59 protein-coding genes and 1 tRNA gene (2 of these 60 running past the window's edge) are annotated in these 56,566 nt (G+C 75.2%); 19 read left to right on the plus strand and 41 right to left on the minus strand.

Going from position 1 to position 56,566, the window contains the following annotated elements; translation table 11 throughout:
- On the minus strand, positions 1-308 hold the start of the coding sequence (locus ACI781_RS10120; RefSeq protein WP_456565963.1) for an amidohydrolase. It extends 1,213 nt beyond the left edge of the window; only the first 308 of its 1,521 coding nucleotides appear in the window; its start codon is at positions 306-308; its stop codon lies beyond the left edge, outside the window.
- 62 nt (positions 309-370) lie between these two features.
- Here ACI781_RS10120 and ACI781_RS10125 point away from each other — a divergent pair, with 62 nt between their 5' ends.
- Positions 371-913, plus strand: coding sequence for a GNAT family N-acetyltransferase (locus ACI781_RS10125; RefSeq protein ID WP_456565964.1), 543 nt, complete (start codon positions 371-373; stop codon positions 911-913).
- 4 nt (positions 914-917) lie between these two features.
- Here ACI781_RS10125 and ACI781_RS10130 read toward each other — a convergent pair whose 3' ends face one another.
- Positions 918-1,766 carry a lysophospholipid acyltransferase family protein gene (locus ACI781_RS10130; RefSeq protein ID WP_456565965.1) on the minus strand — a complete coding sequence of 283 codons (849 nt, stop codon included), beginning with the start codon at positions 1,764-1,766 and terminating at the stop codon, positions 918-920.
- Positions 1,767-1,809: 43 nt separating this feature from the next.
- A complete protein-coding gene (locus tag ACI781_RS10135) occupies positions 1,810-2,997 on the minus strand; it encodes a carboxylate-amine ligase (protein WP_456565966.1) in 1,188 nt (395 codons plus the stop codon).
- A gap of 109 nt (positions 2,998-3,106) precedes the next feature.
- Between ACI781_RS10135 and ACI781_RS10140 the strand changes: the two genes are divergently transcribed.
- On the plus strand, positions 3,107-3,952 hold the full coding sequence (locus ACI781_RS10140; protein WP_456565967.1) for a hypothetical protein: 846 nt from the start codon (positions 3,107-3,109) through the stop codon (positions 3,950-3,952).
- A gap of 11 nt (positions 3,953-3,963) precedes the next feature.
- On the opposite strand, the gene ACI781_RS10145 is transcribed toward ACI781_RS10140, so the two are convergent.
- Genes ACI781_RS10145 through ACI781_RS10160 form a run of 4 tightly spaced genes read right to left on the minus strand, consistent with a single transcriptional unit; the run spans position 3,964 to position 7,167 of the window.
- Complete coding sequence (locus ACI781_RS10145) at positions 3,964-5,079, minus strand: Rv2578c family radical SAM protein (RefSeq protein WP_456565968.1); 1,116 nt, start codon at positions 5,077-5,079, stop codon at positions 3,964-3,966.
- Positions 5,080-5,128: 49 nt separating this feature from the next.
- Complete coding sequence (locus tag ACI781_RS10150; RefSeq protein WP_456565969.1) at positions 5,129-5,539, minus strand: nitroreductase/quinone reductase family protein; 411 nt, start codon at positions 5,537-5,539, stop codon at positions 5,129-5,131.
- Positions 5,540-5,549: 10 nt separating this feature from the next.
- Positions 5,550-6,023, minus strand: a complete 474-nt coding sequence (locus ACI781_RS10155) for an Lrp/AsnC family transcriptional regulator (protein WP_456565970.1) — start codon at positions 6,021-6,023, stop codon at positions 5,550-5,552.
- Positions 5,998-7,167, minus strand: coding sequence for a M24 family metallopeptidase (locus ACI781_RS10160; RefSeq protein WP_456565971.1), 1,170 nt, complete (start codon positions 7,165-7,167; stop codon positions 5,998-6,000). The genes ACI781_RS10155 and ACI781_RS10160 overlap by 26 nt, the downstream gene beginning before the upstream one ends.
- Before the next feature lie 76 nt (positions 7,168-7,243).
- On the opposite strand from ACI781_RS10160, the gene ACI781_RS10165 reads away from it, so the two are divergent.
- The gene (locus ACI781_RS10165) at positions 7,244-8,161 is read left to right on the plus strand and encodes a 5'-3' exonuclease (RefSeq protein WP_456566032.1); all 918 of its coding nucleotides are present in this window, start codon (positions 7,244-7,246) and stop codon (positions 8,159-8,161) included.
- A 16-nt stretch (positions 8,162-8,177) separates the two neighbouring features.
- Here the strand turns inward: ACI781_RS10165 and ACI781_RS10170 are convergent, their stop codons facing one another.
- The 8 genes from ACI781_RS10170 to ACI781_RS10205 all read right to left on the minus strand — a co-directional run bounded on the left by ACI781_RS10170 (position 8,178) and on the right by ACI781_RS10205 (position 16,464).
- A complete protein-coding gene (locus tag ACI781_RS10170; RefSeq protein ID WP_456565972.1) occupies positions 8,178-8,813 on the minus strand; it encodes a DUF4333 domain-containing protein in 636 nt (211 codons plus the stop codon).
- 106 nt (positions 8,814-8,919) lie between these two features.
- Positions 8,920-11,787: a DEAD/DEAH box helicase gene (locus tag ACI781_RS10175; protein ID WP_456565973.1), complete on the minus strand. Its 2,868-nt coding sequence runs from the start codon at positions 11,785-11,787 to the stop codon at positions 8,920-8,922.
- Between the two features lie 183 nt (positions 11,788-11,970).
- Positions 11,971-12,882 carry a diacylglycerol/lipid kinase family protein gene (locus tag ACI781_RS10180; RefSeq protein WP_456565974.1) on the minus strand — a complete coding sequence of 304 codons (912 nt, stop codon included), beginning with the start codon at positions 12,880-12,882 and terminating at the stop codon, positions 11,971-11,973.
- An 8-nt stretch (positions 12,883-12,890) separates the two neighbouring features.
- Positions 12,891-13,829 (minus strand): twin-arginine translocase subunit TatC, encoded by a 939-nt coding sequence (gene tatC, locus ACI781_RS10185; protein WP_456565975.1) that lies wholly within the window; start codon positions 13,827-13,829, stop codon positions 12,891-12,893.
- Positions 13,830-13,848: 19 nt separating this feature from the next.
- Positions 13,849-14,205: a Sec-independent protein translocase subunit TatA gene (gene tatA / locus ACI781_RS10190; RefSeq protein ID WP_456565976.1), complete on the minus strand. Its 357-nt coding sequence runs from the start codon at positions 14,203-14,205 to the stop codon at positions 13,849-13,851.
- Between the two features lie 37 nt (positions 14,206-14,242).
- The gene (locus tag ACI781_RS10195; RefSeq protein WP_456565977.1) at positions 14,243-14,482 is read right to left on the minus strand and encodes a hypothetical protein; all 240 of its coding nucleotides are present in this window, start codon (positions 14,480-14,482) and stop codon (positions 14,243-14,245) included.
- Positions 14,483-14,491: 9 nt separating this feature from the next.
- On the minus strand, positions 14,492-15,487 hold the full coding sequence (locus ACI781_RS10200; RefSeq protein WP_456565978.1) for a helix-turn-helix transcriptional regulator: 996 nt from the start codon (positions 15,485-15,487) through the stop codon (positions 14,492-14,494).
- Positions 15,484-16,464, minus strand: coding sequence for a helix-turn-helix transcriptional regulator (locus tag ACI781_RS10205; RefSeq protein WP_456565979.1), 981 nt, complete (start codon positions 16,462-16,464; stop codon positions 15,484-15,486). The genes ACI781_RS10200 and ACI781_RS10205 overlap by 4 nt, the downstream gene beginning before the upstream one ends.
- Before the next feature lie 101 nt (positions 16,465-16,565).
- Here ACI781_RS10205 and ACI781_RS10210 point away from each other — a divergent pair, with 101 nt between their 5' ends.
- Positions 16,566-17,699 (plus strand): DUF3866 family protein, encoded by a 1,134-nt coding sequence (locus ACI781_RS10210; RefSeq protein WP_456565980.1) that lies wholly within the window; start codon positions 16,566-16,568, stop codon positions 17,697-17,699.
- Between the two features lie 58 nt (positions 17,700-17,757).
- On the opposite strand, the gene pafA is transcribed toward ACI781_RS10210, so the two are convergent.
- The 8 genes from pafA to ACI781_RS10250 form a co-directional block, all read right to left on the minus strand.
- Complete coding sequence (gene pafA, locus ACI781_RS10215) at positions 17,758-19,116, minus strand: Pup--protein ligase (protein WP_456565981.1); 1,359 nt, start codon at positions 19,114-19,116, stop codon at positions 17,758-17,760.
- 74 nt (positions 19,117-19,190) lie between these two features.
- Complete coding sequence (gene prcA, locus ACI781_RS10220) at positions 19,191-20,039, minus strand: proteasome subunit alpha (RefSeq protein ID WP_456565982.1); 849 nt, start codon at positions 20,037-20,039, stop codon at positions 19,191-19,193.
- Between the two features lie 5 nt (positions 20,040-20,044).
- A complete protein-coding gene (gene prcB, locus ACI781_RS10225; protein WP_456565983.1) occupies positions 20,045-20,902 on the minus strand; it encodes a proteasome subunit beta in 858 nt (285 codons plus the stop codon).
- Positions 20,903-21,072: 170 nt separating this feature from the next.
- The gene (locus tag ACI781_RS10230; protein WP_456565984.1) at positions 21,073-21,570 is read right to left on the minus strand and encodes an endonuclease VII domain-containing protein; all 498 of its coding nucleotides are present in this window, start codon (positions 21,568-21,570) and stop codon (positions 21,073-21,075) included.
- Between the two features lie 264 nt (positions 21,571-21,834).
- Complete coding sequence (locus ACI781_RS10235) at positions 21,835-22,044, minus strand: ubiquitin-like protein Pup (RefSeq protein ID WP_456565985.1); 210 nt, start codon at positions 22,042-22,044, stop codon at positions 21,835-21,837.
- A gap of 81 nt (positions 22,045-22,125) precedes the next feature.
- Complete coding sequence (gene dop / locus ACI781_RS10240; RefSeq protein ID WP_456565986.1) at positions 22,126-23,631, minus strand: depupylase/deamidase Dop; 1,506 nt, start codon at positions 23,629-23,631, stop codon at positions 22,126-22,128.
- Between the two features lie 138 nt (positions 23,632-23,769).
- Entirely contained in the window at positions 23,770-25,503 is a 1,734-nt protein-coding gene (gene arc / locus ACI781_RS10245; RefSeq protein ID WP_456565987.1) for a proteasome ATPase, read from the minus strand.
- Positions 25,504-25,700: 197 nt separating this feature from the next.
- Positions 25,701-26,600 carry a tRNA (adenine-N1)-methyltransferase gene (locus tag ACI781_RS10250; protein ID WP_456565988.1) on the minus strand — a complete coding sequence of 300 codons (900 nt, stop codon included), beginning with the start codon at positions 26,598-26,600 and terminating at the stop codon, positions 25,701-25,703.
- Positions 26,601-26,711: 111 nt separating this feature from the next.
- Between ACI781_RS10250 and ACI781_RS10255 the strand changes: the two genes are divergently transcribed.
- Entirely contained in the window at positions 26,712-27,692 is a 981-nt protein-coding gene (locus ACI781_RS10255; RefSeq protein WP_456565989.1) for a RecB family exonuclease, read from the plus strand.
- A gap of 34 nt (positions 27,693-27,726) precedes the next feature.
- Here the strand turns inward: ACI781_RS10255 and ACI781_RS10260 are convergent, their stop codons facing one another.
- Complete coding sequence (locus ACI781_RS10260) at positions 27,727-28,503, minus strand: HAD family hydrolase (protein WP_456565990.1); 777 nt, start codon at positions 28,501-28,503, stop codon at positions 27,727-27,729.
- Positions 28,504-28,615: 112 nt separating this feature from the next.
- Positions 28,616-32,416 (minus strand): methionine synthase, encoded by a 3,801-nt coding sequence (gene metH, locus ACI781_RS10265; protein WP_456565991.1) that lies wholly within the window; start codon positions 32,414-32,416, stop codon positions 28,616-28,618.
- A 154-nt stretch (positions 32,417-32,570) separates the two neighbouring features.
- Between metH and ACI781_RS10270 the strand changes: the two genes are divergently transcribed.
- The 3 genes from ACI781_RS10270 to ACI781_RS10280 all read left to right on the plus strand — a co-directional run bounded on the left by ACI781_RS10270 (position 32,571) and on the right by ACI781_RS10280 (position 34,428).
- Positions 32,571-33,434: a PAC2 family protein gene (locus ACI781_RS10270; RefSeq protein WP_456565992.1), complete on the plus strand. Its 864-nt coding sequence runs from the start codon at positions 32,571-32,573 to the stop codon at positions 33,432-33,434.
- Between the two features lie 228 nt (positions 33,435-33,662).
- Complete coding sequence (locus ACI781_RS10275) at positions 33,663-34,106, plus strand: VOC family protein (protein WP_456565993.1); 444 nt, start codon at positions 33,663-33,665, stop codon at positions 34,104-34,106.
- 1 nt (position 34,107) lies between these two features.
- Complete coding sequence (locus ACI781_RS10280; protein WP_456565994.1) at positions 34,108-34,428, plus strand: TfoX/Sxy family protein; 321 nt, start codon at positions 34,108-34,110, stop codon at positions 34,426-34,428.
- A 4-nt stretch (positions 34,429-34,432) separates the two neighbouring features.
- On the opposite strand, the gene ACI781_RS10285 is transcribed toward ACI781_RS10280, so the two are convergent.
- The 8 genes from ACI781_RS10285 to ACI781_RS10320 form a co-directional block, all read right to left on the minus strand.
- Positions 34,433-35,461, minus strand: a complete 1,029-nt coding sequence (locus ACI781_RS10285; protein ID WP_456565995.1) for an HD domain-containing protein — start codon at positions 35,459-35,461, stop codon at positions 34,433-34,435.
- Positions 35,461-36,744, minus strand: coding sequence for a cysteine--1-D-myo-inosityl 2-amino-2-deoxy-alpha-D-glucopyranoside ligase (gene mshC, locus ACI781_RS10290; protein WP_456565996.1), 1,284 nt, complete (start codon positions 36,742-36,744; stop codon positions 35,461-35,463). The genes ACI781_RS10285 and mshC overlap by 1 nt, the downstream gene beginning before the upstream one ends.
- Positions 36,745-36,799: 55 nt before the next feature.
- Complete coding sequence (locus ACI781_RS10295; RefSeq protein ID WP_456565997.1) at positions 36,800-37,246, minus strand: SRPBCC domain-containing protein; 447 nt, start codon at positions 37,244-37,246, stop codon at positions 36,800-36,802.
- Positions 37,243-37,629, minus strand: coding sequence for a VOC family protein (locus tag ACI781_RS10300; protein WP_456565998.1), 387 nt, complete (start codon positions 37,627-37,629; stop codon positions 37,243-37,245). The genes ACI781_RS10295 and ACI781_RS10300 overlap by 4 nt, the downstream gene beginning before the upstream one ends.
- 165 nt (positions 37,630-37,794) lie before the next feature.
- Positions 37,795-38,550, minus strand: coding sequence for an SCO1664 family protein (locus tag ACI781_RS10305; protein ID WP_456565999.1), 756 nt, complete (start codon positions 38,548-38,550; stop codon positions 37,795-37,797).
- 28 nt (positions 38,551-38,578) lie between these two features.
- Positions 38,579-39,130, minus strand: a complete 552-nt coding sequence (locus tag ACI781_RS10310) for a DUF3090 family protein (RefSeq protein WP_456566000.1) — start codon at positions 39,128-39,130, stop codon at positions 38,579-38,581.
- Positions 39,131-39,191: 61 nt separating this feature from the next.
- A complete protein-coding gene (locus ACI781_RS10315; RefSeq protein ID WP_456566001.1) occupies positions 39,192-39,890 on the minus strand; it encodes a histidine phosphatase family protein in 699 nt (232 codons plus the stop codon).
- Positions 39,891-39,948: 58 nt separating this feature from the next.
- Positions 39,949-40,800, minus strand: coding sequence for an undecaprenyl-diphosphate phosphatase (locus tag ACI781_RS10320; protein WP_456566002.1), 852 nt, complete (start codon positions 40,798-40,800; stop codon positions 39,949-39,951).
- Positions 40,801-40,984: 184 nt separating this feature from the next.
- Here ACI781_RS10320 and ACI781_RS10325 point away from each other — a divergent pair, with 184 nt between their 5' ends.
- Together ACI781_RS10325 and ACI781_RS10330 are read left to right on the plus strand one after the other, a co-directional pair.
- The gene (locus tag ACI781_RS10325) at positions 40,985-41,956 is read left to right on the plus strand and encodes an aldo/keto reductase (protein ID WP_456566003.1); all 972 of its coding nucleotides are present in this window, start codon (positions 40,985-40,987) and stop codon (positions 41,954-41,956) included.
- Positions 41,953-43,908: an AAA family ATPase gene (locus ACI781_RS10330; RefSeq protein WP_456566004.1), complete on the plus strand. Its 1,956-nt coding sequence runs from the start codon at positions 41,953-41,955 to the stop codon at positions 43,906-43,908. The genes ACI781_RS10325 and ACI781_RS10330 overlap by 4 nt, the downstream gene beginning before the upstream one ends.
- 19 nt (positions 43,909-43,927) lie before the next feature.
- Here ACI781_RS10330 and ACI781_RS10335 read toward each other — a convergent pair whose 3' ends face one another.
- The 3 genes from ACI781_RS10335 to ACI781_RS10345 all read right to left on the minus strand — a co-directional run bounded on the left by ACI781_RS10335 (position 43,928) and on the right by ACI781_RS10345 (position 45,707).
- A complete protein-coding gene (locus ACI781_RS10335; RefSeq protein ID WP_456566005.1) occupies positions 43,928-44,731 on the minus strand; it encodes a DUF2470 domain-containing protein in 804 nt (267 codons plus the stop codon).
- Positions 44,732-44,794: 63 nt separating this feature from the next.
- Complete coding sequence (locus ACI781_RS10340) at positions 44,795-45,271, minus strand: hypothetical protein (protein ID WP_456566006.1); 477 nt, start codon at positions 45,269-45,271, stop codon at positions 44,795-44,797.
- A gap of 166 nt (positions 45,272-45,437) precedes the next feature.
- Positions 45,438-45,707 (minus strand): hypothetical protein, encoded by a 270-nt coding sequence (locus ACI781_RS10345; RefSeq protein WP_456566007.1) that lies wholly within the window; start codon positions 45,705-45,707, stop codon positions 45,438-45,440.
- A 159-nt stretch (positions 45,708-45,866) separates the two neighbouring features.
- Here ACI781_RS10345 and ACI781_RS10350 point away from each other — a divergent pair, with 159 nt between their 5' ends.
- Positions 45,867-46,070, plus strand: a complete 204-nt coding sequence (locus ACI781_RS10350; protein ID WP_456566008.1) for a DUF5703 family protein — start codon at positions 45,867-45,869, stop codon at positions 46,068-46,070.
- Positions 46,071-46,174: 104 nt separating this feature from the next.
- Positions 46,175-46,747 (plus strand): class I SAM-dependent methyltransferase, encoded by a 573-nt coding sequence (locus ACI781_RS10355; protein ID WP_456566009.1) that lies wholly within the window; start codon positions 46,175-46,177, stop codon positions 46,745-46,747.
- 122 nt (positions 46,748-46,869) lie between these two features.
- Here the strand turns inward: ACI781_RS10355 and ACI781_RS10360 are convergent, their stop codons facing one another.
- From ACI781_RS10360 to ACI781_RS10370, 3 genes are all read right to left on the minus strand, one after another.
- Entirely contained in the window at positions 46,870-47,673 is an 804-nt protein-coding gene (locus ACI781_RS10360; protein ID WP_456566010.1) for an SDR family oxidoreductase, read from the minus strand.
- 13 nt (positions 47,674-47,686) lie between these two features.
- A complete protein-coding gene (locus ACI781_RS10365; protein WP_456566011.1) occupies positions 47,687-49,030 on the minus strand; it encodes a M20/M25/M40 family metallo-hydrolase in 1,344 nt (447 codons plus the stop codon).
- A gap of 129 nt (positions 49,031-49,159) precedes the next feature.
- Positions 49,160-49,882 (minus strand): SHOCT domain-containing protein, encoded by a 723-nt coding sequence (locus tag ACI781_RS10370; RefSeq protein WP_456566012.1) that lies wholly within the window; start codon positions 49,880-49,882, stop codon positions 49,160-49,162.
- A 115-nt stretch (positions 49,883-49,997) separates the two neighbouring features.
- On the opposite strand from ACI781_RS10370, the gene ACI781_RS10375 reads away from it, so the two are divergent.
- From ACI781_RS10375 to ACI781_RS10405, 7 genes are all read left to right on the plus strand, one after another.
- Positions 49,998-50,082, plus strand: a tRNA-Leu gene (locus tag ACI781_RS10375).
- 112 nt (positions 50,083-50,194) lie between these two features.
- Positions 50,195-50,560 (plus strand): hypothetical protein, encoded by a 366-nt coding sequence (locus ACI781_RS10380; protein WP_456566013.1) that lies wholly within the window; start codon positions 50,195-50,197, stop codon positions 50,558-50,560.
- Positions 50,561-50,592: 32 nt separating this feature from the next.
- Positions 50,593-50,868: a type II toxin-antitoxin system Phd/YefM family antitoxin gene (locus ACI781_RS10385; protein ID WP_456566014.1), complete on the plus strand. Its 276-nt coding sequence runs from the start codon at positions 50,593-50,595 to the stop codon at positions 50,866-50,868.
- Positions 50,865-51,140 carry a type II toxin-antitoxin system RelE family toxin gene (locus ACI781_RS10390; RefSeq protein ID WP_456566015.1) on the plus strand — a complete coding sequence of 92 codons (276 nt, stop codon included), beginning with the start codon at positions 50,865-50,867 and terminating at the stop codon, positions 51,138-51,140. The genes ACI781_RS10385 and ACI781_RS10390 overlap by 4 nt, the downstream gene beginning before the upstream one ends.
- A 146-nt stretch (positions 51,141-51,286) precedes the next feature.
- Positions 51,287-51,619, plus strand: coding sequence for a hypothetical protein (locus ACI781_RS10395; protein ID WP_456566016.1), 333 nt, complete (start codon positions 51,287-51,289; stop codon positions 51,617-51,619).
- A 49-nt stretch (positions 51,620-51,668) separates the two neighbouring features.
- Positions 51,669-52,478 carry an ABC transporter ATP-binding protein gene (locus ACI781_RS10400; protein ID WP_456566017.1) on the plus strand — a complete coding sequence of 270 codons (810 nt, stop codon included), beginning with the start codon at positions 51,669-51,671 and terminating at the stop codon, positions 52,476-52,478.
- 1 nt (position 52,479) lies between these two features.
- Positions 52,480-55,023 (plus strand): ABC transporter permease, encoded by a 2,544-nt coding sequence (locus tag ACI781_RS10405; protein ID WP_456566018.1) that lies wholly within the window; start codon positions 52,480-52,482, stop codon positions 55,021-55,023.
- Positions 55,024-55,230: 207 nt separating this feature from the next.
- On the opposite strand, the gene ACI781_RS10410 is transcribed toward ACI781_RS10405, so the two are convergent.
- Both ACI781_RS10410 and ACI781_RS10415 read right to left on the minus strand, forming a co-directional pair.
- Entirely contained in the window at positions 55,231-55,638 is a 408-nt protein-coding gene (locus ACI781_RS10410; protein ID WP_456566019.1) for a hypothetical protein, read from the minus strand.
- Positions 55,639-56,115: 477 nt separating this feature from the next.
- Positions 56,116-56,566 carry the 3' portion of an FAD-dependent monooxygenase gene (locus tag ACI781_RS10415; protein ID WP_456566020.1) on the minus strand. Its footprint extends 1,181 nt past the window's final position, so 451 of the gene's 1,632 nt are visible here — the last part of the coding sequence; the start codon falls outside the window, past its right edge; it ends in the stop codon at positions 56,116-56,118.

Raw genomic sequence — 56,566 nt, forward strand, 5'->3', positions numbered from 1 at the left:
TCGTCCCAGCCGGTGCCCAGCACCACGCCTGCGGGGGTGGTGCGCACGGCCGCGGCGACCGCGGCCACCGCCTCGGCGAGGCTCGACCTCCCGTGGAGGTCGAGACCGGTGAGCGCCAGGCCGGTCGCCGTCGCGTGCACGTGCGCGTCGACGAACGCCGGGGTCAGCAGGGCCCCCTCCCCCGCCACCGTGCGCGCGGCCGCCGGGGCGTCGGCGGCGGCGCCCACCCAGGCGATCCGGCCGGCGGTGACGTGCACCGCGCGGCCGGGCCGGTCACCGACGGTGACGTCGGTCAGCAGCAGGCTCATGGGCAGAGCATGACCGCCCGCGCCGGGTGTCCGGCGCGGGCCTGCCCGGGTAGGGACCGCGGATGCCTGCGACCGAGGCCCCGACGGGAGCCCTGCTGCGTACCGCCCGGCTCCGGCTGCGGCCCTGGACGACGCGCCGCGACGACCTCGCCCGCCTCACCGACCTGTACGGCCGGGACGAGGTGACCCGCTGGCTGGGCGGCTCCCCCTCGGTCACCCCGGTCGAGCTCGTCTCGCGCTGGCGGACGGTGAGCGAGGTGGACCCGCGCCACGGCTGCTGGGCGATCGAGATCGGGAACCCGCCGCGGGCCGCCGGGACGGTGCTGCTCAAGCCGCTGCCCGGCGGCGTCGGCGAGGTGGAGGTGGGCTGGCACCTGCACCCGGACTCGTGGGGGCACGGGTACGCCACCGAGGCCGCCCGCGCGGTCATCGAGCGGGCCTTCGGCGCGGGGATCGCGGAGGTCTACGCCGTCGTCCGGCCGGGCAACGTCGCGTCGGCGGCCGTCTGCCGCCGGCTGGGCATGGAACCCCTGGGACTGCTCCGCCGCTGGTACGGCACGGAGCTGGAGACCCACCGGCTGGTGGCGCCCGTGGTGGTCGACTGACCGCTCAGCGGCGCCGCAACCGGGCCAGCAGGCCCCGCTTCGCGCGCCGGGCCCGGGTGCCGGTGTAGTCGGCCACGTCCAGCTGCCGGGCCTGCTCGGGCGTGGGGGCGGTCCCGCCGAGGTGCGCCGGCTGCCACCACAGGTCCTCGGCGCCGGCGGGCTGCTGCGGGTAGTCGCGCTGCGCGCGGTCGAGCAGCTCCTCCATCGCCGTGCGGGTGCGGGCCAGCAGCGCGGCCACCGACTCGCCCGGGGCGGGCACGAGCGGCTCCCCCAGCAGCACGGTGACCGCCACGCCGCGGCGCAGCTGCGGCGCGTGGTGCTTGGTGGTGATCCGCTGCCCGCCCCAGACGGCGGCGGGGACGATCGGGACCCCGGAGTCGATCGCCATCCGGGCGGCGCCGGCCTTCAGGTCCTTGACCGTGAAGCTGCTGCTGATGGTCGCCTCGGGGAAGACGCCGACGACCTGGCCGTCCTTGAGCGCCCGGACCGCCGCCTCGAAGGCGGCGGCACCGGCCCGCCGGTCGACCGGGATGTGCTGCATGGCGCGCATGAAGGGCCCGGCGAACCAGTGGCCGAACACCGACGCCTTGGCCATGAACCGCACCAGCCGCCGGGCGGGCAGCGCGCCGAGCCCGAGGAACGTGAAGTCCAGGTAGCTGACGTGGTTGCTGCAGATGATCGCGCCGCCGGTCGCCGGCACGTGCTCCGCGCCGCGGACGTCGAAGCGGAACCCGAACAGCCGGAAGACCACCAGGGTCAGCCGGACGACGAACCGGTACGGCCGGTCCCGGGGGTCCGGCCGGGGCCCGTACAGGCCGGGGCGGACGACGTCGCGCCAGCGAACGGTCTGCATGCGCGGACGATAACCGCCCCCGCGGGGACCCGTCGGTGCCGGATCAGCCGGCGACGGTGACCTCGACGGCGGCCCGCACGACGGCGGCGAGGTCGCCGCTGTCCCGGTGCACCCGCCGCTGCTGCTCGGCGCCGGTCCCCCGGTCGAGGACCGTGGCCACGCCGGCGGCCACCCGCTCCTCGTCCCCGGCGTCGGCGAGCGCGGGCCGCACGTGCTCCAGCAGGGCCGAGACGACCGCGTGGGCAGGCGCCGGCCGGCCGTCGCGCGGGTCGACGAGCTCCCCGGTCAGCCCCGACCGCGCGGCCCGCCACCCCGCCACCCGCACGACCTCGCTGCGCACCGCCGGCGCGGGGATCCCGGCGCGCCACTGCCGGGCCGCGGTCTCCACCAGACCCCGGACGAGCCCGGCGTGGGTGACGGCGTCCTCGAGGTGCAGGGCGACGTCGGCGATGCGGACCTCGACGGTCGGCCACCGCTCGGACAGGCGGGCGTCGAAGTAGACCATCCCGCTGTCGACGATCGTCTCCGTCGCGACGAGGTCGGCCACGACCCGGGCGTAGTCGGCGGCGTCGGCGAACAGCTCGGTCGGGCCCGACGAGGGCCAGCGGTTCCAGGACTGGGAGCGGAAGCTGGCGTAGCCGCTGTCGCGGCCCAGCCAGAACGGCGAGTTGCTGGTCAGGGCGGTCAGCACCGGCAGCCACACCCGGATCCGGTTGAGGACGGCGACGCCCTCCTCCTCGTCGGCCACCGACACGTGCACGTGGCACCCGCAGGTGAGCTGCTCGCGGGCGGTGAGGCCGAACGTCTCGGCCATGTCGGCGTACCGCTCCCCCGGCGTGGTCACCGGGTCCACGCGCACCGGCGAGCTGGCCAGGGCGGCCACCCGGGCGCCGACGGCCCGCGCCGCCGCGTCGGCCCGGCCGCGCCAGTGCCGCAGCTGCGCGGTCACCTCGTCGAGGTCGGTGCAGACGCGGGTGCCGAGCTCGATCTGCTGGGCCTTGAGCTCGGGGACCAGCGACCCGGACGGGTCGTCGTCCTCCCCTCCCCCGCCCTCGCCGCGGGACTCGCGGTCGTGCTCGGCGGCGGTCTCCCCCTCCCCGCGGCGGGCGGCGGCCTCCAGCGCCTCCGGGCCCAGCGGCACCGGGACCCCCGAGGGGTCGACGACCAGCAGTTCCTCCTCGACACCCAGCGTCCGCACGGGCGAGAGGTCCCCCGAAGGGCCTCGAGGCATGCGGATGTCCTCCGATCGGTGCTGTGCGCCGGAGGCGCACCTCCTGTCAACGGCGATCCACGCCGACGAAGTCGCGCGACATTGTTGGGGATAACGGTAGACTTCCGGCATGGCACGTGAGTGGCAGCTCCCCCTGCCCGAGATGCCGGCGCCCCCGCCCGAGCGGGCCTGGCGGCGGCTGACGGCGCCCGAGGGCTACGAGGCGCAGTGGCGGCGGCTGGTCGACGCCGCGCTGGAACTGGGCCTCGGCCCCGACGACCTCGCCGAGGACGGGCTCGAGCCGGTGGCCGTGGCGCGCGGCTGGCGGCCGGCGACGGTGACCCTGTACAGCAAGGTCGCCCGGTACGGCGGCGTCGCGCTGCCGGTCCCCCGCACGCCGGAGCCCGATCCCGCGACGCTGGACCTGCGGCCGCTGACCGAGATCCGCAGCGAGGACCCCGAGCACCTGCGGGCCGTCGCCTGGTGCGCGCTGGCGCTGGGCTGGCCGGCGGCCGTCGGGCAGTTCCGCTCGCTGCGGCGGGAGCAGGTGCACCCCGCGGCGGGCCGGCTGCTGGTCCGCACGGACGACGGCGAGTGGGCGGTCCCCGGCGCGACCGCGGCCTGGCACGCGTGGGAGACCGTCCGCGAGCGCTTCCCCGCCCTCGCCGCCAGCCCCTGGGTGCTGCCGGCGCTGCGCCGCGGCCCGGGGATCGACTCGCGGATCGGTGGCCGGCTGTCCAACCAGGCCCTGCAGGTGACCTTCACCAAGCACGCGGTGGGCACCGGGCACCACCTGCGCGCGACGGCCGCGCCGCGGCAGCGGGACCGGGCCGCCGCCCTGGCCGAGGCCTACCGGGAGCTGTCCTACGACTCCTACCGGCGGCTGGCGCTGGCCGCCGGTGCCCGGCCGGTGAGCCCGCGGGGCGTCGTCCGGGCCGAGCGCGCCGTCGCCCGCGAGGCGCGTCGCGCCGGCTGAGGGCCGGTCCGCTACAGCAGGGTCAGCTGTTCTGGCTCGACCGGTGCGGCGGCCCCGGCGGACGGTCGCTCGTCCGGCCGCGGTCGCCGCTCCGGGAGGCTGCCGGCGGGGAAGGCCGCCTCGTCGTCCCCCGGGACCCCGGCGCCCCCGCCGACGCCGCGCGCCGCTCCGCCGGGCTGCCCGTCGAGCCCGTGCGCGGCCAGCAGCGGCGCCACCCGGTCGGCCAGCCACCGCCGGTACTCGGCGGGCACGTAGGCCCCGCGCCCGTACAGCTGCCGGTACCGGGGCAGCAGCCGCGGGTGCTCGCGGGCCAGCCAGGCGGTGAACCACTCCCTCGCCCCCGGGCGCAGGTGCAGGGGCACGACGGTGACGCCGGTCGCGCCCGCCGCCGCGATCGCGCCGACGGCCGCCTCCAGGTCGGCGAGCCGGTCGGTGAGCCCCGGCAGCACCGGCGCCAGGAAGACGCCGCAGGGCAGCCCGGCGTTGGCGAGGGCACGGACGAGCTCCAGCCGCGCCCGCGGGGAGGGCACGCCGGGCTCCAGGGAGGTGTGCAGCTCGTCGTCCCAGATCGCCATCGAGACGCCGAGCCCGACCGGCACGTCCCGTGCCGCCGCGGCGAGCAGCGGCACGTCGCGGCGCAGCAGCGTGCCCTTGGTGAGGATCGAGAACGGCGTCCCCGAGGCCGCCAGGGCGCCGATGACGCCGGGCATGAGGCGGTAGCGACCCTCGGCCCGCTGGTAGGGGTCGGTGTTCGTGCCCAGCGCGACGTGCTCCCGCCGCCACGACGGCCGGGCGAGCTCCCGGCGCAGGACGTCCACCAGGTTGGTCTTGACGACGATCTGCGTGTCGAAGTCGCGGCCGCTGTCCAGCTCCAGCCACTGGTGCGTCCCGCGCGAGTAGCAGTAGGCACAGGCATGGGAGCAGCCCCGGTAGGGGTTGATCGTGTGGCGGAACGGCATCGCCGAGCCGGCCGGGACGGCGTTGAGCGCCGACCGCGCCCGCACCTCGTGGAAGGTCAGCCCGGGGAAGTCGGCCACCTCGATGCTGCGCAGCAGACCGCGGACGGACGGCATGCCGGGCAGCGTCGTGGGCTCGTCGAGGTCGAGCCGCTGGGCGTCCCATCGCACCCGCCCATGCGAACACGTGTTCGAGGTGATGTCCAGCGGGACGTGTGGCTCAGGGGACGACGTCCGCCCGGACCAGCACCACGCCGGCCGGGTCCGAGGGCGCCGAGGACAGCACCCGGCGGTAGACGGCGAGCCCCGCCGCGCACTCCTGCGGCTCGTCGTCGCCCCGCACGACCCGCGCCCGGGCCCGCGAGTGCTCCCCCGCCAGCCAGAGCTCCACGTCCGCGGGCTCGGTGAGGTTGCGCCACCACGTCTTGCGCTCTGCGGCGCCGACCAGCACCCACACCGTCGAGGCGTCGCGCACGTACTGGCAGACCAGCTCGTGCGGCTGCCCGGTGCGCCGGCCGGTGTAGCGCAGGACCGCCAGCCGGCGACCGGCGCGGGCCCCGGCACGGGAGCGCAGCAGCCGCCGCAGCAGCGGGTTGACCAGGCGGTTGGTCAGCGCGAACCCGGCAGCCACGGGCCGCAGGTCAGACGAGCGGCCGGTCCTCGAACACCGTGGACAGGACGACGGTCGTCCGCGTGCTCACGTTGGCCAGCGAGCGGATGTCGCGCAGCAGCTCCTCCAGCGCCTGGGTGGAGGCGACCCGCACCTTGAGCAGGTAGCTCTCCGCCCCGGCCACCGAGTGGCACGCCTCGATCGCCGGCAGGTGCGCCAGCTTCCCCGGCGCCTCCTCGGCCCGGTCGACGTCGATCGGGGTGATCGCGACGAAGGCGGTGAGCCCGAGTCCGAGCCCGGCCGCGTCGACGCAGGCGCGGTATCCCGTGATGAGCCCGCGCTGCTCCAGCCGGCGCACCCGCTGGTGCACCGCGGACACCGACAGCCCGACCCGCTCGGCCAGCTCGGTGTAGCTGGCCCGCCCGTCGCGGGCCAGCGCCGCCAGCAGCGCCCGGTCGACGTCGACCGGGCCGGCCGGGTCACCCGGGGAGGCGGACGAGCTCACGGGTCCCCGAGTTGAGCGAGCGCACCCCGTCGGGTGTGCAGACGACGATGTCCTCGATCCGCGCGCCGCAGCGACCGGCCAGGTAGATGCCGGGCTCGACGGAGAAGGCCATCCCCGGCACGAGCGGCAGGTCGTTGCCGGCCACGACGTAGGGCGCCTCGTGCGTGTCCAGCCCGATGCCGTGCCCCGTGCGGTGGATGAAGTGCTCGCCCCAGCCGGCGTCGGTGATGACGCGGCGGGCCACCGCGTCGATCTCCTCCGCGGCGACCCCGGGCCGGACGGCCGCGCACGCGGCGCGCTGCGCCTCCTGCAGGACCGCGTACCACTCGGCGGTGGCGGGGTCGGGCTCGCCGCCGACGACGTAGGTGCGGGTGCAGTCGGACCGGTAGCCGCTGGGCAGCTCGCCGCCGATGTCGACGACCACGAGGTCACCGGCCTGCACGACCCGGTCGGACAGCTCGTGGTGCGGGCTGGCGCCGTTGGGCCCCGAGCCGACGATGGTGAAGTCGACCGCGGCGTGCCCCTCGGCCAGGATCGCGGCGGCGATGTCGGCGCCGACCTCGGCCTCGGTGCGGCCCACCCGCAGGAACGCGGCCATGCGGGCGTGCACGCGGTCGATCGCCGCGCCGGCCACGGCCAGCTCCTCGATCTCGGCGGCGGTCTTGACCATCCGCAGCCGGTCGAGGACCGGGGTGGCCAGCTCCAGCGCCGACCCGGGCAGGGCCCGCTGGACGCCGAGGGCGTGCTCGGCCCACGTGCGGGCACCGACCGCCACCCGGGACGGCGCGGCGCCCAGCCGGCCGGTGGCGGCGCGGGCGAGCAGCGCGAACGGGTCGTCGGTCTCGTCCCAGGCGAGGACCTCCAGCCCCAGGCCGCCGGCCGGGCTCGCGTCGACCATCGGCGCCTCCAGCCGCGGCACGACCAGGAACGGCTCGCCCCGGCGCGGGACGGCCAGCGCCGTCAGCCGCTCCATGGCGTGGGCGTGGTACCCGCTGAGGTAGCGCAGGTCCGACCCCGGTGTCAGCACCAGCAGGTCCAGCCCCAGCTCCGCGGCCACGTCCCGCGCGTCGTGCACCCGGTCGATCGTCACCAGCGCACCGGCGCCGGCCCGCGCTCCCGCCCCTGCCCCCGTGTCGTTGCTCACCGGCCGAGGGTATCCGCGGGGCACGACCGATCCCGAGCGAGTTCCCGGGCCGTTACCGTGCCCGCTCGTGACGACCATGCTGCTGGACGCCGCCAGCCTGTACTTCCGGGCCTTCTACGGCGTCCCCACGAGCGTGACCGCCCCCGACGGCCGGCCGGTCAACGCCGTCCGCGGCTTCCTGGACATGACCGCGCGGCTCATCACCGCCCACGGCCCGGACCGCTGGGTGGCCTGCTGGGACGACGACTGGCGGCCGGCCTTCCGGGTGGCGGCGCTGCCGTCGTACAAGGCCCACCGCCTCTCCCCCGACGGCGGCGAGGAGACCCCGGAGGAGCTGGGCCCGCAGGTGCCGGTGCTCGTGGACGTGCTGGCCGCGGCGGGGCTGGCCCGCGTCGGCGCCCCGGGGTACGAGGCCGACGACGTGATCGGCACGCTGGCCACCCGCGCCCGCGGCCCGGTCGACGTCGTCACCGGCGACCGGGACCTCTTCCAGCTGGTCGACGACGCCCGCGGCGTGCGGGTGCTCTACACCAACCGCGGGATCAGCGACATCGAGGTCGTCGACGAGGCCGCGGTCACCGCCAAGTACGGCATCCCGGGACGGTCCTACGCCGACTTCGCCGCCCTGCGGGGGGACCCGAGCGACGGCCTGCCGGGGGTGGCGGGGATCGGGGCCAAGACCGCGGCCGCGCTGGTCACGGCGTTCGGCGACCTGGCCGGCATCCGGGCGGCCGCCGCACGCGCGGTCGTGCCGCAGGCGCCGCTGACCGCCGCCGTGCTCAAGCGGCTGCACGCGGGCGCGGGGTACCTGGACGCGGCGCCGGTGGTGGTGGCGGTGGCCCGGGACGTCGACCTGCCCCCCGTCGAGGGCACGCTCCCCCGCCGCCCGGCCGACCCGGAGGCGCTCGCCGCCCTGGCCGAGGCGCACGGCATCGGCTCGTCGCTGCGCCGCCTGGGTGCGGCGCTGGGCTGGCCGGCCGGCGCGCTGGACTAGCGCGCCGGCCGGGGCGTCAGCTGGTGGTGTCCGCCCAGGTGTAGTCGCCGTCCTCGCTGGTGATCGTGATCGTGATCGTCACGTCCCCCGCGCCCTCCTCGGTGCCCGTGCACTCGTAGGTCGCGCCGTTCTCGACCTCCATGTCGGACGGGCAGGAGAGGTCGCTGAGCTGGGCACCGTACTGCTCGCTGTACTGGCCGCTGACGGCGGACTCGACCGCGGAGGCGTCGAGCACCGTCTTGTCGAAGACGAACAGCGGCAGGATGATCGCCGCCGCGATGACGGCCAGCGCCAGCACCACGAGGCCGACGATCAGCCCGGTCTTCTTCTTCGCCGGCTGGCCGTAGGGCTGCTGCCCGTACTGCTGGCCGTAGCCCGGCTGGCCGTAGGGCTGCTGGCCGTACTGCTGCTGGCCGTACTGCCCGCCCTGCTGGCCGTAGCCGGGCTGCCCGTACTGGCCGCCCTGCTGGCCGTAGCCCGGCTGGCCGTACGGGGGCTGGCCCTGCTGGCCCGGCTGGCCATAGCCGGGGGCACCGCCCTGCTGACCGCCGTACCCGCCGGGCGCCGGCTGGCCGTACTGGGGCTGCCCGTACTGCTGGCCCGGCTGCCCGTACTGCCCCGGCTGGTTGCCACCCTGCGGTGGGTTGGTCATCGTCGCTCCCGGTCGGACGCTCGAGGTGCTGTGGCGGACGGCCCCGTGGGCCGGGTGGCATTCTGCACCACCACCGGGCCGCAGGCCGCTCTGCGGCACGCGCACGTCATCCGCCGACCGCCACCGCGACCACTCCCCGGCGCACCCGCGTCACCGCGGCGCGCGCCGTGGCGGCGACCGCGTCGTCGGCGGTCTTGCCCAGCTGGTCCAGCAGGTCCAGCAGCTGGCGCGCCCAGCGCACGAAGTCGCCGCCGGACAGCTCGGTGCCCGCCTGCTCGGCGCCGGCCAGGACGCGGTCGAGGTCCTGCCCGTCCGCCCAGCGGTAGGCCGCCCACGCGAACCCGAGGTCGAGGTCGCGGGTGTGGGGCACGCCGTGGTCCACCTCGACGTCCAGCAGCCGGGACCGGACCCGCCGCATCTCGGCGATGGCCGCCGCCACCTTCCCGGCCGGGACGGCCGGCTGGGACGGGGTGTCCCGGCGGGCCTCGAAGACGACGGTGGAGACGGCGGCGGCGAGCTCCGCGGGGGTCAGGCCGTGCCAGGCCCGGGCGCGCAGGCACTCGGCCACGAGCAGGTCGGCCTCGGACCAGATGCGCGACAGCCGGCGCCCCTCGTCGGTGACGACGGGGACGGGTCCGCCCGCGAGCACCGGGTCGGCCGGGGCGGACACGGTCTCCGGGACCAGGTACCCCAGCTCCTCCAGCACGTCGCAGGTGCGGTCGAACTGGCGGGTCAGCGAGCCGGTGCGCTCGGCCATCCGCCGGTGCAGCGACTCGGCCTCGGCCACCTCGCGCAGCCACCGCTCGGCGGCCCGCACGCGGTCCTCCCGGTCGGGCCGGGCGTGCACCGGGTGCGCCTTGAGCGCGCGGCGCAGGTCGTGCAGCACCGGGTCGTCCGCGGCCGCCGAGCGCTGCTTCACCCGGCGCGCGCCCAGGTCGTGCTCGACGCGGGCGTTGCGCAGGGTGGCGGCCAGGTCCCGGCGGGCGTGCGGGCTGCGGTGGTTGAAGTTGCGCGGCACCCGCACCCGGGCGAGGGCGGTCACCGGCGTCGGGAAGTCGATGGGGCCCAGGCGCCCGGCCCACTTGTCCTCGGTCAACACCAGCGGCCGCGGGTCGCCGTCGCCGGTCAGCCCGGCGTCGGGCAGGCCCGGGTCCAGGACGACCGCCAGGCCCTGCCGGCGCCCCGAGGGCACGCGGATGACGTCGCCGGGGCGCAGCGCCGCCAGCGCCTCGGCGGCCTCGAGCCGGCGCTTGGCCTGGCTGTCGCGGGACAGCTCCTTCTCCCGGTCGGAGATCTGCCGGCGCAGCCGCACGTACTCCACGATCTGCTCGCCCAGGGCGTCACCGTCGGTGCCGAGCTCGGCGGCCAGCCGCTCGGCGTCGCGCTCGTGCCGCGCCGCGGACCGGGCCAGGCCGACGACGGAGCGGTCGGCCTGGAACTGGGCGAACGACGACGCCAGCAGCTCGCGGGCGCGGACCCGGCCGAAGCTGCCGACCAGGTTGACGGCCATGTTGTAGCTGGGCCGGAACGACGACCGCAGCGGATAGGTGCGGGTGCTGGCCAGCCCGGCGACGACCGAGGGGTCCATCCCGGGCGACCAGACGACGACCGCGTGGCCCTCGACGTCGATGCCACGCCGGCCGGCGCGGCCGGTCAGCTGGGTGTACTCCCCCGGCGTCACGTCGACGTGCGCCTCGCCGTTCCACTTCACCAGCCGCTCGAGGACGACGGTGCGGGCGGGCATGTTGATGCCCAGGGCGAGGGTCTCGGTGGCGAACACGGCCTTCACCAGGCCGCGGACGAAGCACTCCTCGACCGTCTCCTTGAACGCGGGCACCAGGCCGGCGTGGTGCGCGGCGAGGCCGGCGAGCAGACCCTCGCGCCACTCCCAGTAGCCCAGCACGTGCAGGTCCTGCTCGGGCAGCGAGCCGGTGCGCTCGTCGATGATCGCGGCGATCTCGGCGCGCTCGGTCTCGTCGGTCAGCCGCAGGCCGGCGCGCAGGCACTGGTCGACGGCGGCGTCGCAGCCGTTGCGGCTGAACACGAAGGTGATCGCCGGCAGCAGCGCGGCGCGGTCGAGGCGCTCGACGACGTCGGGCCGGGCCGGTGGGCGGAACCGGGGCCGGGTGTCGAAGCCCTCCCGCCGCCGGCTGCCCCCTCCCCCGCCGCCCCAGGTGTCCAGGCGCCGCTCGTACTCGCGGACGAACCGCACGAGCTCGGGGTCGACCACCGAGGCGCCGCGTTCCCGGGTCGACCGGTGCCGGGGGTCCTCGCCCTGCTCGGCGGCGTGCGCGGCCGGGCGCAGGGAGAACAGGTCGAACACGCGGTTGCCGACGAGCATGTGCTGCCACAGCGGGATGGGGCGCACCTCGCTGACCACGACCCGGGTGTCCCCGCGCACGGTGACCAGCCAGTCGGCGAACTCCTCGGCGTTGCTCACCGTGGCCGACAGCGACACCAGGGTCACCGACGGCGGGAGGTGGATGATCACCTCCTCCCAGACGGCGCCGCGGAAGCGGTCGGCCAGGTAGTGGACCTCGTCCATGACCACGTAGCCGAGCCCGGTCAGCGCCGGGGACTCGGCGTAGAGCATGTTGCGCAGGACCTCGGTGGTCATCACCACCACCGGGGCGTCGCCGTTGACCGCGTTGTCGCCGGTCAGCAACCCGACCCGGGACTCCCCGTAGCGCTGCACGAGGTCGGCGTACTTCTGGTTGGACAGCGCCTTGATCGGCGTCGTGTAGAACGCCTTGCGCCCCTCGGCGAGCGCCTTGTGGACGGCGAACTCGCCCACCACCGTCTTGCCGGCGCCGGTGGGCGCGCAGACCAGCACGCCCGAGCCGCTGTCCAGGGCCTCGCAGGCCTCGACCTGGAAGGGGTCGAGGGAGAAGCCGAGCTCGGCGGTGAAGTCGGCGAGGGCGGGGTGGGCGCTGCGCCGCCGGGCGGCCGCGTACCGCTCAGCAGGGCTGGACATGGCCCCACGGTAGGCGCTGGGGACGGCTGGCTCACGGCGGCCGGCACGCACCGCGGCCGGGGCTCTCCTCCTCGGTGCCCCCGCCCCTCCCCCGGCCGCACCGGGACACCGGGCGGCGCATTGTTGGGGATAACGGTCGAGTGTCGACCGGCGCGTCGCGTCGAGGTCGGGCGGGGTGGCCGATCAGGCCGGTCGGGCACCGAGGACGCGCAGCGCACCGGGCACGCACCGCGCGACCGCGGGCAGCGGGGCGACGAGCTCCCCGTCGGCGTAGGTGGTCAGCGGGGGCTGCCCCGGCGCGGCCGCCAGCTCCACCCGGGCGGCGCGGTGCACGGTCACGGCGGGGTGCTCGACATGGGTGCCGGCGGTCAGCCGCGGGCGGGTGCGGACGAGCCCGTGGCGGCTGACCGGCCCGACGACCGTCACGTCGAGCAGCCCGTCGGCGGGGTCGGCGCCCGGGCAGATCCGCATCCCGCCGCCGTACCAGGCGGTGTTGCCGACGGCGACGAGCGTGACCGGCAGCGTCGTCACCTCGCCGTCGAGGGTGAGCACGACCTCCCGCGGCCGCAGCCGGGCCAGCTCGGCGAGGATCGCGACGTCGTACCGCCGGCGACCGCGCGGCCAGCGCAGCCGGTCGGCGCGGTCGGACACCGCCGAGTCGAAGCCGCAGCACAGCACCGTGGCCCACCACCGCTCCCCCGTGCGGCCCGCGTCCACGGTCGCGCCCCGCCCGGCGAGGAGGTCCGCGGCGGCGGCACGGGCGGCGGCCACCGGGTCCCGGGGGACGCCGAGGGCCAGCGCCAGGTCGTTGCCGGTGCCGGCGGGGACGACGCCCAGGGCGGCCGGCGTCCCCGCGACGGCCTGCAGGCCGGCGTGGGCGGCCCCGTCGCCACCGATCGTCACCACCGCGGTCGCGCCGTCGGCGACCGCGGCGGCGGCCTGCTGCTCGGCGTCCGCGCGGGTTGCCGCCGGCAGCACCCGCGGCCGCACCCCGGCCTCGCGGAGCGCGGTCAGGACGCCGGCCGCGACCGCCCGGGACCGGCCACGCCCGGCGGCGGGGCTGACCAGGACGGCCGCGGTCGGCCGGCCGTCCACCGCGGGGGTCAGCGCGGGCCGCGGGGGGCGGGCCCGGGGACGGGCTCGTCGTCCAGCGCCGTCGGGGCGGTGTCCAGGTCGGAGGGCCGGGCGTCCAGCGGGGACGCCTCGTCGTCGTCCAGGTCGTGGAAGCTCTCGATCGCCTCGCGGCGGGCCCGGCGCTTGTCGACCACGCGGGCGATCTGGATGGCGAGCTCGAACAGCACGATCATCGGGCCGGCCATCAGCAGCATCGTGAACGGGTCCTGCGTCGGGGTGATGAACGCCGCGAACACGATGGTGAGGAAGAAGATCCACCGCCGGCTCTTGCTGAGCACGGCGTGGCTGAGCACGCCGACGGCGTTGAGCGCGACCGCGAACAGCGGCACCTCGAAGCTCACGCCGAAGGCGATGAGCAGCGACAGGACGAAGCCGATGTAGTCCTGCGCGGTCAGCGCGACGACGACGCCGTCGCCGGCGAGGCTGAGCAGCAGCCGCAGGCCGGCCGACAGGGAGATGTAGGCCAGCACCGCGCCGAGCAGGAACAGCAGCGTGGACACCGCCACGAAGGTGATGCCGTAGCGCTTCTCGGTGCGCTTGAGCCCGGGCGTGATGAACGCCCACAGCTGGTACAGCCAGACCGGGGCGGCCAGCACGGCACCGGCCAGGATGCTCACCTTGAGGCGGATGAACACACCGCCGAAGACGTCGGTGATCAGCAGGCCGCACCCGGTGTCGGGGTCGCCGAAGCGCAGGTGTGCGGGCAGGCCGCAGTAGGGCGCGCGGATGAACTCGCCCAGCCCGTGCTCGTACCACCAGAACGCGAAACCGGCGGCGATCAGCAGCGCGAGCAGCGACTTGCCGATCCGGTTGCGCAGCTCGGTGAGGTGCGCGATGAGCGACATCGTCGCCGCCGCGTCCCGCGGCGGCCGGCGCCGGCGGGTGCGTCGGGGGGCGGCCTCGCTCACCGTCGTCGTGCCGGGTCGGTCAGCGCGCGGAGTCGGCCGGGCCCGCGGACTGCGCGGCCCGCGCCCGGAGCGCGGCGGCCTGCGCCTCGGCGGCGCGCGCCTCGGCCTCGAGCTGGGCGGCGTGCGCCTCGGCGGCGGTCACGCCCTCCACGGTCGGCGGGGCGACGATCTCCCCGCGCAGCGGCGCCGACGTCTGCGCCGGCTCCTTGCCGCGGACGTCGGCCGAGCGGTCGTCGTCCTTCATGCCCTTCATCTCGCCCTTGAAGATCCGCAGCGAGCGGCCGAGGGAGCGCGAGGCGTCGGGCAGCTTCTTGTACCCGAAGAGCAGCAGGACGGCCAGGATGATCAGACCGATCTCCAGCGGGCCGAGGTTCATCGGGTCTCCTCCGTGGTGGGGGTGGCTGTCGGGGATGCTACGCCGCGGAGGCGCCCGGACCGGGCAGTGCGGCGGGGTTTGTCGGTCGTTCACCCGCCGCGGTGGCGGCGCGGGCCTGCAGCGCCTGCGCCGAGGCCAGCAGCGGCGCGACCTCGCGCTCGAGCGCCTGCGCCTCGCGGCCCAGCCGCTGCAGCGCGCCGAACAGGCCGTACCCGACGGCCGCGAGCACGACCAGGCACAGCACGGGCACGGCGATCCAGACGACCAGCAGCAGCACGGGCCGACCCTAGCCGCCGGTGCCGGGCGGCGTGCCGCCCTCGGCCGCGTAGCGCGCCAGCGCCGCCCGGGCGTCGGCGGCCACGGCCGCGGCCAGCTCGGCCGGCTCGTCCACCACCGCGCCGCCGCCGAGCGAGGCGACCAGGCGGCGGGCCCAGGCCGGGTCGGCGGTGCGCACGGAGACCGCCAGCCCGCCGGGCGGGTCCTCGACCTCGCGGACGTCCTCCACCGGGTAGTACTCGGCGACCCAGCGGGCGCTGCCGGCCAGCCGCAACCGGACCGGCGTGGCGTCCGGGCCGGGCCGGTACACGCCGCCCTCGACGTCGCGCTCGTGCGCCTCCGGCGGCGGTGCCGCCGGCTCGTCCAGGACGACGACGTCGTCGACCCGGTCCAGCCGGAACAACCGCACCCCCTCCGCGCGGCGGCACCAGGCCTCCAGGTAGCTGTGCCCGTCGACCAGCAGCAGCCGCATCGGGTCGACGGTGCGCTCGGTGCGCTCGTCGCGGGTGGGCACGTAGTAGTGCAGGTGCAGCGCGCGGCGCCGCTCCAGGCCGTCCCGGACGACGGCGAGCGCCTGCTCCCGGGCGTCCACCGAGAGGGCGACCGGGCTGACCCGCTCCCCCGCGTGCCCGGCCACCGCCGAGATCTTGGCCAGCGCCCGGCTCACCGCCTCCCGCTCGGCCAGGCCGGGGAGCTCCAGCAGCGCCCGCAGCGCGACGACGAGCGCCACCGCCTCGTCGGTGGTCAGCCGCAGCGGGCGGACCATCCCGGCGGTGAAGGTGACCCGCACCCGGTCGCCCTCGAAGGACAGGTCGATGAGGTCGCCGGGGCCGTAGCCGGGCAGCCCGCACATCCACAGCAGCTCGAGGTCGCGCCGCACCTGCCGCTCGGGGACGCCGAAGTCGCGCGCCGCCTCGGCCAGCGGGACGCCGTCGGGCCGCGCGGTCAGGTAGGGGACCAGCGACAGCAGTCGGGTCATCCGCTCGGTGGTGCCGGGCGCGGTCACGCGGCCCCCTCCCCCGGCGCCGCCAGGCGGGTCAGCCGCTCGACGACCGCGTCGCGGACCTCCCGCGGGGACTCGACGAGGACGTCGGCGCCGTAGGCGGCCAGCTCGTCGGCCAGCCGGCGGGTCTCGGTGGTGCGCAGCTGCAGGAGGTCGTCACCGTCGGCGGCGGGACCCAGCGGCACGGCGCGGCGGCGCAGCCCGATCGCGGTGCCCGGGCGCGCGCGGACGACGACGAGCTGCTCCTGGCCGCGGTCCTGCCGGGCGACGAGCGCGGCCAGGTCGAGGTCCGCCGGCGGCTCGAAGGCCCCCTCGGGGCCGGTGACGCGGGGCGCGCCGACGACGCGGGAGAGCCGGAACACCCGCGGGGCCTGCCGGTCGAGGTCGTGGCCGGCGAGGTACCAGCGGCCGTGCCAGGCGACCACGCCCCACGGCTGCACGCGGCGGCGGGCCGGGGCGCCCTCGTCGGGACGGCGGTAGTCGAACTCGACCAGCCGGCGGTCGCGGGCGGCGGCGTAGCAGGGCTCGAAGGCCGGCTCGTCGGAGTCCAGCCGCGGCCGCAGCGGCAGGGCCCGGCCGGGGTCGACGTCCACACCGGCGGCCTTGAGCTTCACCAGCGCGCTCTGCGCGGCGCCGGCCAGCTGCGCGGACTCCCACAGGCGCAGCGCCAGGCCGACCGCGGCGGCCTCCTCGCCGGTGAGGGTGAGCTCGGGCAGCTCGTAGTCGGCGCGGGCGATGCGGTAGCCGTCCTCGGTGTCGAAGGCGCTGGTGCGTCCGGTCTCCAGCGGGACGCCCATCTCCCGCAGGTCGGCCTTGTCCCGCTCGAACATCCGCTTGAACGCCTCGTCGGCGCGCTCGGTGCCGTCATCGGCCTCGTACCCGGGGACGGTGGCGCGGATCCGGGCGGCGGTGACGTACTGCCGGGTGCCCAGGAGGGCGATGACCAGGTTGACCAGTCGTTCCGCCCGTTTCGCCGCCACGCGTGCAGCCTAGGGCCCCGCGGCCGGGTGCGGCCCCGGTGCAGGGGGCCCGGGCCGAGCCTGCGAGGCCTGGGGGCACCGGGGTCCTTACGCTGCCTGCCGTGGGGGACGAGCAGACGACCATCAGCCGGATCCGCTGGCGGCGCGGCACGGTGACCGCCGTGGGCCGCTCCTGGCGCGACGCCCTGGAGCTGACCGTCGAGGTGCCGGGCGACGGCGCGGTGCGGGCGCTGGCGCACCCGTCGATCGTGGGCACCCCGGAGACCGGCGACGACGTGCTGCTGAACACGACCGCGTGGGCGCAGCGGCTGGGCACCGGCGGGTACGCGCTCGTGGTCGCCGTCCCCGACCGGCTGCCGCCGGACCCGGCCGGGTCCGGGCACCTGGTCAAGGCCCGGTACACGCCGCTGCAGGTGAGCGTGCAGGGCGTCGACGAGCAGGACACCGAGCACCACGCGGCGATCGCCGCGGCCGACGACGTCGACGGGATGCCGGTGGTCGTCGCCGACCTGCACTCGGCGCTGCCGGCGGTGCTCATCGGGATCCTGGCCACCGACCCCGACCTGAAGGTCGCGTACGTGATGACCGACGGCGGCGCGCTGCCGGCCGGCTTCTCCCGCACCCTGTCGGCGCTGCGCAGCTCGCTGGCCGGCGTGGTCACCGTCGGGCAGGCGTTCGGCGGCGACCTGGAGGCGGTCACCGTGCACACCGGGCTGCTGGCGGCCCGGCACGTGCTGGGCGCCGACGTGGCGATCGTCAGCCAGGGGCCGGGCAACCTGGGCACCGGGACGCCGTGGGGGTTCTCCGGGGTCGCCGCCGGCGAGGCCTGCAACGCGGTGGCGGTCCTGGGCGGTCAGGCCGTCGGGGCGCTGCGCATCTCCGACGCCGACCCCCGGCCGCGGCACCGCGGGGTCTCCCACCACTCGCTGACCGCGTTCGGCCGGGTGGCGCTGGGCGGGGTGACGCTGGTGGCGCCGCGCGGGCTGGGCTCGGAGCTGGGCCGCCAGGTCGAGGAGGACCTCGCCGGCCAGCCCGAGCGCAACCCCGTCGTCTGGATGGACGTCGACGGGCTGGAGGAGGCGCTGGGCCTGTCCCCCGTCCCGCTGTCGACCATGGGCCGCGGCTACGACGAGGAGCGGCCCTACTTCCTGGCCGCCGCCGCGGCGGGCCGCTACGCCGCCCTCCAGGTGCCGCTCCCGCCGGCCGCCGGGCCCGACGCGGCCTCGGCGGACTGACCGGACGGCGGCCGCCCTCCCGCGGGACCCGACGCCAGCCCGCGGGAGGGCCCTTGCCTCACATCGAGGCGATCAGCTTGTCGACCCGGTCGTCGACGGACTTGAACGGGTCCTTGCACAGCACGGTGCGCTGCGCCTGGTCGTTGAGCTTGAGGTGCACCCAGTCGACGGTGAAGTCGCGCCGCTTCTCCTGGGCCCGGCGGATGAACTCGCCGCGCAGCCGGGCTCGCGTCGTCTGCGGCGGCACGTTCTTGGCCTCGAACACGCGTGGCTCGTGGGCCACCCGCTCGACCTGCCCCTTGCGCTCGAGCAGGTAGTACAGGCCGCGCCGCCGGCTGATGTCGTGGTAGGCCAGGTCCATCTGCGCGATGCGCGGGTGCGACAGCGGGAGGTCGTTCTTCGCCCGGTATCGCTCGATCAGCTGGAACTTCGTGGCCCAGTCGATCTCCCGCTCGATGAGGGTCAGGTCGCCGCTGTCGACGGCCTTGAGGACGCGGCCCCACAGCTCGAGCATCTGCCGGTGCACCGGGCCGAAGCCCTCCCGGTCGGCGAAGTCCGTGGCCCGGGCGTGGTACTCGCTCTGGATCTCCAGCGCCGACATCTCCCGGCCGTTGGCCAGGCGGACCCGGCGGCGGCCGGTCATGTCGTGGCTGATCTCGCGGATGGCGCGGATCGGGTTCTCCAGCGCCATGTCCCGGATCGGGACGCCGGCCTCGATCATCCGCAGCACGAGGTCGGTGGCGGCCACCTTGAGCAGCGTCGTCGTCTCGTTCATGTTCGAGTCGCCGACGATCACGTGCAGCCGGCGGTAGCGCTCGGCGTCGGCGTGCGGCTCGTCGCGGGTGTTGATGATCGGCCGGGACCGGGTGGTGGCGCTGGAGACGCCCTCCCAGATGTGCTCGGCGCGCTGGCTGACGCAGTAGATGGCCCCGCGCGGGGTCTGCAGGACCTTGCCGGCGCCGACGACGATCTGCCGGCTCACGAGGAACGGGATCAGCACGTCGGCGAGGCGGCTGAACTCGCCCTGCCGGCCGACGAGGTAGTTCTCGTGGCAGCCGTAGCTGTTGCCGGCGGAGTCGGTGTTGTTCTTGAAGAGGTAGATGTCGCCGGTGACGCCCTCCTCGGCCAGCCGCTGCTCGGCGTCGACCAGCAGGCCCTCGAGGATCCGCTCGCCGGCCTTGTCGTGGACGACGAGCTCGCCCAGGTCGTCGCACTCGGCGGTGGCGTACTCGGGGTGGCTGCCGACGTCGAGGTAGAGGCGGGAGCCGTTGCGCAGGAAGACGTTGGAGCTGCGACCCCAGGACACCACGCGGCGGAACAGGTAGCGGGCGACCTCGTCCGGGGACAGCCGCCGCTGGCCCCGGAACGTGCACGTGACGCCGTACTCGGTCTCGATCCCGAAGATCCGTCGGTCCACGTCCCGAGACTAGGCGCCGGGGACGACATCGGCCGGTCCCGGCGCGGGGAGATGCGCGGGGACCGGCCGGGGGCTCAGACCGTGCCGTCGTCGGCGGGGTCGGCGCCGGCGGTGTCGGGTGCCGCCGGGTCGCCGAGACCGGCCGGGGTGCCCGGTGCTGGCGCGCTGGGGGCGTGCGCCGCCGTCGCCGGTTCCGCGGCCGGGGCGCCGGCGTCGCCGCCGAGCAGCGACGTGAGGGCGGCTCCGACGACCCGCCGGAACGCCCGCTTGGGGCGGCGCCGGTCGAGGACGGCGACCTCCAGCTGGCCGGCCGGGAGCAGCTCGTCGTCCCCGCCGTCCTGGTTCACCGCCGGGCTGACCGCGGACAGGGCGCGCACGCCCACGCCCAGCGCCTGGGCCAGCCCCATGCCCGGGGTGAAGTGCTCGCGCAGGTGGCCGGCGACGGCGTCGGCCTGGCCGCCCATGACGACGAAGTCGGCCTCGTCGACGATCGAGCCGTCGAAGGTGAGCCGGTACAGCTGGTCGGTCTCGGGACTGTCGCCGACCTCGGCCACGCAGAGCTCGACCTCGAAGGGCTTCATCTGCTCGGTGAAGACCGTGCCGAGGGTCTGCGCGTAGGCGTTGGCGATGACGCGGCCGGTCACGTCGCGGCGGTTGTAGGAGTAGCCGCGCACGTCGGCCAGCCGGACGCCGGCGACGCGCAGGCTCTCGAACTCCGAGTAGCGGCCGACGGCGGCGAAGCCGATCCGGTCGTAGAGCTCGCTCACCTTGTGCAGGGTCGCGCTGGGGTTCTCGGCGATGAACAGGACGCCGTCGGCGTAGGTGAGGACGGCGACGCTGCGGCCGCGGGAGATGCCCTTGCGGGCGTACTCCGAGCGGTCGCGCATCAGCTGCTCGGGCGAGGCGTAGTAGGGCATGGTCATGGCGGTCAGACCCCCCGGCCCGTGGCGTCGCGGTCGGCGGCCGACCGCTCGGTGACGATCGTGTCGGCGACGGCGGCGACCTCGTCGTCGGTCAGCCGGACCGCGCCCTCGGCGTCCACCCGGTAGACGATCGGGTACAGCCGCCGGACCGGGTCGGGGCCGCCGGTGGCCGAGTCGTCGTCGGCGGCGTCGTAGAGGGCCTCGACGACGGTGCGCGTCGCGGCGTCGGCCGACAGGTCCTGCCGCCAGGTCTTCTTCAGCGAGCTGCGGGCGAACAGCGAGCCCGACCCGACCGCGGCGTAGCCGCGCTCCTCATAGTTCCCGCCGGTGACGTCGTAGCTGAAGATCCGCCCCGGGGTGGCGCCCGGGGCGGCGTCGAGGTCGAATCCGGCGAACAGCGGGACGACGGCCAGCCCCTGCATCGCCGCGCCCAGGTTGCCGCGGATCATGCCGGCGAGCCGGTTGGCCTTTCCGTCGAGGGAGAGGGTCAGGCCCTCGATCTTCTCGTAGTGCTCGAGCTCGACCTGGTAGAGCCGCACCATCTCGATGGCGATGCCGGCGGCGCCGGCGATGCCGATGACCGACCACGAGTCGGCCGGGTAGACCTTCTCGATGTCGCGGCTGGAGATCAGGTTGCCCATGGTCGCGCGGCGGTCGCCGCCCATGAGCACGCCGCCGTCGTAGGTGACGGCGACGATGGTCGTCCCGTGCGGGGTGAGATCCCCGGCGGGCAGCTGCGGCAGGGGGCGGCGCCCGGGCAGCAGGTCGGGGGCGGTGGTGGCGAGGAAGTCGGTGAAGGACGAGCCCACGCGGTCCAGGTACGCGGCCGGGAACCCCGTCCGCTCGGTCGGCCACTGGCTCAACCCGTCCACCTCTCTCACACCCCCGGAGGGGCCGCCGTCCGCTGGTCCGCGCGCCGACCGGCGCGCGCGACCGACCCTACCGGCGGGCCGCCGGCGCGCATGGCGAGTGCCGTCGGACGCCGCCAGGTAGAGGCGGCCGTCGCGGACGGCGTGGGAATCGGGCCCGCGGCTCAGCGGTCGGCCGACCGGCCCATCGACGCGATGAGTGCCGCCACCCGCGCCCGGACGACGTCGTGCTGGCCACATCCCGCCGCGCGGCCACGGACCGTAGGGGCCCCTGCACGGGGTCGGTGCCCGACCGGCCGGGGCGGCGCCGGCTCACCGTGCCGCTCGACGTAGCGGGCGGCCTCGCGGAGCACTCGCGGGTCGTCGCGGAACTGACCCAGGCCGCCGTTGCAGTTGAAGCAGAGCAACTGCCGTACCCGGCCGGTCGCGTGGTCGTGGTCGACGTGCGCGGCAGGCGCTGCGCGACAGATCCCGCAGAGTCCGCCCTGCTCGGCCGCCATCGCGTCGGCCTCCGCGGCGGTGATCCCGTACCGCCGCTTCAGGTGGTAGGTCCGGGAGCCACCGACCTCGTCCTTCGACGCCTTCCCCCGCGCGTTGTGACAGGGCTTGCAGTACGAGTGGACGCCCGACCTGCTGGCTCGCGTGGCCGGGAAGTCGACCAACGGCTTGACGGTGCCGCAGTCCGGGCACCACTTGCTGCCCTCGGGGACGTCGACCCCACCGGATAGCGATGGCTCGGCGGACCCATCCGTCGAAGTCTCGACTCACGCACTCGCTGACGCGCATGGGTGCGGCAGTAGAACGCCAAGCCGTCCGCCCGCCGCCTGTCCCGGGTGAACTCGGCCAGCGGACGGACCTCGCCACAGTCGGGACAGTATTTCGCGGAATCCATTCTCGATGCCATTCCTACCGGAACAAGGGAATGGTCACTGGCCCCCTTTTTGCACATACGCCCGAACGAATTCCTCGGCATTCTCCTCGAGAACCTCGTCGATCTCGTCGAGGATGGAGTCGACGTCCTCCGTCAGTTCCTTCTGGCGCTCGGTGACGTCGGTGTCGACCGACGCCTCGACCTCCTCGGTCTCCTCGCGCGACCGCGTCGCCCGCTGCTGCCCGCCGGTGTCCCTCGTGGCCATGCCGACCTCCCGCACAGAGTCGAAGTGCCTGCTGGGGCGAACGCTACCCGCCTGCAGTGACATCCGAGCGGCTCGACGGGATCAGCCGCCGGTGATGGTGTCGACCAGTTCCCGCGCCGACGACGTCGACTCGAACAGGGCGCCGACGTGCTCGCGGGTGCCCCGCAGCGGCTCCATCGTCGGGATGCGCACCAGGCTGTCGCGCCCGACGTCGAACACCACCGAGTCCCACGACGCCGCGGCGACCTGCGCCGGGTACCGCCGCAGGCACTCGCCGCGGAAGAACGCCCGGGTGTCCGACGGCGGCGCGGTCATGGCGCGCTCCACCTCGTCGTCGGTGAGCAGCCGCTGCATCGACCCCCGGGCGACCAGCCGGTGGTACAGCCCCTTCTCCGGCCGGACGTCGCTGTACTGCAGGTCGACCAGCTTGAGCCGGGAGTCGCCCCAGGCCAGCCCGTCCCGGGAGCGGTACCCCTCCAGCAGCCGCAGCTTCGCCGGCCAGTCCAGCCGGTCGGCCAGCCGCATCGGGTCGTCGGCCAGCACCTCCAGCACCTCCGCCCAGCGGCGCAGCACGTCGGCGGTCTGCTCGTCGCCGTCGCCGCGCTGGTCGACGAAGCGCTGGGCCTGCTCCAGGTAGGCCTCCTGCACCTCGATCGCGGTCATCCGCTGCCCGGTGCGCAGGCGCACCCGGTGGGTGAGCGACGGGTCGTGGCTGATCGCCTGCAGCGCGGCCACCGGCTCCTCGATCGTCAGGTCGCGGGTCAGGGCCCGCGCCTCGATCATCGCCAGCACCAGCGACGTCGTCCCCACCTTCAGGTAGGTGGACAGCTCGGCGAGGTTCGCGTCGCCGATGATCACGTGCAGCCGGCGGTACTCGTCGGGATTGGCGTGCGGCTCGTCGCGGGTGTTGATGATGGGCCGCTTGAGCGTCGTCTCCAGGCCCACCTCGACCTCGAAGAAGTCGGCGCGCTGGGAGAGCTGGAACCCCTGCGTGCGCCCCTCGGCACCGATGCCGACCCGGCCGGACCCGGCGACCACCTGGCGCGTCACGAAGAACGGGATGAGCCCGCGGATGATGTCGACGAACGGCGTCCGGCGGTCCATCAGGTAGTTCTCGTGCGACCCGTACGAGGCGCCCTTGCCGTCGGTGTTGTTCTTGTACAGCTGGATCGCACTCGTGCCCGGCACCCGGGCGGCGCGGCGCGCCGCCTCCGCCATGACCCGCTCCCCCGCCTTGTCCCACAGCACGACGTCGCGCGGGTTGGTGACCTCGGGCGTCGAGTACTCCGGGTGCGCGTGGTCGACGTACAGCCGGGCGCCGTTGGTCAGGATGACGTTGGCCATCCCCGAGTCCTCGTCGAGGTCGTTGTGGTCCAGCGCCTGCGCCGGGGACAGGTCGAAGCCGCGCGCGTCGCGCAGCGGCGACTCCTCCTCGAAGTCCCAGCGGGCCCGCCGCGGCGTCGGGGCCTCGGCCACCGACCAGGCGTTGACCACCTGGCTGGACAGCGTCGTCGGGTTCGCCGACGGCTGGCCGGGCACCGAGATGCCGTACTCGACCTCGGTGCCCATGACCCGCCGCACGCTCATGGGGCCAACCCTAGGCCGGGGCGGTCGGCCCCCGGCGGCGGCGTCCGGGAGGGCGCCGGATGGCGACGACGGACCCGCCGCGCCGGCGGAGGACACCGCGCCGGCACCCCCGTCGGGGCGCCGGCGCGGCGGCGGTCGCTACAGGTACTGGCCGGTGTTGGTGGCCGTGTCGATGGCCCGGCCGGACTCGCTGCCCTTGCCGCTGATGAGCGTGCGGATGTACACGATCCGCTCGCCCTTCTTGCCCGAGATCCGCGCCCAGTCGTCGGGGTTGGTGGTGTTGGGCAGGTCCTCGTTCTCCTTGAACTCGTCCACGCACGCCTGCATGAGGTGCCCCACGCGCAGCCCGCCCGAGCCCGTCTCCAGCCGCTCCTTGATGGCCATCTTCTTGGCGCGGTCGACGATGTTCTGCAGCATCGCCCCGGAGTTGAAGTCCTTGAAGTACAGGACCTCCTTGTCGCCGTTGGCGTAGGTCACCTCGAGGAAGCGGTTCTCCTCGCTCTCGGTGTACATCCGCTCGACGGTCCGCTGGATCATCCCGGCGATGGTCGCCTCGCGGCTGCCGCCGTGCTCGGCCAGGTCGTCGCTGCTCAGCGGCAGCGACGGCGTCAGGTACTTGCTGAAGATGTCGCGGGCCGCCTCGGCGTCGGGCCGCTCGATCTTGATCTTCACGTCGAGCCGGCCGGGCCGCAGGATCGCCGGGTCGATCATGTCCTCGCGGTTGGAGGCGCCGATGACGATGACGTTCTCCAGGCCCTCCACGCCGTCGATCTCGCTGAGCAGCTGCGGGACGATCGTGCTCTCCACGTCGGAGGACACCCCCGACCCGCGGGTGCGGAAGATCGAGTCCATCTCGTCGAAGAACACGATGACCGGCGTGCCCTCGCTCGCCTTCTCCCGGGCGCGCTGGAACACCAGCCGGATGTGCCGCTCGGTCTCGCCGACGTACTTGTTGAGCAGCTCCGGGCCCTTGATGTTGAGGAAGTAGGACCGCCCGGAGCTCGACCCGACCTCGCCTCGGGACGCGGCGACCTTCTTGGCCAGCGAGTTCGCCACCGCCTTGGCGATCAGCGTCTTCCCGCAGCCGGGCGGCCCGTACAGCAGGATGCCCTTGGGCGGGCGCAGCTCGAACTCGCGGAACAGGTCGGCGTGCAGGAACGGCAGCTCGACGGCGTCGCGGATCTGCTCGATCTGCCGCGACAGGCCGCCGATGTCGCCGTAGTCGATGTCGGGGACCTCCTCGAGGACGAGCTCCTCGACCTCGCTCTTGGGGATCTTCTCGTAGGCGTACCCGGACCGGGGCTCCAGCAGCAGCGAGTCGCCGCTGCGCAGCGTCACCTCGGCCAGCGAGTCGGCGAGGAACACCACCCGCTCGTCGTCGGTGCGCCCGATCACCAGGGCCCGCCGGACCTCGCCGTCCACCGGCTCCAGCAGCTCCTTCAGGAGCACGATCTCGCCACCGCGCTCGAAGCCGCGCGCCTCGACGACGTTCATGGCCTCGTTGAGCATCAGCTCCTGGCCGTGCCGCAGCTCCTCCAGCGGCACCGTCGGGGAGACCGACACGCGCAGCTTGCGGCCGCCGGTGAAGACGTCGACCGTGCCGTCCTCGTGCGCGCCCAGGAACACCCCGTAACCCGACGGCGGCTGCCCGAGCCGCTCGACCTCCTCCTTCAGCGCGACCAGCTGCTCGCGGGCCTCGCGCAGCGTCCCGGCGAGCTTGTCGTTGCGCTCGGACAGGAAGGCCGCACGGCCCTCCGCCTCGGCGATCCGCTCCTCCAGGGCCCGCACGGTGCGCGGGCTCTCGGCCACCTTGCGACGCAGCAGACCGATCTCCTCCTCGAGGTAGGAGATCTGGCTGAGCAGCGCCGTCACGTCTCGTTCTCGCCGCGCTCGGAACTCATCGGGACCATTGCCGACACCCGGGCCCATCGCGCACCTCCGCACACCTCGGGGGAGCCAGGACGCAAATCTATACACGCGGGGGACGACGCCGCCGCCGCCTCGCACGACCGGTCCCGACGTGTTACCGGCGCCGTCCCGGCGCCCCTCGCGACCCCCGCGGGGCCCCGTCAGTACTTCTGCGCACGGCGCTGCCGGACGGGTGCGACGGTGCCGTCGGCGAGGCGGCGGGTGGTCACCAGGAACGCCGTGTGGGCCACCATCCGGTGCTCGGGGCGGACGGCGAGGCCGACGGAGTGCCACGGCCGCAGCAGCGACTCCCACGCGTGCGGCTCGGTCCACACCGCCTGCTCCCGCAGCGCCTCGACGTAGGTGGACAGCTGCGTCGTCGTCGCCACGTAGCCGACGAGGACGCCGCCGGGGCGCAGCGCCGCCGCGACCGTCGGGAGCACCGCCCACGGCTCGAGCATGTCCAGCACGACGCGGTCGACCACCTCGGCGGCCGGGTGGTCGGCGAGGTCGCCCAGGCGCAGCGACCAGTTGGCCGGCACCTCGCCGAAGAAGGCCCCGACGTTGGCGCGCGCCACGTCGGCGAAGTCCTCGCGCCGCTCGTAGCTGGTCACCGAGCCGCCGCTGCCGACGGCGCGCAGCAGCGAGCAGGTCAGGGCACCGGACCCGGCGCCGGCCTCCAGCACCCGCATCCCCGGGCCGACGTCGCCGAACCCGACGATCTGGGCGGCGTCCTTGGGATAGATGACCTGCGCCCCGCGCGGCATGGACAGCACGAAGTCGGCCAGCAACGGGCGCAGCGCCAGGTAGCCGGTGTTGGCCGTGGAGTGCACGACCGACCCCTCCGGCGCCCCGATCAGGTCGTCGTGGGCGATCGCGCCGCGGTGGGTGTGGAAGAGCTTGCCGGCCTCCAGCACCACGGTGTGGTGACGGCCCTTGGGGTCGGTGAGCTGCACGCGGTCGCCGACGGCGAAGGCCCCCTCCACGGGTCCGGCGGGCGGTGCGCCGGCGGCCTCCGGGGGAACGAGGTCGGCGCGGGGGTCTTCCTGCTGCGGGTCCACGGGCGACGAGCGTACGGAGCGGGCTGCCGCGGCCCGTCCGTCGGCAGGTGACCGGCCCGGCACCGGCGCGGGCACTCGGAACTGTCGGGGGGCCGACCTAGCCTCGACACCATGACGGCGCTCCACCCCGACCCGGTCTCCCCCGCCCCCCTGCAGGCGCCGGTCGTCCCCGAGGCGGCCGGGGCCGCGCCCGAGGCCGGGGCCGCGCCCGAGGCCGGGGCCGCGCCCGAGGCCCAGGCGCCCCGCCGGCCGTCGCTGTCGCCCAGCCGCGCGGCCGACTTCAAGACCTGCCCGCTGCTGTACCGCTTCCGCACCATCGACCGGCTGCCCGAGCGCAAGAGCCTGGCCGCGGTGCGCGGCACGCTGGTGCACGCCGTCCTGGAGCGGCTGTACGACCTCCCGGCGCCGGAGCGGACGCCGGCGGCGGCCCGGGAGCTGCTGGCCCCGGCGTGGGAGGAGCTGTCGGCGGACCCGGCCGTCACCGAGCTGTTCGACCAGCCCGCCGACGGGAGCCCCGCGCCGTCGCTGGAGTCGTGGCTGGCGTCGGCCGGGCAGCTGGTGGAGTCCTACTTCTCGCTGGAGGACCCGACCCGCATCCAGCCCGAGGGCCGGGAGCAGCTGGTCGAGGTGACGCTCCCCGACGGGCTGCTGCTGCGCGGCTTCGTCGACCGGCTCGACGTGGCGCGCAACGGCGCGCTGCGCGTCGTGGACTACAAGACCGGTTCGATGCCGCGCGAGGCCTTCGAGGGCAAGGCGCTGTTCCAGATGAAGTTCTACGCCCTGGTGCTGTGGCGCACCCGCGGCGTCGTGGCCAGCCAGCTCAAGCTGCTGTACCTGGGCAACGGCGACGCGCTGACCTATGCCCCGGACGAGGCCGAGCTGGTGCGCTTCGAGCGCACGCTGCAGGCGATCTGGGCGGCGATCGAGCGTGCCGTGGCCACGCAGGACTTCCGGCCCAACCGCACGCGGCTGTGCGACTGGTGCGACCACCAGGCGCTGTGCCCGTCCTTCGGGGGGACGCCGCCGCCGTTCCCGTCCGAGGCCGCCGCGGCGGCGGGCTGGGCCACGCTGCCGGTCGTCGACCGGGACTGACGTCCCCCGTGGGGCTCCCCGCCCGTCGGGCTGCTCAGCGCGGGTCGGCCGGTCGCCCTGCCCCCGCCGGCGCCCGGGCGGCGTCCACGCGGTCAGGGGCCGTGAGGTCAGGGGCCGTGAGCTCCAGCAGCGCGGCGAGGTCGTCGACCCCGACGCCGGCGAGGGTGTCGCGCAGCACCAGCCCCGGCTCGGGCTCGACGACCTGCATCGCGGGCACCCCCAGGACGGCGGCACCGGCGGCGAGTCCCGCCGCCACCCCCACCACCGAGTCCTCGACGACGACGCAGCGCCGCACCGGGACGCCCAGCGCCGCCGCGGCCTGCAGGTAGGGCGCCGGGTCGGGCTTGCGCGCCGGCACCTCGTCGCCGCAGACAGTCACGTCGAAGGGCGGCCGGCCGTCGAACGCCCCGGCGACCGCGGCGAGCACGAGGTCGGTCAGCCGGCGCGCCGTCGTCGTCACCAGCGCGGTCGGCACCCGCGCGGCACGCACGGCCACCAGCAGCTCCCGCGCCCCCGGGCGCCAGCGCACGCCCCCGGCCAGCAGCGCCGCGACGCGGTCCTCCACCCGCCGGGCGTCCACGTCGGGGGTCCGCTCCTCCACCGGCACGCCGAGGTCGGTGTAGAGCACCTCCAGCGCACGGGCCATGCTCTGCCCGACCGCCGCCGCCCGGGCCGCCGCGCTGAGCCGCCCGCCCCGCTCCCGGGCAAGGCCGAACAGCGCCTCGCCCCAGTACTCCTCGGTCTCCACGAGCGTGCCGTCCATGTCGAACAGCACCGCGGCCGGCAGCCCGGCCCGGGTCGAGGGGGTCACCGGCTGCTCCGCGCGCACATCCACCCCAGGGTACGGGGCGACCGGGACCCTCCGGCGACGCCGGCCGGCTCCGGATCCAGCCGCCGAGCCCGGAGCCGGACCGGTCCGGGGGCTACTCGTCGTCGGTGCGGTAGCCCAGGTTGGGCGACAGCCAGCGCTCCGCCTCGGCCCGGGTCCAGCCCTTGCGGCGGGCGTAGTCCTCCACCTGGTCACGCCCGAGTCGGCCGAGCACGAAGTACCGCGACTCGGGGTGGGAGAGGTAGAGCCCGCTGACCGCGGCCCCCGGCCACATCGCCATGCTCTCGGTGAGCGTGATCCCGGTGGCGGTCTCGACGTCGAGCAGCTCCCAGATGGTGCGCTTCTCGGTGTGCTCGGGGCAGGCCGGGTAGCCCGGCGCGGGCCGGATCCCCCGGTACTGCTCGGCGATGAGCTGCCCGTTGTCCAGGTGCTCGTCGGCGGCGTAGCCCCAGAACTCGCGGCGGACCCGCTCGTGCAGCCGCTCGGCGAAGGCCTCGGCGAGCCGGTCGGCCAGCGACTCCAGCAGGATCGCGCTGTAGTCGTCGTGGTCGGCCTTGAACGCCTGCACCCGCTCGGCGGCACCGATGCCGGCGGTGACGGCGAAGGCACCGACGTAGTCGCGCAGGCCGGTCTCGCGCGGCGCGACGAAGTCGGCCAGCGACTTGCGCGGGGCACCGTCGCGGCCCTCGGTCTGCTGGCGCAGCTGGTGCAGGGTCGTGCGCACCCGGGTGCGGGTCTCGTCGGTGTAGACCTCGACGTCCTCGCCGCCGACCCGGTTGGCGGGGAACAGGCCGAACACGCCGTTGGCGCGCAGCCACCCCTCCTCGACCACCTGGTCGAGCATCGCCTGCGCGTCGGCGAACAGCTTGCGCGCGGCCTCGCCGGAGGCCGGGTTGTGCAGGATGTCGGGGAACCGGCCGCGCATCTCCCAGGCGGAGAAGAACGGCTGCCAGTCGATGTACTCGCGCAGCTCGGCCAGCGGGTAGTCGGCGAGCGTCCGCACGAACTGCGTCGCGTGGGCGTGGGCGTGGTCGCAGCCGGCACCGGAGCACACGTCGCGGGCCTGCTGCAGCAGCATCCGCGGCCGCGGCGGCGTGTAGCCCGCCCACTCCAGCTGCGGCGCGGCGGCCCGCGCCGCCTCCAGGGGCAGCAGCGTGCGGGTGTCCTGGCGGGCCGCGTGCCGCTCGCGCAGCTGCGCGTACTCGGCCTCGACGCCGGCCAGCAGGACCGGGCGCTGCTCGTCCGACAGCAGCGCCGCCACCACGGGCACCGACCGGGAGGCGTCCTTCACCCACAGCACCGGCCCGTGGTAGGCCGGGGCCACCTTGACGGCGGTGTGCGCGCGGGACGTCGTCGCCCCGCCGATGAGCAGCGGGATGTCGAAGCCCTGGCGCTCCATCTCGGTCGCCAGGGTCACCATCTCGTCCAGCGACGGCGTGATCAGCCCGGACAGCCCGATCACGTCGGCGCCCTCGGCCTTGGCGGCGTCCAGGATCTTCTGGCCCGGGACCATCACGCCCAGGTCGACGACGTCGTAGTTGTTGCACTGCAGCACGACGCCGACGATGTTCTTGCCGATGTCGTGGACGTCGCCCTTCACGGTGGCCATGACGACCGTGCCGTTGCTGCGCTCGGCGTCCCCGGGCTGCTTCTCCGCCTCGATGAACGGGATCAGGTAGGCGACGGCCTTCTTCATCACCCGGGCGGACTTGACCACCTGCGGCAGGAACATCTTCCCGGCCCCGAACAGGTCGCCGACCACGTTCATCCCGCCCATGAGCGGGCCCTCGATCACCTCGATCGGCCGGCCGCCGCGCGCGGCGATCTCGGCGCGGAGCTCCTCGGTGTCGGCCTCGACGTGCTCGTCGATGCCCTTGACCAGCGCGTGGGTGATCCGCTCGGCCACCGGCAGGGAGCGCCACTCCTCCACGGCCGCGGCCACGGCCTCGCCGCTGTCGGCGTAGTCCCCGGCGATCTCCAGCAGACGCTCGGTGGCGTCCGGGCGGCGGGCGAGGACGACGTCCTCGATCCGCTCGCGCAGCTGCTCGGGGACCTCGTCGTACACCTCCAGCGCACCGGCGTTGACGATGCCCATGTCCATGCCGGCGGCGATGGCGTGGAACAGGAAGACGGCGTGGATGGCCTCGCGCACGCGGTTGTTGCCGCGGAAGGAGAACGAGACGTTGGAGACGCCGCCGGAGACCAGCGCCCCGGGCAGGTTCTCCTTGATCCAGCGGGTGGCCTCGATGAAGTCCAGCCCGTAGCGGGCGTGCTCCTCGATGCCGGTGGCCACCGCGAAGACGTTCGGGTCGAAGATGACGTCCTCGGCCGGGAAGCCGACCTGCCCGACCAGGATGTCGTAGGCGCGCCGGCAGATCTCCTGGCGCCGCGGCAGGCTGTCGGCCTGCCCCTCCTCGTCGAAGGCCATGACGACGACGGCGGCCCCGTGCTTGCGGCACAGCCGGGCCTGGGCGACGAACTCCTCCTCGCCGTTCTTCAGCGAGATCGAGTTGACGATCGACTTGCCCTGCACGCACTTGAGGCCGGCCTCGATGACCTCCCACTTGGAGGAGTCGACCATCACCGGCACGCGGCAGATGTCGGGCTCGGCGGCGACCAGCTTGAGGAAGCGGTCCATGGCCGCGACCCCGTCGATCATCCCCTCGTCCATGTTCACGTCGATGACCTGCGCACCGGCCTCGACCTGCTGGCGGGCCACGGTCAGCGCGGCGCCGTAGTCGCCGTCGCGGATCAGCCGGCGGAAGCGGGCCGAGCCGGTGATGTTGGTGCGCTCGCCGACGTTGACGAACAGCGAGTCCTCGTCGACGGTCAGCGGCTCCAGCCCGGACAGGCGCAGCGCCGGCCGGTTCTGCGCCGGGGTGCGCGGCGGGGCGCCGTCCACCGCGGCGGCGATGGCGGCGGTGTGCTGCGGCGTGGTGCCGCAGCAGCCGCCGACGACGTTGACCAGGCCGGCGGCGGCGAACTCGGCGAGCACGCCGGCGGTGTCGGCCGGGGCCTCGTCGTACTCGCCGAAGGCGTTGGGCAGGCCCGCGTTGGGGTAGCAGGAGACGAACGTGTCGGCCAGCCGCGCCAGCTCGGCCAGGTAGGGGCGCATCTCCTTCGCGCCGAGGGCGCAGTTGAGCCCGACGGCCAGCGGGCGGGCGTGCCGCACCGAGTGCCAGAACGCCTCGGTGACCTGGCCGGACAGGGTGCGGCCGGAGGCGTCGGTGATGGTGCCGGAGATCATCACCGGCCAGCGGCGGCCGCGCTGCTCGAACAGCGTCTCCAGCGCGTAGATCGCGGCCTTGGCGTTCAGCGTGTCGAAGACGGTCTCGACCAGCAGGACGTCGGCGCCGCCGTCCACCAGGCCGTCCGCCTGGGTCAGATAGGCCTCGGCCAGCTCGTCGAAGGTGACGTTGCGGGCGCCGGGGTCGTTGACGTCGGGCGAGATCGACGCGGTGCGGCTGGCCGGGCCCAGCGCCCCGGCGACGTACCGCGGCCGGTCCGGCGTGCGCGCCGTCGCGGCGTCGGCCTCGCGGCGGGCCAGCCGGGTGGCCTCGAGGTTGAGCTCGTAGGCCAGGTCGCTCATCCCGTAGTCGCGCAGCGAGACGGCGTTGGCGTTGAACGTGTTGGTCTCGATGACGTCGGCGCCGGCGTCGAGGTACTCGCGGTGGATGCCGGCGATGACCTGCGGCTGGGTGAGCACCAGCAGGTCGTTGTTGCCCTGCAGGTCGCTGGGCCAGTCGGCGAAGCGCTCGCCGCGGTAGCCGGCCTCGTCGGGGCGGTCGCGCTGGATGGCGGTGCCCATGGCGCCGTCGAGGACCAGGATCCGCTCGCGCATGAGGGCGGTCAGCTCCGCCGTGGCGTCCGGGCGCAGATCCGGGGTGTCGGGCACGGCGTCCATGGTCGCATCCGGGGGCAACCAGGATCGCGGGGAGCGCGTCCGGCGCCGCCGGCGGCGCGCGCCGCCCGGACGGGGGTCCCCGGGTCGGGCGGCGTGCCGCGCGCGCGGAGCGGCACGGGCGCCGTACCGACGTAGGCTTCCAGGGGTGATCGACCCGAAGTCGTCCGAGGACCTGCCCCAGCTCACCGACCCCGTGGCGGTGGTGGCCTTCGAGGGCTGGAACGACGCCGGCGACGCCGCGACCGGCGCGCTGGAACACCTCGAGCTGATCTGGGACGCCTCCCCGCTGGCCGCGCTCGACCCCGAGGACTACTACGACTTCCAGGTCAACCGTCCCTCGATCTCGCTGGTGGGCGGGGTGAGCCGGCGCATCGAGTGGCCGACTACCCGCGTGTCGTCGGCGCGGCCGCCGGGTTCGGCCCGCGACGTCGTGCTGATCCGCGGCATCGAGCCCAACATGCGCTGGCGCAGCTTCTGCGACGAGCTGATCGAGCTGTGCCAGGAGCTCGGGGTGCGCACCGTCGTCGCCCTGGGCGCCCTGCTCGCCGACACGCCGCACACCCGGCCGGTGCCGGTGACGGGGTCCGCGTACGACAGCGAGTCCGCCGAGCGGTGGGGCCTGGAAACCTCCCGCTACGAGGGCCCCACGGGCATCCTCGGCGTCTTCCAGGACGCCTGCGTGCAGGCCGGCCTGCCGGCGATCAGCTTCTGGGCGGCCGTGCCGCACTACGTGTCGCAGCCGCCCTCGCCGCGGGCCACCGTCGCGCTGCTGCAGCGGGTCGAGGAGGTGCTGGAGGTGGCCGTCCCCCTGGGGGCGCTCCCCCAGCAGGCCGAGGAGTGGGTCAAGACCGTCGACGAGATGGCGCAGGAGGACGACGAGGTCGTCGAGTACGTGCGCTCGCTGGAGGAGCGGGCCACCGAGGTCGACCTGTCGCAGGCCAGCGGTGACTCGATCGCCCGCGAGTTCGAGCGGTACCTGCGCCGCCGCGGCGGCACCTCCCCCACCTGACACCCGCTCCCCTCCCCTGCGTGCCTCCCCGCCGCGCCTCCCCTTCCTCCGCGCCTCCCTCCCCTACGCGCCTCCGCGCCTCCCCTCCGCGCCGAGATCGGCGATCTCGGCACCATCAGCGCCTCATGCCGCCGAGATCGCCGATCTCGGCGCGGAGGAGCGGGGCGGGAGGAGCGGGGCGGGAGGAACGGGGCGGGAGGAGCGGGCGGGATCGGGCAGGGTGGGTGCATGGAGCCGCGCCTGGACCTGCTGACCGTCGCCGTCCCCGACCTGGACGTCGCCCGCCGCTTCTACGTCGACGGGCTGGGCTGGACCCCCGCGCTCGACGTGCCGGGCGAGGTGCTGTTCGTCCAGGTGAACGCCGGCCTGCTGCTGGCGCTGTTCGGCGCCGCGGACCTCGCCGCGGACATGGGCGTGCCCGCCGGGGACGTCGTCGTGGGCGGGGGCTTCACCCTGGCGCACAACGTCGACGGCCCCGACGAGGTGCGGCGGGTGGTCGCCGCCGCCGAGGCCGCCGGTGCGCGGGTGGTCAAGCCGCCGCAGCCCGCGGCCTTCGGCGGCTTCCACGCCTACCTCACGGATCCGTCGGGCATCCGCTGGGAGGTCGCGCACAACCCGGGCTGGCGGGTGGACGCCGACGGCACCGTGCACATCGCCGCCGTCGAGGCCTGACGTGCCCGTGGACGGCGAGACGCTGGACCGGGTGCGCCGGCTGCTGGCCGGGCGCGCGGACGTGGAGGAGAAGCGGATGGTCGGCGGCCGCTCGTTCGGCACCGACGGCCGGCTGGCCTGCGGGGTCAACGCCGGTGGCCTGGTGGTCCGGGTGGGCCGGGACGGGGCCGCCGCCGCGCTGGCCGAGCCGCACGTCCGGCCGCTGGAGATGGGCGGGCGGACTGCGGACGGCTTCGTCGTCGTCGCACCCGCGGGCTACCCCGACGACGCGGCGCTGCTGCGCTGGGTCGAGGTGGGCTTCGCCGCGGCCGCCCGCGCCTGACCGGTCAGCCGGCGGGCAGCAGCGGCCGCATGCGGGCGGTGGCGTCGCCGCCGAACAGCCGGTCGTGGGTGGTGAGGGCGAACCGGTCGGTCATGCCCGAGACGTGGTCGACGACCTGGGTGGTCAGGTCGGCGGCGTCGTCGCGGTAGGTGGGCGGGATGAGCTCGGGATGGGCCAGGTGGTGGTCGACCAGCCGGCGGATCACGTCGATCGCCAGCTGCTTCTGCCCGGCGGCGGTGTCGGAGGAGTAGACGCGCTCGAACATGAACGCGCGCAGCTCGTGCATCGCCTCCAGCGGCTCGGCCGCCATGACGACGTGGCCGCCGTCGGCCAGCGACCCGGCGACGACGGCGTCGATCATCGCCCCGACCATCGCGCTGCCCGGCTCGCCGAAGACGGCCCGGGCGCGGGCGGGCAGGTCCCCCGGGCGCAGCACCCCGGCCCGGACGGCGTCCAGGGCGTCGTGGGACAGGTAGCCGATGCGGTCGGCGTAGCGCACGCACTCGGCCTCGCGGGTGTCCGGCGGCGGGTCGATCTTCCAGCTGTGCGCGCGGATGCCGTCGCGGACCTCCCAGGTCAGGTTGAGGTCCTCCAGCACCTCGACGATCCGCACGCCCTGCGCCGCGTGGTGCCACCCGCCGGGGACGTAGGGCTCCAGCGCGTCCTCGCCGATGTGCCCGAACGGCGAGTGGCCCAGGTCGTGGCCGAGCGCGATCGCCTCCGCGAGGGTCTCGTTCAGCCCCAGCGCCCGGGCGAGCGCCCGCGCGACCTGGTCGACCTGCAGCGTGTGGGTGAGCCGGGTGACGAAGTGGTCGCCGTCGGGGTGCAGGAACACCTGCGTCTTGTGCTTGAGCCGGCGGAAGGCCTTGGCGTGCAGGATCCGGTCCCGGTCGCGCTCGAAGGCGGTGCGCAGCGCGTCCTCCGGCTCCGGCCGCGCCCGGCCGCGGGTGGCGGCCGAGCGCGTGGCGGCGGCGGCCAGCTGCGCCTCCCCGGCCTCGCGGGCGGCGCGGTCGATGAGCCGGAAGCCCCCCATCAGCCCGCCTGCGCGGCGGGGGTCCCGGGGCAGCCGTCGAGCGCGATGCCCAGCAGCGCGTCGACCGCGTCGCCGACGACGGCCGGGGCGTTCTCCTCCAGGGCGGGGTGGTCGCCGGCGGCGAGGGTGCGGGCGGCCCAGTCGTCGACGACGGCGATGGCGCCGGGGGTGTCCAGGTCGTCGGACAGCCGCTCCCGCAGCGCGGTGAGCACCGGCGCGGCCGCGGCGCCCACGGTCCGTGACACCGCCGCGCGCCAGGTGGCCAGCCGCTGCTGCGCGTCGGTGAGCAGCTGCGGCGTCCAGGCGCGGTCGGTGCGGTAGTGACCGGACAGCAGCGCCAGGCGGATGGCCATCGGGTCCACGCCCTCGCCGCGCAGCTTCGAGACGAACACCAGGTTGCCGCGGCTCTTGCTCATCTTCTCGCCGTCCAGGCCGATCATCGCCGCGTGCACGTAGGCCCGGGCGAACGGCTTGGTCGCCGTCAGCGCCTCGGCGTGGACGGCGGAGAACTCGTGGTGCGGGAAGACCAGGTCGCTGCCGCCGCCCTGCACGTCGAAGCCCATGCCGATCGTCTCCAGCGCGATGGTCGCGCACTCGACGTGCCAGCCGGGGCGCCCGGCGGTGCCGCGGGGGCCGGGCCACGAGGGCTCCCCGGGCCGCTCCCCCCGCCACAGCAGCGGGTCCAGCCGGTTGCGCTTGCCGGCCCGGTCGGGGTCCCCGCCGCGCTCGGCGAAGAACCGCAGCATCGTCGCCTCGTCGTAGCGGGACTCGCCGCCGAAGCCGGGGGCCTGCGCGACGTCGTGGTAGACGTCGCCGGTCCCGTCGTCGACCACGTAGGCCAGGCCCTCGTCCAGCAGCGACTCGACGTGCGCCACGATCCGCGGGATCGACTCGACCGCGCCCACGTAGTCGTCCGGCGGCAGCACCCGCAGCGCGGTCATGTCCTCACGGAACAGCGCCGTCTCCCGCATGGCGAGCACGACCCAGTCCTCGCCGTCGCGCTCGGCGCGCTCCAGCAGCGGGTCGTCGATGTCGGTCACGTTCTGCACGTAGTGGACGGCGTGGCCGGCGTCCCGCCAGAGGCGGTTGACCAGGTCGAACGCCAGGTAGGTGGCCGCGTGCCCGAGGTGGGTGGCGTCGTAGGGCGTGATGCCGCAGACGTACATCCGGGCGACGCGGTCGGGCTCGGTGGCCACGACCTCGCCGCGCGCGGTGTCGTGCAGCTTCAGCGCGGGACCGGTGCCCGGCAGGGTCGGCAGGAGCGGGGCGGGCCAGGAGAGCACGGCACGAGCGTAGAGGCGCCCACCGACGTCCCCGCCGGGTCGTCCCCCCGGCGGGTCAGCCCGCGAGCAGCCGGGCGAGGCGGGTCAGGGCCATCCGCCAGCCCTCCTCGTTCTGCTCGGGCGGCACGCCGTCGGGCACCCCCTCGTGGACGGCGGTCAGCGCGGTGCCCCCGCCGGCGTCGCGGAGCTCGATCGTCGTGGTCATCTCGCCGGCCAGCGCGGGGTCGGGAGTCTCGAACGCGTCGACCTCCACCACGAGCTCGCCGGGGACCAGGCGGGTGAACCGGGCGCGGTAGCTGTCGGTGTGCCCACCGCTCTTGCCGGGCGTGGCGGGGTCGTCGTAGGTCAGCGAGACCCGGAACCCGCCGCCGTCGAGCGGCTCGACCGCGCTGGTCATCCCCTCGGGGAAGCGCCAGGCGGCGATCAGGTGCGGGTCGGTGAGGGCGCGGTACACCGCGTCGCGGGGCGCGGCGAGGGTGGCGGTTACCCGGGTGGTGCTCACGGCCAGGTGGTCGCGTGCTTCTCGAAGGCCTCGCCGGTCTGGATGCCGACCACGCAGAACACCAGCCCGGCGGGATCGGTCATCTGCCAGAACGAGCCCATGTCCCTCAGCCGGCGGGCACCCAGGGCCTCGAGGCGGGCGACCTCGGCGGGGATGTCGTCGGTCTCGACGTCCACGTGCCAGCGCGGCGGTGTCCCCTCCCCCGTCCGCTGCACCTCGACGTGGAACCCGTCGCCGAAGACGCCGAGGGAGTTCCAGTCGTCGTCGGAGGCGTCGGGTTCGACCGGGTGGCCGGTGGCGGCCGACCAGAAGTCCAGCCCGGCGACGTGGTGCTCCGGCGGGAGGTCCAGCAGCAGGATCGCCAGTCGCGACCGGTGGGGCATGGCGCGACGCTAGCGCTCCCCGGTCCTCCCCCGCCCTCCCGCGGCCCGCCCTGGGCCCGACCGCCGAGATCGGCGATCTCGGCGGCATCAGCCGCTGATGGTGCCGAGATCGCCGATCTCGGCGGGGAGAAGCGGGCTGCAGAGGGGCTCAGCGAGGAGCGGGAGTCAGAAGGGCGGCCAGGGCAGCGCGGGCCACTCGCCGGAGGGCTCGGGGTGCAGCTGGGTGCGCAGCAGCTCGGCGACGCGCTGCTGGGTGGCGCGGACCTCGCGGCGGGTGAGGTGGTCGTGCAGCCGCTCGCCGAGGTCGCCGCGCAGGTCGTCGGCCAGCCGCTCCAGCACCTCCAGCGCCGCCACCGGCAGCGGCTTGCCCGCCCAGCGCCACAGCAGGGTGCGCAGCTTCGGGTCCGGGGAGAAGCAGATGCCGTGGTCGACGCCGTACACGTGGCCGGCGGCGGTGGGGATGATGTGCCCGCCCTTGCGGTCGGCGTTGTTGACCACCGCGTCGAAGACCGCCATCCGGCGCAGTCCCGGGTGGTCGGTGCGGACGAAGGCCGCCAGGTCGACCGACTCGTCGCCGTCGACCCACAGCTGCACCATCCCGGGCCCGAACGGGCCCTCGCGCAGCACGGTCGGCGGGACGACGTCCCACCCGGTGGCCTCCGAGACCAGCGCCGCGGCCACCTCCCGGCCGGCCAGGGTGCCGTCAGGGAAGTCCCACAGCGGGCGCTCGCCGGCCACGGGCTTGTAGACGCACTCGGCGGTCAGCGCACCGGCGCGGATGGTGCCGAACAGCGTGACGTTGGAGGCGTCGAGCATGCGGCCCTCGACGTCGATCTCCCCGTCGAGGAGCAGGCGGCGCGCCTCGGTGGTGTCGCCGGGGGCGCGCAGGTCCGGGTCGGCGCCGGCGGACTGCTCGCTCACCGGGCGCTCCGCGGGGGTCGGCGCCGGCTCAGCGCCGGTAGCCGTTCTGCCGGGGGCAGACGTGCCCGGTCGGGTCCAGGGGCAGGGAGCACAGCGGGCACGCGGGCCGGCCGGCGGCGATGACGCGCCGCGCGCGGGCGACGAAGGCGCGGGCGGCGCCGGGGCTGATCGTGACGCGCAGCGCGTCGGGCCCCTCGTCGCTGTCGGAGAGGATCACGTCCTCCTCGATCGGCTCCTCCCCCGCGGCGACGGCCTCGACGACGACGGCCTGGGTCTGGGCGTCCCACGCCAGGCCCATCGCGGCGACCCGGAACTCCTCGTCGACCGGCGCGGTCAGCGGGTCCAGGTCGTCGACGTCGGCGTCGGGCGGGACGACGGCGCCGGGGCGGCCGGCGACCTCGTCGAGCAGCTCGGCCATCCGGTCGGCGAGCACCTGCACCTGGCTCTTCTCGAGCGCGACGCTGACCACGCGGCCGGCGTCGTCGGACGCCTGCAGGTAGAAGGTGCGGTCGCCGGGCTGGCCGACGGTGCCCGCGACGAAGCGGGCCGGGCGCTCGAAGAGGTGGACCTGGCGCGGCACGTGCCCAGGTTACGCGGGCCACACGCGCCGCCGCGGCAGGCGGCCGGACGGACGGCCCAGGTCAGACGGTCGCGCCGGCCCCGCCGCCGACGACCGCGTCCGAGGCGGCCTTCCGCCGGCGGCCCCGCCTCTTCGGCGGGACGAGTGCCGAGACGTCGCCCCCGACGTCGTTGACCCGCAGCACGAACGGCCGGGTCTCGGTGTAGCTCACCACCGAGATCGAGGCGGGGTCGACGACGATCCGCTGGAACTGGTCCAGGTGCAGGCCCAGGGCGTCGGCGAGCACGGCCTTGATGACGTCGCCGTGCGAGCAGGCCAGCCAGACCGCGTCGGGGCCGAGCCGGGCGTTCCAGTCGCGGACGGCGGCGACCGCGCGGGCCTGGGTCTGGGCGAGGCCCTCCCCCTCCGGCCCGGGGAACACCGCGGCGGACGGGTGGGCCTGCACGACCTTCCACAGGGGCTCGCGGGTCAGCTCCTTGAGCGGCCGGCCCGTCCAGTCGCCGTAGCGGGCCTCGCCCAGCCGGTCGTCGGTCTGCAGCGGCAGGTCGCGCCCGGCGAGGACGGCGCCGGCGGTGGCCAGGCACCGGTCCAGCGGGCTGCTGACCACCGCGGCGAGCGGCACCGCGGCCAGCCGCTGACCGACGGCGGCGGCCTGCGCCTGCCCGGTCTCGTCGAGCTGCACGCCGGGACTCCAGCCGGCCAGGACGCCGCCGGTGTTGGCCGTCGTCCGGCCGTGCCGCAGCAGGATGACGGTGGTCACGCCGGGAGCCTAGGGGGCGTCTCCGGCGCCCTCCCCCACCCGATCCCGGCGGGGAGGGTCAGGGCGCCGTCTCGGGCGGCAACGGGTCGAGCACCCCGGCGCCGACCAGCGCGAGCAGCAGCAGCCCCAGGACGACGCGGTAGACCACGAACGGCGTGAAGCTGCCGCGGTCGAGGTAGCGCAGCAGCCAGGCGATGACGGCGAAGCCGACGGCGAAGGAGATCACCGTGGCCAGCGCCGTCGGCCCCCACTCGATCGGCGCGCCCTCGGTGTCGCCCGCGAGCGCCTCGTACGTCTGGAACAGGCCGGACCCGAGCACCGCCGGGATGGCCAGCAGGAAGGAGTAGCGGGCCGCCGCGGCGCGGGTGAAGCCGAGGAAGAGGCCGGCGGTGATGGTGCCGCCGGACCGGGAGACCCCCGGGACCAACGCCATGGCCTGTGCGAGGCCGAACACCAGGCCCGACCGGACGGTCAGGTCGCGCAGCTCCAGCCGCTTGCGGCCCACGCGGTCGGCCCAGAACAGCACGAGCGAGAACGCGACCAGCGAGATCGCCACGATGCGCAGGTCGCGCAGGGTGGTCTCGATGTCGTCCTGGAACAGCAGGCCGAGGACGACGATCGGGATGCTGCCGACGATGATCAGCCAGCCCATCCGGGCGTCGGGGTCCCCGCGCAGCTCGCGCCGGGACAGCGACAGCACCCACTGCCGCACGATCCGCCAGATGTCGTTGCGGAAGTACAGCAGGACGGCCAGCTCGGTGCCGATCTGGATGATCGCGGTGAACGCCGCGCCGGGGTCGTCCCAGCCGAAGGCCTCCCCCACCACGCGCAGGTGGGCGCTGGAGGACACCGGGATGAACTCGGTCAGCCCCTGCACCAGGCCCAGGACGACGGCCTCGAACCAGCCCATCGCCGCTCAGCCCCCGACCGCGGGAGTCGCTGGGGACCGGTCTCCGGGCTGCATCCACGCCGCTGGCACGGGGCGTCAGAGTAGGCGGCGGAGCTGGGGCCGCAGGGGTGGCCGCCCGGCGCGCCGTCCCCAGCGGGCCCGCGCGCCCGGGTTCCGGCCCACCACGCCGGTAGGTTGGCCCCTCGTGGAACAACGGGCTCTCGGCCGCAGTGGCCTGGTCGTCTCCCGGCTGGCTCTCGGCACCATGACGTGGGGCCAGGACACCGATGAGGACGAGGCCGCCATGCAGCTCACGGCCTTCGTCGACGCCGGCGGCACGCTCGTCGACACCGCCGACGTCTACTGCGACGGCGAGAGCGAGCGCACGCTGGGCCGGCTGCTGTCCGACGTCGTGTCGCGCACGGACGTGCTGGTCGCGACCAAGGCGGTGGGCCGCACCGGGCCCGGTCCGATGGGCCGCGGCGCCTCCCGCGGGCACCTGCTGGCCGCGCTGGACGCGTCGCTGGACCGGCTGGGCCTGGACCACGTCGACCTGTGGCAGCTGCACGCCTGGGACGAGCACACCCCGCTCGAGGAGACCCTCGCCGCCTGCGACACCGCGGTGAGCTCGGGGCGCACCCGCTACGTCGGCGTCAGCAACTTCACCGGCTGGCAGACCGCGCAGGCCGCCACCTGGCAGCGGGCCTGGCCCGGCCGCGTGCCGCTGGTGAGCACCCAGGTCGAGTACTCGCTGCTGCAGCGCGGCGTGGAGCGCGAGGTGGTGCCCGCGGCGGAGGCGCTGGGCCTGGGCGTGCTGGCCTGGTCCCCGCTGGGCCGCGGCCTGCTGACCGGCAAGTACCGGCACAGCACCCCCAGCGAGTCCCGCGGCGCGTCGCCGCAGTGGCAGGGCTTCATCGACCAGCTGCGCAGCGCCGACGCCGACCGGGTCGTCGAGGCGGTCATCACCGCGGCCGAGGGCCTGGGCACCACGCCGCTGGCCGTGGCGCTGGCCTGGGTCCGCGACCGGCCCGGGGTGGTGGCCCCGGTGGTCGGCGCCCGCACCGCCGCCCAGCTGCAGGCGTCCCTGGACGCCGAGGTGGTGCGGCTGCCCGCGGCGATCCGCACCGCGCTGGAGGACGTCTCCGCCCCGCACTTCGCCTATCCGGAGCGCCGGTGAGCTCGCCGGTCGCCCCCGACCGGGTCTTCGCGGCCTTCTGCGGTGCGGGCCTGTGGCCGGGGCTGGGCAAGCGGGCCGCCGCCGAGCTGCCCGCGGCCGGGATCACCACCGCCGACGACGTCACCGCCGACCGGCTGCTGAAGCTGCCCCGGGTGGGCAAGCAGCGCGCCGAGCGGCTGTTCTCCAGCTTCCTGTCCGCGGCCCCGACATACGACGTCGTCACGCTGCTGGTCGGCGCCGGTCTGGAGGCCAAGCTCGCCGCGGGCGCCGCCGACACCCTGGGCCCCGACGCCGCCCGCCGGCTGCGCGACGACCCGTGGGCGCTGCTGGGGCTGACCGGCGTCGGGCTGGCCGAGGCCGACCGGCTGGCCATCGCGCTGCTGCCCGGCGCCGACCGGCAGGACTCCCGCCGCGGGCGGGCGATCGTCGCGCTCACCCTGCGGACGGCGACCCGCGACGGGCACACGGTGCTGCCGGTGGACCTCGTGGTGGCGGCGCTGCGCGCGGAGGGCGTCGCGGACCCGGCGGCGGCGATCGAGGCGGCCGTGGACTCCGGGGACGTGCTCGACCACGAGCCGCCGGAGCCGGAGTGGGACGAGGAGTCCGACACCGAGCCACCCGAGCCGGACCCGGCGCTGCGGATGCTGTCGCTGGCCCGCTACGGGATGGCCGAGGAGTCCGTCGCCGAGGGCGTGGCCCGGCTGGCCGCCACCGCGGAGCGGATCGCCGACCCGGCCGCGGTCCGCTCGGTGGCCAAGGGCCTGGACGAGGCGCAGAAGCGGGCGGTCGCGCAGGTCCTGTCGGCCGGGGTCTCCCTGCTCACCGGCGGGCCGGGCACCGGCAAGAGCCGCACCGTGGCGGCGGTGGTGAAGCTGCTGCTGGCCAAGGGCAGCGAGGTGGCCCTGGCCGCGCCGACCGGGCGCGCCGCCAAGCGGCTGGAGGAGCTGACCGACCACCCCGCGGTCACCGTGCACCGGCTCCTGGGCGCCCAGGGCACCACCGGGGGGTTCGCGCGCAACGAGGAGTGGCCCCTCGATGCCGACGTCGTCGTGGTCGACGAGGCCTCGATGCTCGACGTCGAGCTGACCGCCGCGCTGCTGGAGGCCTGCCCCGACGGCACCCACCTGGTGCTGGTCGGCGACCCGGCGCAGCTGCCCTCGATCGGGCCCGGCCACGTGCTCGGCGACCTCATCGACTCGGGCGCCGTCCCGGTGACCGAGCTGACCACGCTGTACCGGCAGGCCGAGGGCGGCGCGATCGCGCGGCTGGCCAACGCCGTGCGCGCCGGCGAGCTGCCGCCGGTGGACTCCCCGGACCGCGAGGTCGTCGTCGTCCCGGCCACCGGCAGCGCCGAGGCCGCGCGCCGTGTCGTGCAGCTGGTGACCGACTCCATCCCCCGGGCGCTGCGCATCGACCCGGCGACCGTGCAGGTGGTGACGCCGGTGCACCGCGGACCGGCCGGCACCATCGAGCTGAACAAGGCGCTGAAGGAGAAGCTGAACCCCGGCGACGGCACGGTGTGGGGCTTCGACGTCGGGGACCGGGTGGTCGCGACCGCCAACCACCTGGACCTGGAGCCGATCGGGTTCGCCAACGGCGAGACCGGCGTGGTCACCGGCACCGGCGACGGGTCGCTGGACGTCGCCTTCGCGTCCGGGCCGGTGACCGTGCCGACGAACGCGCTGGGCGACCTGCGGCACGGCTGGGCGATCACGGTGCACCGGGCGCAGGGCTCGGAGTGGCCGGGGGTCGTCGTGGTGCTGCCCCCGGAGGCCGGCGGGATGCTGTCGCGGCCGCTGGTCTACACCGCGCTGACCCGCGCGCAGTCGCACCTGTCGATCGTGCACGCCTCCGGTGCGGCGCTGGCCCGGGCGGTCCGCGAGGTCGACGTCCGCCCCCGGCGCACCCGCCTGGCCCGGCTGCTGGCCGAGAGCCTCGCCGAGCAGGGCTGACCACCCGCCGGGGCCCGCGCTACCGGGACGCCGCGCCGGCGAGGTGCAGCAGGTGCCGGGTGGCCGCGTGCAGCTGGCCCGCGCAGCCGAGCGGCCGGGGGAACGGCACCCGGACGTCGCGGTGCCGGCCCGCCGGCCGCTCGACGCGCAGCCGGTAGCCGTGCCGGTCCAGGGCCAGCGGCCGGAGCACGTCGGCCGGTCCGACGGTCCCGGGCGGCAGCAGCCGGCCCAGCGCCGCCAGCACCTCGGGGTGGCAGCGGTCGAGGTGGCCGAGCATCCGGGTCTCGACGTCCAGCAGCGGGTCCGGGACCGCGGCGGCGAAGTCGCCCGGGCCCACCTCGGCGCAGTGCTCCCCCTCCCGCAGCACCACCTCGGCCAGGTCCAGCCGCAGCAGCACGGCCGCGCCCCCCACGTCGAGCAGCGGCCCGGCGGGGCGCACCTCGGCGAAGGCCAGCGCGGCGGCCCGGGCGTCGTCCTCGGGCACCGGCGCGAGCCAGCCGGACAGCCACACCTGGGCGCGCAGCGGCTCGCGCAGTGGCACCGGCGCCCGGTCGCTGACCATCAGCAGGGCGCTGACCTCCCGCCCCGGACCCGCAGCCGCTGCCGCCGCGGTCTCGCCGTCGGCGGGCACCAGGACGAGCACCTGCCCGGCGGCGGTCGTCGCGTGGGCCAGGGGCCGGACCGGCTCGCGCCCGGCGACGCACAGCGCCGCGGCGGTGCGCGCGGCGGCGGTGCGGGCCCGTTCGGCGGGCCGGGCGGCCGGCGCGGACCCGGTGGGCACGGACACGGCGTGGGCGGGCTCGCGGGCGGGCGGAGCGGTCATGCGGGACCTCCGGGCGATTGGGTTAGGGCAGCCTAACCAAATCGGGACCGGCAGGGGAAGCCATCAGGCGTTGGCCGCGACCGCGCGGCGGAGGTTGCGCTGCAGCAGCCGGGGCAGCACCACCAGGTTCAGGAGCAACCCCAGGGCGACGACGGCGACCAGCCAGACGCCGGCCCCCGCTCCCCCGTCGGCCAGGGCCAGCACCACGGCGAGCACCAGCGCGACCGCGCCCAGGACCGTGAGCCCCGTCGCGACGGCCCGGCGGCGGGGGTGGGCCCGCTCCTGCTCGGCCACGGCGGCCAGCGTCGCGGCGGCCCACTCGGCGACCGCCGGCCGCAGCCGGGCCTCCTCGGCCCGACGGCCCCGGACGAGGGCGCGCTGCAGCCGGTTCGTGTCCCCGGCCTCCAGCCCGTGCCGGGCCAGCAACCCGGCCGGGGGCTGCTCCCCCACCGTCGCCCAGAACCGGCGGCCGGCCACCGCGAACGCGGTCAGCGGGGCGAGCACGGCGACGGCGAGGCAGACGACGATCCACGGGGCCACCCGCGCAGCATGCCCGGTCACGGCGACGTCCCGGGAGCTGCCGCACGCCAGGAGCCCGGGCGCCTCCTCAGGACGGCAGGCCGGCGTCGGCGTTGCGGGCCACCGTCCGCCGCAGCAGCTCGTACCCACCCGACTCTCACTTCCCGACGCGCCGGCAACGCGTAGGTCAGCCCGGTACGTCGTCCTCGTCGACCGGCACGTCGGCCTCCTGGTCGAGCACGTCGGCCTCGTCGGCCTCGCGGTCGCCGACGGCGCTGGGCCGCCCGGCCTCCCCGGGGCGCGTGGCCAGCTGCTGCTCGAGCGCGTCGGCGTCGGGCACCCCGTCGCCCACCGGCGTGGCCTCCCCGGCGGTCGCGGGGGCCACCGGCTCCAGCAGGGCCTCCTGCTCGGCGCGGTCGGCGTCCGTCGCGCCGCTGGCGGTACCGGGCTCGCTCACGTCGTCCTCCTCGCGGTCGGGCCGATCGGGTCGTCCCCGATCCTGCCGCCGCCCCGGCGCCGGCGCACGGGAGGCGGGCGCACGGGCGGGCGTCGGGCCGGTGGCCGGCGGGTGGCTCGCCGGGTGACGGGCGGGGAACCGCGTGGCACGATCGAGCGGGTGGAGGCGGCCGGGGACTACGAGTTCGCGCCGCTGCGGATCCCACCGGGCACGTCCCGGTCCGCGGCGGCGACCATGCTGAGCCTGCAGGCGGACACGGGGGGCTGGGAACTCGCCCGCCTGCAGCTGCACCCGGACGGCACGCGCAAGGTCGTCCTGCGCCGCCGGTCGCGGCTGTCCTACCTCCCCGGCCCGCACCTGTAGCGCGCCGCGACGCGCGCACGCCCCCTGCGTGGACCGGCGCCGAGGGGACGTGCCAGGGTTCCCGGCGGGCGGGAACCGCCCGGACCCCGGCCCGGGAGGATCCCGTGAACCAGCACCTCGACGACCGCCTGAAGTTCCTGCGCGCCTTCCTCGCCAATCCCCGGCAGGTGGGCGCCGTCCTGCCGACGTCGCGCTGGGCGGTGCGCGACATGCTCGACCTGGCCGAGGTCCCCGACGCCAAGCTGGTCGTCGAGCTCGGCGGCGGCACCGGCAGCCAGACCGGCGAGCTGCTCGCCCGGATGGGTCCCGACGCCGAGCTCATCTCGGTGGAGATCGACCCGAACCTGGCCGAGCTGCTGGCCGGCCGCTACCCCGACCCGCGGCTGCACGTGGTGTGCGACTCCGCGGAGAACCTCGACGAGCACCTCGACGGCCGCCAGGCCGACGTCGTGGTCTCGGCGCTGCCGTACACGTCGTTCGCGTCCGCGCTGCGCCGGCGCATCCTCGACGTGCTGCCGCAGATCGTCGCCCCCGACGGCGACGTGCTGATCATCCAGTACTCGCCGCTGATCCTGAGCGAGCTGCGCCGCCGGTTCGCCGACGTCCGGCTGCGGATGTCGCCGTGGAACGTCCCCCCGGCGGTCCTGTTCCGCTGCCGCGGGCCGCGCGCCGACTGACCCCTGCCGGGCGCACCCCGGCGGCGGCGCCGCGCCCGGTGCGTGCGGCGGTCCCCCGCCGGGTCGGCCGGCCTGACCCGCGGCCGGGGCGCCGCCGGCCGGCGGCGCCCCGGAGGACGGGACTAGCGCATGTCCTTGGGGCGCAGCGACTCCGGGACGACGGCGACCGCGCCGTCCTCGGTCCGCGCCGCGGGCACGCCCTTGAACTTGTAGTCGACGACGCCGACGCCGGGCTGCACCACGTAGGCGGAGCCGGGCTGGCCCTCGGCCCAGGCCATGACCATCGCGTCGGCGACCTCCTGCGCGCTGAGCACGGGGAAGCCGGCGGCCTCGAACTGCTCCTTGATGCGGCCGATGATCGCGGTGTCGGCGAAGCCGGGGCAGATCGCGCTGATCCGCGTGCCCTCGGCAGCCAGCCGCGGTGCCATGGAGCGCACGAAGGCGATCGCGCCGCCCTTGGCCACGCTGTAGCCGGGGTCGGTGGCCATCGGCGAGAGGCCGGCCAGCGACGCCGTCACGACGATCGCGCCGCCGCCGGCCCGGCGGATCGCCGGCCGCGCGGCCTGCACGCCGTAGACGACGCCGAACAGGTCGATCTGCACGACCCGCATGAACTCGTCGATGTCGAGGGCGTCGTCGCTCTTGGCCGCGGAGATGCCGGCGTTGAGATAGGCGGCGTCCAGGCGGCCGTGCTCGGCCTCGACCTGGGCGACGACGGCCTCGTTGGCGGCGCGGTCAGCGACGTCGAGCGGGATGAAGGGGCAGCCGAGGTCGGTGGCGACCTGCCGGTTGCGCTCGCTGTCGAGGTCGGTGAGGACCACGGTCACCTCCCGCTCGCGCAGGGTGGTGGCGAGGGCGCGGCCGAAGCCGCCGGTGCCTCCGGTGATGAGTGCGACGGATCCGGGCGCTGGGGTGGTGTCGGTCACGCCCGGCATCACATCACGCGGAGCGCAGGAAGCGGTCCAGCACCCGGATGCCGAAGCGCAGAGACTCGACCGGTACCCGCTCGTCGATCCCGTGGAACAGCGCCGCGAAGTCCAGCTCCGGCGGCAGCCGCAGCGGGGAGAACCCGAAACAGCGGATCCCCAGCCGCTCGAAGCTCTTGGCGTCGGTGCCACCGCTCATCGTGAAGGGCACCGGGCGGGCGCCGTCGTCCTCGCTGCGCAGGGCGGCGACCATCGCGTCGACGACCGGCCCGTCGAACGTCGTCTCCACGGCCTGGTCGTGGACGATCCACTCGCGCTGCACGCCCTCGCCGACCAGTCCGGCCAGCTGCCGCTCGAACTCGGCCTCCTGGCCGTGCAGGAAGCGGCCGTCGACGGTGGCGCTGGCCGTCCCCGGGATGACGTTGGTCTTGTAGCCGGCGTCGAGCATCGTGGGGTTGACGGTGTTGCGCAGGGCCGCGCCGATCATCCGGCTGATCGAGCCGAGGCGGGCCAGCGCCTGCTCGGGCTCGTCGGGGTCGATCTCGATGCCGTAGGCGTCGCTCACCGCGTCGAGGAAGGCGCGCATCGGCGGGGTCAGCACGGTGGGCAGCCGGGTGGAGCCGATCCGGGCCACGGCCTCGCACAGCCGGGTGACGGCGTTGTCGTCGTGCACGAACGAGCCGTGACCGGGCCGGCCGGTGGCGGTCAGCCGCATCCAGGCCAGGCCCTTCTCCGCGGTCTGCACCAGGTAGAGGCGCAGGTCGTCGCGGACGGTGATGCTGAAGCCGCCGACCTCGCTGATCGCCTCCGTGCAGTCGGCGAACAGGTCCGGGTGGTTGTCGACCATCCACCGGGCACCGAGCGCGCCGCCCGCCTCCTCGTCGGCGAGGAACGCCAGGACGACGTCGCGCTCGGGCCGCACGCCGGTGCGGGCCCAGTCGCGGACCAGCGCCAGCACCATCGCGTCCATGTCCTTCATGTCGACCGCGCCGCGGCCCCAGACGTAGCCGTCGCGCTCCTCGCCGGAGAACGGGTGCACGCTCCACTCGGCCGGGTCGGCCGGGACGACGTCGAGGTGGCCGTGCACCAGCAGCGGCGGGCGGCTGCGGTCGGTGCCCTCGATGCGCGCGACGAGGCTGGCCCGCCCGCGCTCGGACTCGAAGAGCTGGGAGCCGATGCCGACCTCGTCCAGCTTGCCGGCGACCCACTCCGCGGCGGCCCGCTCCCCCTTGCCGGTCGCGGTGTCACCGGTGTTGGTCGTGTCGATCCGGATGAGGTCGCTGAGCAGTTCGGCGACCTCGGCCTGGGCGCGGGTCAGCGGGGCCGGTGCCCCCGGGCTCGTCGGGTCGGCGTCCATGGGCCGAGCCTAGGCGGCGCCGTCAGCTGCTGACCCAGGTGAACAGCGCGTTGCCGGCGAACACGCCGGCAACCGCGGCCAGGAGGTAGTACAGCCACCACCGCCAGGGGCTCTTCCGCTCCGGCGTCGTCACCGCGCCCCCTCCTCGCGCAGGGTGGCCGCCTTGGCCAGCCGGTACTCCTCGTCGGTGAGCTCGCCGGAGGCGTGCAGGGCCGCGAGCCGCTCCAACCGCCCGGCGACCGACATCGCCGAGGCCCGCTGGTCGTGCTCGGGCGGCGCCGGGCGCCGCGGGGCGGCTGCTGCCGGCGCCGGCTCGCGTCTCGGCTGCGGCTTCTCCAGGTGCGGGTGGTGGACGACAACCGGCGGCGGCTCCTGCCGCCTGCGGCGCTCCCGCCGGCGCTCCTTCAGGACCGACACGGCCATCAACAGCGGGAGGCTGCCCATGAGCACGAAGAGGACGCCGCAGAAGAGGAAGCTGCCGCTGATGCCGGCCCCCGGCGGCGGGTCGATCGCGCCGTCCTCGAGGAAGTTCCAGCCCAGCGTCAGGAACAGCGCCGGCCAGCCGAGCCACAGCACCCCCGGCGAGCCCAGGACGGCGCTGCCGTACAGGGTGCCGATCACGCACACGATCGCGCAGCCGAAGACCAGCAGCATCGCCGCGCCGGTGCCGTCGGGGCACGGCTGGGCGGAGACGTAGGGGCCGCCGTCGGCGCACGACCCGCCGATCGCGGTGACCGACCGCATGATCCGGGACAGGATGGTGATCCCGGCCGTGCCGGCGGCGATGCCGACCCCGAGCGCCACCACGGCGCGGACGCGAACGGCGAGCGGCCGCTCCTGCGTCGTCGTCACGACCACCTCCGGCTCGGGGAAGACCGCAGCGGAGGCTAGGGCCGACACCGGGCCGGCGGAAGGGCCGGGGGTGCGTCGAACCCCGGGAGGCGTCTTGTAGTCTGGTCAGGCACTCGTCCGGGTGGCGGAATGGCAGACGCGCTAGCTTGAGGTGCTAGTGCCCTTTATCGGGCGTGGGGGTTCAAGTCCCCCCTCGGACACAGCTGAGAGCCCCCGCGGTCACCGACCGTGGGGGCTCTGTCGTTCGTCCGCGGCGGTGGCAGTCGATGGCGACGTGTGACCTGTGGACGACGTCGATCAGCATCGGAGCCGGTGTCCACGCTGTCGAGTATGTCTCGCGTCCCCCGTTCTCCCGTACCCATCACGTCCGCCGCCGAGCTGATGTTCTGGTGGGCCGAGGTGCTGTCCGAGCCCGATGCTGCCGATCAGGCGTTGTCCCTGCTCTGGCTCGACGCCGCCGGCCACCGGCTGGGTCGCGTGCTGTCGATCTCCGGGGCGGCCGCGCACCCCGGTCGGCGCGTGATCGGCACTGCTGCGCACCACACTGGGCACGGGCAACACCGTCACGTGCAGCCTGCGCGTGGCGACCCCTCGGTGGATCACCAGCGTCATCGATCCGCCGCCGGACGCCTTCCACGCACGGCGGATCGCCCGCCGCCCGCCGTCATCACTCCTTGACCGCAACTGGCTGTGTGACCAGAATTGAGGTCATGACGACGCAGGCGCTCGCGGCGGTGAAGGCGCGGTTCAGCCAGGTGATCGACGAGGTGGCCGGTACCCACGAGCGTGTCACGATCACCAGGAACGGCAGCCCGGTCGCCGTCATCCTCGCCGTCGAGGACTACGAGTCGCTCATGGAGACGCTGGAGGTCTTGTCCGACCCGCGCGCCCGAGCGGACATCCGCCAGGCGGAGGCGGAGATGGCCGACGGTGAGGTCTATGACGAGGCCCAGGTACGGGCGGCACTGACCGCTCGTCGCGGGTGAGCGAGCGCCGGTCCTACACGGTTGTCCTCTCGGCGGCCGCCAAGCGAGCCATCGAGCGGGACCTCCCCGAACCCGTCGCCGTCGCGGTCGTCGACTTCTTGTACGGCCCGCTCGCCTCCGACCCCCATCGCGTGGGCAAGCCGCTGCGCTTCGAGCTGGAGGGCTACTGGTCCGCACGCCGGGGCCAGTACCGCGTCGTCTACTCCATCCACGATGACGAGGTCCTCGTCCGGGTGGTGCGGATCTCGCACCGGGCCGACGCCTACGGCTGACCGGAGCGTCCACGGACGCTGAGGCGTGTGCGGAAGTGTCGTGTCGCCCCTCGCACACACCTGAGAGCCCCCGCGGTCACCGACCGTGGGGGCTCTTCGTCTGAGACGTCGGCATGCATCGTCTGTCACCGGCACCCCTGCCGGCGGTGCGGATCCCGCTGGCGGTCAGGGTGCTGGCCACCGGCCGCTACGCCGAGCCGAGCTACGACGTCGTCCTCGGCATGGACCGCGGGGCGCTGCGCGTGGCCACCTGCACCGCGGTGATGGCCGACCGCTTCCCGCCTCTCCGCCTCGACCAGGGCGGGTTCCTCCCCTGGCCGCCGATGCCCGCCGTCCGGCGTCCGGATCCGCACGACCAGGGGCGGCCGTGGCGACGGTCGCCCAGGTGTGACCCGGTCCTCCGCCGCCCGAGCCGTTCCGCACTTCGGCGCCACGAGCGGTTTCGAAAGTCCCTTCCGGCCGTCGTCCCCCGTCCCTAGCGTCCGCCGGGCGGCCTCCGCTCACCCCGCCTCGAACCAAGGAGACACCGTGACCTCCTTCCCCCGCACCGATGTGGTCCCCTCCATCCCACCGGCGGCTCGCGGCCGTGGCGTCACGAAGGTCTACGGCGAGGGCGACACCCGCGTCGTCGCCCTCGACGGCGTCGACGTCGATCTCACCCGCGGCCGCTTCACCGCGATCATGGGTCCGTCGGGGTCCGGCAAGTCCACGCTCATGCACTGCATGGCCGGCCTCGACTCGGTCACCTCGGGCCAGACCTACATCGGCGACACCGAGCTCAGCAGCCTCGACGACAAGCAGCTGACCGCGCTGCGGCGCGACAAGGTCGGCTTCGTCTTCCAGGCGTTCAACCTGCTCCCGACGCTCACCGCGCTGGAGAACATCACGCTGCCGATGGACATCGCCGGCCGCAAGCCCGACCGGGAGTGGCTGGACCTGGTCGTCGACACGACCGGTCTCCGCCCGCGGCTGGCGCACCGCCCCAGTGAGCTGTCCGGGGGGCAACAGCAGCGCGTCGCCTGCGCCCGCGCACTCGCCAGCCGGCCGGAGATCGTGTTCGCAGACGAACCCACGGGCAACCTGGACTCCCGCAGCGGCGCCGAGATCCTCGGCTTCCTCCGACGCTCGGTCCGCGAGATGGCTCAGACCATCGTGATGGTCACCCACGACCCGTCCGCCGCCGGCTACGCCGACCGCGTCCTGTTCCTCGCCGACGGGCGGATCGTCGACGAGATGCTCGAGCCGACCGCCGACCGGGTGCTGGAGCGGATGAAGGCCTTCGACCGTGAGGCCGTCAGCACGGCACCCGCCGCAGACGAGTCAACCGGGGCGCGCTGACATGTGGCGCACCACCTACCGGAACCTCATGGCGCACAAGCTGCGCTTGGCCATGTCCGGACTCGCGATCGTCCTGGGCGTCGCCTTCGTCGCCGGGACGCTGGTCTTCACCGACACCCTGAGCAAGACCTTCAACGACCTGTTCCGCAGCACCTCGGCCGACGTCAACGTCGAGCGCGCCGCCGCCTTCGACCAGGGGCTCACCGGAACCGGCGCCGGCGGCACGGCCTCCTACGTGCCGGCCGACCTGGTCGACGAGATCGCCGCCGTGGACGGCGTCGCCGCGGTCGAGGGCTACGTGCAGGCCGAGGGCGTCTACATCCTGGATCGGGACGGGGACGTCCTGGACACCGGCGGGGCGCCCGGACTCGGCGTCAGCTGGGTGACCGAGCAGTCCGTCTCCCCCAGCACGCTGGTCGACGGCCGCGAGGCGACCGCACCCGGCGAGGTCATGATCGACACCAACGCCGCCGAGGAGACCGGCTACCGGGTGGGCGACACCATCGCCCTGCTCACCCCCGGCCCGCGGATCGAGGCCGAACTCGTCGGTACTTTCCGGTTCGGCGACGAGGGCGGCCTGGCCGGGGCGACGCTGACCGCCTTCGACGCGACCACGGCTCAGGAGCTGCTCACCGCGCCCGGCCAGTTCACCGGCATCAGCATCGCCGCCGCGGACGGAGTCAGCGACGACGAGCTCGCCGAGCGCGTGGCCACTGCGGTCGGCGCGGAGTACGACGTCAAGACGGCGACCGAGCAGGCTGACAGCCTCGCCACGGACTTCTCCGAGGGCCTCGCCTTCTTCAACGTCTTCCTGCTGGTGTTCGCCGGCGTCGCCCTGTTCGTCGGCACGTTCATCATCCTCAACACCTTCTCGATGCTGGTCGCGCAGCGCACCAAGGAGCTCGCACTGCTCCGGGCCCTGGGCGCCAGCCGGGCGCAGGTGACCCGCTCGGTGCTCGGGGAGGCGCTGGTCCTGGGCGTCCTCGGCTCCACCGTCGGGCTCGCCGCCGGCTACGGCATCGCCGCCGGGCTGCGCGCCCTGTTCGGCTCCTTCGGGCTGACCCTCGACGGGGCCCTCGTGTTCGCCGCCGACACCGTCGTGTGGTCCTACGTCATCGGCGTCGCCGTCACGGTGCTCGCGGCCTATCTCCCGGCTCGGCGCGCGGCCAGGACGCCGCCCGTCGCCGCCATGCGCGACGACGTCGTCGCCGAGGAGCGCGGCCTGCGCCGGCGCACCGTGATCGGCGTGGTCCTGGCCGGTGCCGGCGTCCTGGCGCTGGTCGCCGGGACCCTGACCGACGACGGCAGCAACGCGGCCTCCCTCGTCGGCGTCGGCGCGCTGGCGCTGATCCTGGGCGCCACGGCGCTGAGCCCGGTGCTGGCCCGCCCGTTCCTGCGGGTCGTCGGCGCGGTGCTCCCCCGGTTCTTCGGGACGACGGGCCGCCTGGCCCAGGAGAACGCCGTCCGCAACCCCCGCCGCACCGCCGCGACGGCCTCGGCCCTCATGATCGGTCTCGCACTGGTGAGCGCCTTCAGCGTCATCGGGGCGTCGACGAACAAGAGCATCGACGCGCTCATCGCGGGCTCCGTCCGCGCCGACTTCGTCGTCTCCAGCTCCGGCGGACAACCGTTCAGCCCAGCCGTCGAGCAGGATCTGGCCGCCGTCGACGGCGTCGACGCGATCACGCCGCTGCGCTGGGGCCAGGTACAGCTGGATGGTGAGACGGCGCTGCTGAACGCCGTGGACCCCGCCGGCCTCGACCGCAGCATCGAGCTCACCTTCTCCAGCGGTTCGTCGGACGGCCTCGCCGACAACGGCCTCCTCGTCGACGAGCAGACCGCCGAGGACCGCGGTTGGTCCGTCGGCGACACCGTGGAGGCGCTGTCCGTCGACGGCCGGGTGCAGGAGCTCGTCGTCGGCGGCGTCTTCGAGACCAACCAGGTCGTGGGCTCCACCGTCGTCTCGCTCGACACGCTCGGCGGCGCCGGTGGCGTGGCCCTCGACCGGTTCCTCTTCGTCGACCTGGCCGACGGCGTGGCTCCGAGCGACGTCCGGCCCGCGATGGAGGAGGCACTCACCGCCTACCCGATCGTCGACCTCAAGGACCGGGGCGAGTTCTCCGACGAGCAGAAGGGGCAGGTCGACCAACTGCTGCTGCTCATCAACGCGATGCTCGTGCTGTCGGTGATCATCGCCGCCCTCGGCATCGTCAACACCCTGGCCATGTCTGTCATCGAGCGGACCCGGGAGATCGGGCTGCTGCGCGCCGTCGGGCTCGGCCGAGGGCAGCTGCGCCGGATGGTGCGCCTCGAAGCGGTCGTGATCTCCGTGTACGGCGCGGTGCTCGGCATCGTCCTCGGCACCGCGTTCGGCGTCGCGCTGAGCCGGGCGCTGTCGGATCAGGGCATCAGCGAGCTGGCCGTCCCGGCGCCGCGCATGGGGGCCTTCCTCCTCGTCGCCGCGGTCATCGGGGTGCTGGCCGCCGTCGGCCCGGCGCGGCGGGCGGCCCGGCTGAAGGTCCTCGACGCGATCGCGAGCACCTGACGGGCTGGTGGCGCGGGGGCAGAGCGGCTGCTCCCGCGCCACCGGCGCAGACGGCGCCGTGTCGATCTCGGCGGTGTCTTCGAAGACGGTGACCTCCCGGTCCAGCGCCTGAGCGGTCCCGACCGCGGTCCGCCAGCCAGCTCTCCCCCACCGCACACGGCTACGGCCTCCTCGACGCCGGTACCGCACCGACGTGCCGAGACGTGCCTACCGCGACGTCGACGCCGTCCACCCCCGGCAGCAGATGTAGGCCGCCAGCAGCACGACGCACAGGGCGCCGTCCCCGATGGCCACGATCTCCGCGTCCGGCACGTCCTCGGCCAGGAGGAGTGCCCCGGTCGCCGCGAGCGCCAGCTTGTTCACGATGGCGAGCTCCCAGAGCGCCGGGACGCTGCGCGGCCACAGAGCGAGCAGGGAGAAGACCGCGGCGAAGAACACGAGCCCGTAGCCACGCCACACCTCGAGCACCCGGATCACGTCCGCGGCCTGCGAGGCACCGAGCAGAGCGGTCAGTCCCGAGACGCCGGCTGCGAGTGCGGCGCACCAGGCCAGCGCCCGCCCCACGCGCTCCCTGCCGACGGACGGCGCCGGGGACGTCTCGACACGACCGGGCACAGGGCCTCCACGCTTGCTCGCTGCACGCTGCTCGGCGGGGTGGACCTCGCTCGGACGCCGGAGCAGTCCGCACGCTAGGCGGACGACGTGAACGGTTCCGCCCCCGCACGTGAACGCCCGCCCTCCGCCGCTGGACGCGTGGCCACGCCCCTGACAGCCAGCCGGCGCGTCGGGCGATGCGGAGCGCGCGACGCGCTCGCGCCCGGCTTCGCGTCTGCCGCGGACAGGTGGTCGCGCACCGGGGCCACCGAGAGGAGGAGCGCCGGGGGATCTCTTTCCCGGATCCGCTGCCCCTCCTGGTTCATCGGCTGTGCGACCCCGTCACCCGTCTCGATCCCGTCGATGGTCGACGGGGTCGTCCCCCGGCCGGCAGGGGCCGCGGGCGGGAGGAGCGGCTGCCTCGTCCATCGCCCCTGTCGTCGTTGCCGGGCCGGCGTCGTTGCCGGCCCGGCGTCGTCGTGGACGGGGCCGGCTGGTTCACGCGCGGGCCGGACGCGGCACGCGACCGGTTCGGCGCTGCTGCGGCAGCACGTGCAGCGCGCCGGCCAGGTAGCGGCGCAGCACCTCCGGGTCGGCGGCGTCGGACACGAGACCGAGGTAGCCGTCGGGACGGACGAGCGCGAGGCCCTCCGCCGCGAACCCGTACGCCCGGGCGAGGGCGCCGCCGGGGTCGAGGAGGTCCGCGGCCTCCGCGCCGGCCCCGTCGGCCACCGTCCAGACGCTTCCCAGGTCCCCGACGAGGTCCCGCAGCAGCCGGACCCGCTGAGGGTCTGCGCCGCGGGCGAGGACCAGCACGCCGGGCCGCGCCAGCAGCTCCTCGACCGACACCGGCGCCCCGTCGCGTCGGGCCAGCCCGGCCGGGTCCGGCGCGCGCTCCCCCGCCCGGGCACCGCGGGTCGCGCGGCCGTGCTGGACCGACAGCGGGCTG

The sequence above is a fragment of the Blastococcus sp. SYSU D00695 genome (assembly GCF_054050555.1).

What these genes read in the sequence shown, in the direction of transcription:
- ACI781_RS10125 (WP_456565964.1), top strand. Translation starts at nt 371, where the DNA reads ATGCCTGCGACCGAGGCCCCGACGGGAGCCCTGCTGCGTACCGCCCGG.
- ACI781_RS10130 (WP_456565965.1), bottom strand. Translation starts at nt 1,766, where the DNA reads ATGCAGACCGTTCGCTGGCGCGACGTCGTCCGCCCCGGCCTGTACGGG.
- ACI781_RS10135 (WP_456565966.1), bottom strand. Translation starts at nt 2,997, where the DNA reads ATGCCTCGAGGCCCTTCGGGGGACCTCTCGCCCGTGCGGACGCTGGGT.
- ACI781_RS10140 (WP_456565967.1), top strand. Translation starts at nt 3,107, where the DNA reads ATGGCACGTGAGTGGCAGCTCCCCCTGCCCGAGATGCCGGCGCCCCCG.
- ACI781_RS10165 (WP_456566032.1), top strand. Translation starts at nt 7,244, where the DNA reads ATGCTGCTGGACGCCGCCAGCCTGTACTTCCGGGCCTTCTACGGCGTC.
- ACI781_RS10170 (WP_456565972.1), bottom strand. Translation starts at nt 8,813, where the DNA reads ATGACCAACCCACCGCAGGGTGGCAACCAGCCGGGGCAGTACGGGCAG.
- ACI781_RS10175 (WP_456565973.1), bottom strand. Translation starts at nt 11,787, where the DNA reads ATGTCCAGCCCTGCTGAGCGGTACGCGGCCGCCCGGCGGCGCAGCGCC.
- tatA (WP_456565976.1), bottom strand. Translation starts at nt 14,205, where the DNA reads ATGAACCTCGGCCCGCTGGAGATCGGTCTGATCATCCTGGCCGTCCTG.
- prcA (WP_456565982.1), bottom strand. Translation starts at nt 20,039, where the DNA reads ATGACCATGCCCTACTACGCCTCGCCCGAGCAGCTGATGCGCGACCGC.
- ACI781_RS10235 (WP_456565985.1), bottom strand. Translation starts at nt 22,044, where the DNA reads ATGGCCACGAGGGACACCGGCGGGCAGCAGCGGGCGACGCGGTCGCGC.
- dop (WP_456565986.1), bottom strand. Translation starts at nt 23,631, where the DNA reads ATGAGCGTGCGGCGGGTCATGGGCACCGAGGTCGAGTACGGCATCTCG.
- ACI781_RS10255 (WP_456565989.1), top strand. Translation starts at nt 26,712, where the DNA reads ATGACGGCGCTCCACCCCGACCCGGTCTCCCCCGCCCCCCTGCAGGCG.
- ACI781_RS10275 (WP_456565993.1), top strand. Translation starts at nt 33,663, where the DNA reads ATGGAGCCGCGCCTGGACCTGCTGACCGTCGCCGTCCCCGACCTGGAC.
- ACI781_RS10285 (WP_456565995.1), bottom strand. Translation starts at nt 35,461, where the DNA reads ATGGGGGGCTTCCGGCTCATCGACCGCGCCGCCCGCGAGGCCGGGGAG.
- ACI781_RS10300 (WP_456565998.1), bottom strand. Translation starts at nt 37,629, where the DNA reads ATGCCCCACCGGTCGCGACTGGCGATCCTGCTGCTGGACCTCCCGCCG.
- ACI781_RS10320 (WP_456566002.1), bottom strand. Translation starts at nt 40,800, where the DNA reads ATGGGCTGGTTCGAGGCCGTCGTCCTGGGCCTGGTGCAGGGGCTGACC.
- ACI781_RS10335 (WP_456566005.1), bottom strand. Translation starts at nt 44,731, where the DNA reads ATGACCGCTCCGCCCGCCCGCGAGCCCGCCCACGCCGTGTCCGTGCCC.
- ACI781_RS10365 (WP_456566011.1), bottom strand. Translation starts at nt 49,030, where the DNA reads ATGGACGCCGACCCGACGAGCCCGGGGGCACCGGCCCCGCTGACCCGC.
- ACI781_RS10385 (WP_456566014.1), top strand. Translation starts at nt 50,593, where the DNA reads ATGACGACGCAGGCGCTCGCGGCGGTGAAGGCGCGGTTCAGCCAGGTG.
- ACI781_RS10405 (WP_456566018.1), top strand. Translation starts at nt 52,480, where the DNA reads ATGTGGCGCACCACCTACCGGAACCTCATGGCGCACAAGCTGCGCTTG.